The organism is Caballeronia sp. GAFFF1, assembly GCF_023630705.1.
In the GTDB taxonomy this organism is placed as follows: domain Bacteria; phylum Pseudomonadota; class Gammaproteobacteria; order Burkholderiales; family Burkholderiaceae; genus Caballeronia.
On record NZ_JALQEM010000016.1, the window covers coordinates 55,521 to 110,939 of the forward strand.

General features: G+C 64.5%; 49 protein-coding genes, 5 tRNA genes and 2 pseudogenes (1 of these 56 cut by a window edge). 14 read left to right on the forward strand and 42 right to left on the reverse strand.

Translation table 11 applies throughout. From position 1 onward, the window contains the following. The 3 genes from odhB to typA all read right to left on the reverse strand — a co-directional run. On the reverse strand, window positions 1-410 hold the 5' portion of the coding sequence (odhB, locus tag NCR37_RS07750; protein WP_250472491.1) for a 2-oxoglutarate dehydrogenase complex dihydrolipoyllysine-residue succinyltransferase. Its footprint begins 904 nt before the window's first position; the window shows 410 of its 1,314 coding nt (coding positions 1-410); it begins with the start codon at window positions 408-410; the stop codon falls past the left edge of the window. Between the two features lie 82 nt (window positions 411-492). Continuing rightward, a complete protein-coding gene (locus tag NCR37_RS07755; RefSeq protein WP_250472492.1) occupies window positions 493-3,354 on the reverse strand; it encodes a 2-oxoglutarate dehydrogenase E1 component in 2,862 nt (953 codons plus the stop codon). A 355-nt stretch (window positions 3,355-3,709) separates the two neighbouring features. Beyond that, complete coding sequence (gene typA / locus NCR37_RS07760; RefSeq protein ID WP_250472493.1) at window positions 3,710-5,533, reverse strand: translational GTPase TypA; 1,824 nt, start codon at window positions 5,531-5,533, stop codon at window positions 3,710-3,712. Window positions 5,534-5,857: 324 nt separating this feature from the next. On the opposite strand from typA, the gene NCR37_RS07765 reads away from it, so the two are divergent. From NCR37_RS07765 to NCR37_RS07780, 4 genes are all read left to right on the forward strand, one after another. Next, window positions 5,858-6,370 carry a MarR family winged helix-turn-helix transcriptional regulator gene (locus NCR37_RS07765; protein ID WP_250472494.1) on the forward strand — a complete coding sequence of 171 codons (513 nt, stop codon included), beginning with the start codon at window positions 5,858-5,860 and terminating at the stop codon, window positions 6,368-6,370. 86 nt (window positions 6,371-6,456) lie between these two features. Next, window positions 6,457-7,980: an efflux transporter outer membrane subunit gene (locus NCR37_RS07770; RefSeq protein WP_250472495.1), complete on the forward strand. Its 1,524-nt coding sequence runs from the start codon at window positions 6,457-6,459 to the stop codon at window positions 7,978-7,980. A 52-nt stretch (window positions 7,981-8,032) separates the two neighbouring features. Beyond that, a complete protein-coding gene (locus NCR37_RS07775; protein WP_250472496.1) occupies window positions 8,033-9,286 on the forward strand; it encodes an HlyD family secretion protein in 1,254 nt (417 codons plus the stop codon). Between the two features lie 24 nt (window positions 9,287-9,310). Beyond that, a complete protein-coding gene (locus NCR37_RS07780; RefSeq protein WP_250472497.1) occupies window positions 9,311-10,870 on the forward strand; it encodes a DHA2 family efflux MFS transporter permease subunit in 1,560 nt (519 codons plus the stop codon). A gap of 79 nt (window positions 10,871-10,949) precedes the next feature. Here NCR37_RS07780 and truB read toward each other — a convergent pair whose 3' ends face one another. The 9 genes from truB to NCR37_RS07825 all read right to left on the reverse strand — a co-directional run bounded on the left by truB (window position 10,950) and on the right by NCR37_RS07825 (window position 23,267). After that, window positions 10,950-11,882: a tRNA pseudouridine(55) synthase TruB gene (gene truB, locus NCR37_RS07785; RefSeq protein ID WP_250472498.1), complete on the reverse strand. Its 933-nt coding sequence runs from the start codon at window positions 11,880-11,882 to the stop codon at window positions 10,950-10,952. Next, window positions 11,883-12,260 carry a 30S ribosome-binding factor RbfA gene (gene rbfA / locus NCR37_RS07790; RefSeq protein ID WP_175940501.1) on the reverse strand — a complete coding sequence of 126 codons (378 nt, stop codon included), beginning with the start codon at window positions 12,258-12,260 and terminating at the stop codon, window positions 11,883-11,885. A gap of 95 nt (window positions 12,261-12,355) precedes the next feature. Continuing rightward, window positions 12,356-15,340, reverse strand: coding sequence for a translation initiation factor IF-2 (gene infB / locus NCR37_RS07795; RefSeq protein WP_250472499.1), 2,985 nt, complete (start codon window positions 15,338-15,340; stop codon window positions 12,356-12,358). 92 nt (window positions 15,341-15,432) lie between these two features. Further along, complete coding sequence (gene nusA / locus NCR37_RS07800; protein WP_175940503.1) at window positions 15,433-16,908, reverse strand: transcription termination factor NusA; 1,476 nt, start codon at window positions 16,906-16,908, stop codon at window positions 15,433-15,435. Continuing rightward, complete coding sequence (rimP, locus tag NCR37_RS07805; protein ID WP_175940666.1) at window positions 16,905-17,363, reverse strand: ribosome maturation factor RimP; 459 nt, start codon at window positions 17,361-17,363, stop codon at window positions 16,905-16,907. Before rimP ends, nusA begins: the two co-directional genes overlap by 4 nt. 351 nt (window positions 17,364-17,714) lie before the next feature. After that, a complete protein-coding gene (rluB, locus tag NCR37_RS07810) occupies window positions 17,715-19,640 on the reverse strand; it encodes a 23S rRNA pseudouridine(2605) synthase RluB (protein ID WP_250472500.1) in 1,926 nt (641 codons plus the stop codon). A gap of 128 nt (window positions 19,641-19,768) precedes the next feature. Beyond that, window positions 19,769-20,728 (reverse strand): SMC-Scp complex subunit ScpB, encoded by a 960-nt coding sequence (gene scpB / locus NCR37_RS07815; RefSeq protein ID WP_250472501.1) that lies wholly within the window; start codon window positions 20,726-20,728, stop codon window positions 19,769-19,771. A 343-nt stretch (window positions 20,729-21,071) separates the two neighbouring features. After that, entirely contained in the window at window positions 21,072-22,310 is a 1,239-nt protein-coding gene (locus tag NCR37_RS07820) for a pyridoxal phosphate-dependent aminotransferase (RefSeq protein ID WP_250472502.1), read from the reverse strand. A 57-nt stretch (window positions 22,311-22,367) separates the two neighbouring features. Continuing rightward, complete coding sequence (locus NCR37_RS07825) at window positions 22,368-23,267, reverse strand: LysR family transcriptional regulator (RefSeq protein ID WP_250472529.1); 900 nt, start codon at window positions 23,265-23,267, stop codon at window positions 22,368-22,370. Between the two features lie 401 nt (window positions 23,268-23,668). Here NCR37_RS07825 and NCR37_RS07830 point away from each other — a divergent pair, with 401 nt between their 5' ends. Together NCR37_RS07830 and NCR37_RS07835 are read left to right on the forward strand one after the other, a co-directional pair. Beyond that, a complete protein-coding gene (locus tag NCR37_RS07830; protein ID WP_035969202.1) occupies window positions 23,669-24,070 on the forward strand; it encodes a transposase in 402 nt (133 codons plus the stop codon). A 184-nt stretch (window positions 24,071-24,254) separates the two neighbouring features. Then, window positions 24,255-24,506 (forward strand): hypothetical protein, encoded by a 252-nt coding sequence (locus NCR37_RS07835; RefSeq protein WP_250472503.1) that lies wholly within the window; start codon window positions 24,255-24,257, stop codon window positions 24,504-24,506. A gap of 168 nt (window positions 24,507-24,674) precedes the next feature. On the opposite strand, the gene NCR37_RS07840 is transcribed toward NCR37_RS07835, so the two are convergent. Beyond that, on the reverse strand, window positions 24,675-24,986 hold the full coding sequence (locus NCR37_RS07840) for a hypothetical protein (RefSeq protein WP_159836413.1): 312 nt from the start codon (window positions 24,984-24,986) through the stop codon (window positions 24,675-24,677). A gap of 295 nt (window positions 24,987-25,281) precedes the next feature. Next, window positions 25,282-25,497 carry a hypothetical protein gene (locus NCR37_RS07845; RefSeq protein WP_250472531.1) on the reverse strand — a complete coding sequence of 72 codons (216 nt, stop codon included), beginning with the start codon at window positions 25,495-25,497 and terminating at the stop codon, window positions 25,282-25,284. Between NCR37_RS07845 and NCR37_RS07850 the strand changes: the two genes are divergently transcribed. Continuing rightward, window positions 25,471-25,983: a YdcF family protein gene (locus NCR37_RS07850; RefSeq protein WP_250472530.1), complete on the forward strand. Its 513-nt coding sequence runs from the start codon at window positions 25,471-25,473 to the stop codon at window positions 25,981-25,983. The two genes, NCR37_RS07845 and NCR37_RS07850, sit on opposite strands and share 27 nt — an antisense overlap. A 273-nt stretch (window positions 25,984-26,256) precedes the next feature. After that, window positions 26,257-26,505 carry a hypothetical protein gene (locus NCR37_RS07855; RefSeq protein WP_250472504.1) on the forward strand — a complete coding sequence of 83 codons (249 nt, stop codon included), beginning with the start codon at window positions 26,257-26,259 and terminating at the stop codon, window positions 26,503-26,505. 93 nt (window positions 26,506-26,598) lie between these two features. Here NCR37_RS07855 and NCR37_RS07860 read toward each other — a convergent pair whose 3' ends face one another. Further along, window positions 26,599-27,018 (reverse strand): gamma-glutamylcyclotransferase family protein, encoded by a 420-nt coding sequence (locus tag NCR37_RS07860; RefSeq protein WP_250472505.1) that lies wholly within the window; start codon window positions 27,016-27,018, stop codon window positions 26,599-26,601. Window positions 27,019-27,149: 131 nt separating this feature from the next. On the opposite strand from NCR37_RS07860, the gene NCR37_RS07865 reads away from it, so the two are divergent. After that, entirely contained in the window at window positions 27,150-27,992 is an 843-nt protein-coding gene (locus tag NCR37_RS07865; protein WP_250472506.1) for an AraC family transcriptional regulator, read from the forward strand. Between the two features lie 20 nt (window positions 27,993-28,012). Here NCR37_RS07865 and NCR37_RS07870 read toward each other — a convergent pair whose 3' ends face one another. The 7 genes from NCR37_RS07870 to gltX all read right to left on the reverse strand — a co-directional run bounded on the left by NCR37_RS07870 (window position 28,013) and on the right by gltX (window position 30,936). Next, window positions 28,013-28,486 (reverse strand): GNAT family N-acetyltransferase, encoded by a 474-nt coding sequence (locus NCR37_RS07870; protein WP_250472507.1) that lies wholly within the window; start codon window positions 28,484-28,486, stop codon window positions 28,013-28,015. Window positions 28,487-28,631: 145 nt separating this feature from the next. Further along, window positions 28,632-28,708 (reverse strand) — tRNA-Asp (locus NCR37_RS07875). A 75-nt stretch (window positions 28,709-28,783) separates the two neighbouring features. Next, window positions 28,784-28,859: transfer RNA gene (locus NCR37_RS07880), tRNA-Glu, on the reverse strand. A 73-nt stretch (window positions 28,860-28,932) separates the two neighbouring features. Beyond that, window positions 28,933-29,009, reverse strand: a tRNA-Asp gene (locus NCR37_RS07885). 75 nt (window positions 29,010-29,084) lie between these two features. After that, window positions 29,085-29,160: transfer RNA gene (locus NCR37_RS07890), tRNA-Glu, on the reverse strand. A 155-nt stretch (window positions 29,161-29,315) separates the two neighbouring features. Continuing rightward, window positions 29,316-29,391 (reverse strand) — tRNA-Ala (locus NCR37_RS07895). Window positions 29,392-29,529: 138 nt separating this feature from the next. After that, entirely contained in the window at window positions 29,530-30,936 is a 1,407-nt protein-coding gene (gene gltX, locus NCR37_RS07900) for a glutamate--tRNA ligase (RefSeq protein ID WP_250472508.1), read from the reverse strand. A 322-nt stretch (window positions 30,937-31,258) separates the two neighbouring features. On the opposite strand from gltX, the gene NCR37_RS07905 reads away from it, so the two are divergent. Next, entirely contained in the window at window positions 31,259-32,188 is a 930-nt protein-coding gene (locus NCR37_RS07905) for a patatin-like phospholipase family protein (protein ID WP_250472509.1), read from the forward strand. Between the two features lie 45 nt (window positions 32,189-32,233). Here NCR37_RS07905 and NCR37_RS07910 read toward each other — a convergent pair whose 3' ends face one another. The 14 genes and pseudogenes from NCR37_RS07910 to NCR37_RS07975 all read right to left on the reverse strand — a co-directional run. Further along, window positions 32,234-33,496: a cytochrome c gene (locus NCR37_RS07910; RefSeq protein ID WP_250472510.1), complete on the reverse strand. Its 1,263-nt coding sequence runs from the start codon at window positions 33,494-33,496 to the stop codon at window positions 32,234-32,236. Then, window positions 33,493-34,065: a (2Fe-2S)-binding protein gene (locus NCR37_RS07915; RefSeq protein ID WP_250472511.1), complete on the reverse strand. Its 573-nt coding sequence runs from the start codon at window positions 34,063-34,065 to the stop codon at window positions 33,493-33,495. The genes NCR37_RS07910 and NCR37_RS07915 overlap by 4 nt, the downstream gene beginning before the upstream one ends. Beyond that, on the reverse strand, window positions 34,062-36,881 hold the full coding sequence (locus tag NCR37_RS07920) for a xanthine dehydrogenase family protein molybdopterin-binding subunit (protein WP_250472512.1): 2,820 nt from the start codon (window positions 36,879-36,881) through the stop codon (window positions 34,062-34,064). The genes NCR37_RS07915 and NCR37_RS07920 overlap by 4 nt, the downstream gene beginning before the upstream one ends. 312 nt (window positions 36,882-37,193) lie before the next feature. Further along, on the reverse strand, window positions 37,194-37,391 hold the full coding sequence (gene iscX / locus NCR37_RS07925; RefSeq protein WP_175940519.1) for a Fe-S cluster assembly protein IscX: 198 nt from the start codon (window positions 37,389-37,391) through the stop codon (window positions 37,194-37,196). A gap of 14 nt (window positions 37,392-37,405) precedes the next feature. Further along, window positions 37,406-37,747 carry an ISC system 2Fe-2S type ferredoxin gene (fdx, locus tag NCR37_RS07930; protein WP_206466551.1) on the reverse strand — a complete coding sequence of 114 codons (342 nt, stop codon included), beginning with the start codon at window positions 37,745-37,747 and terminating at the stop codon, window positions 37,406-37,408. Window positions 37,748-37,772: 25 nt separating this feature from the next. Further along, entirely contained in the window at window positions 37,773-39,638 is a 1,866-nt protein-coding gene (hscA, locus tag NCR37_RS07935; protein ID WP_250472513.1) for a Fe-S protein assembly chaperone HscA, read from the reverse strand. 76 nt (window positions 39,639-39,714) lie between these two features. Then, window positions 39,715-40,245 (reverse strand): Fe-S protein assembly co-chaperone HscB, encoded by a 531-nt coding sequence (hscB, locus tag NCR37_RS07940; protein ID WP_250472514.1) that lies wholly within the window; start codon window positions 40,243-40,245, stop codon window positions 39,715-39,717. A gap of 84 nt (window positions 40,246-40,329) precedes the next feature. After that, window positions 40,330-40,653 carry an iron-sulfur cluster assembly protein IscA gene (iscA, locus tag NCR37_RS07945; RefSeq protein WP_244846652.1) on the reverse strand — a complete coding sequence of 108 codons (324 nt, stop codon included), beginning with the start codon at window positions 40,651-40,653 and terminating at the stop codon, window positions 40,330-40,332. Window positions 40,654-40,752: 99 nt separating this feature from the next. Further along, window positions 40,753-41,181 (reverse strand): Fe-S cluster assembly scaffold IscU, encoded by a 429-nt coding sequence (iscU, locus tag NCR37_RS07950; protein ID WP_250472515.1) that lies wholly within the window; start codon window positions 41,179-41,181, stop codon window positions 40,753-40,755. Window positions 41,182-41,229: 48 nt separating this feature from the next. Next, window positions 41,230-42,453: an IscS subfamily cysteine desulfurase gene (locus tag NCR37_RS07955; protein WP_250472516.1), complete on the reverse strand. Its 1,224-nt coding sequence runs from the start codon at window positions 42,451-42,453 to the stop codon at window positions 41,230-41,232. 91 nt (window positions 42,454-42,544) lie between these two features. After that, entirely contained in the window at window positions 42,545-43,072 is a 528-nt protein-coding gene (iscR, locus tag NCR37_RS07960) for a Fe-S cluster assembly transcriptional regulator IscR (RefSeq protein WP_040050918.1), read from the reverse strand. A gap of 129 nt (window positions 43,073-43,201) precedes the next feature. After that, window positions 43,202-43,684, reverse strand: a complete 483-nt coding sequence (locus NCR37_RS07965; protein ID WP_250472517.1) for a low molecular weight protein-tyrosine-phosphatase — start codon at window positions 43,682-43,684, stop codon at window positions 43,202-43,204. Between the two features lie 129 nt (window positions 43,685-43,813). Further along, window positions 43,814-45,031: a DUF3734 domain-containing protein gene (locus tag NCR37_RS07970; protein ID WP_250472518.1), complete on the reverse strand. Its 1,218-nt coding sequence runs from the start codon at window positions 45,029-45,031 to the stop codon at window positions 43,814-43,816. 13 nt (window positions 45,032-45,044) lie between these two features. Continuing rightward, window positions 45,045-45,167 (reverse strand): annotated as a pseudogene (locus NCR37_RS07975) (3-hydroxybutyrate dehydrogenase); the annotation flags it as partial. Window positions 45,168-45,511: 344 nt separating this feature from the next. Between NCR37_RS07975 and NCR37_RS07980 the strand changes: the two are divergent. Continuing rightward, complete coding sequence (locus NCR37_RS07980) at window positions 45,512-46,357, forward strand: 23S rRNA (adenine(2030)-N(6))-methyltransferase RlmJ (protein WP_250472519.1); 846 nt, start codon at window positions 45,512-45,514, stop codon at window positions 46,355-46,357. Window positions 46,358-46,367: 10 nt separating this feature from the next. Here the strand turns inward: NCR37_RS07980 and NCR37_RS07985 are convergent, their stop codons facing one another. Further along, window positions 46,368-46,712 (reverse strand): hypothetical protein, encoded by a 345-nt coding sequence (locus NCR37_RS07985; protein ID WP_250472520.1) that lies wholly within the window; start codon window positions 46,710-46,712, stop codon window positions 46,368-46,370. Window positions 46,713-46,810: 98 nt separating this feature from the next. Here NCR37_RS07985 and copM point away from each other — a divergent pair, with 98 nt between their 5' ends. After that, window positions 46,811-47,215: a CopM family metallochaperone gene (gene copM, locus NCR37_RS07990; RefSeq protein ID WP_250472521.1), complete on the forward strand. Its 405-nt coding sequence runs from the start codon at window positions 46,811-46,813 to the stop codon at window positions 47,213-47,215. A gap of 97 nt (window positions 47,216-47,312) precedes the next feature. On the opposite strand, the gene NCR37_RS07995 is transcribed toward copM, so the two are convergent. Next, a complete protein-coding gene (locus tag NCR37_RS07995; RefSeq protein ID WP_175940530.1) occupies window positions 47,313-47,459 on the reverse strand; it encodes a DUF3563 family protein in 147 nt (48 codons plus the stop codon). 222 nt (window positions 47,460-47,681) lie between these two features. Further along, the gene (gene cueR, locus NCR37_RS08000) at window positions 47,682-48,068 is read right to left on the reverse strand and encodes a Cu(I)-responsive transcriptional regulator (protein ID WP_175940531.1); all 387 of its coding nucleotides are present in this window, start codon (window positions 48,066-48,068) and stop codon (window positions 47,682-47,684) included. A gap of 95 nt (window positions 48,069-48,163) precedes the next feature. Here cueR and NCR37_RS08005 point away from each other — a divergent pair, with 95 nt between their 5' ends. Beyond that, on the forward strand, window positions 48,164-48,370 hold the full coding sequence (locus NCR37_RS08005; protein WP_250472522.1) for a heavy-metal-associated domain-containing protein: 207 nt from the start codon (window positions 48,164-48,166) through the stop codon (window positions 48,368-48,370). Next, on the forward strand, window positions 48,367-49,296 hold the full coding sequence (locus NCR37_RS08010) for a dTDP-4-dehydrorhamnose reductase family protein (protein ID WP_250472523.1): 930 nt from the start codon (window positions 48,367-48,369) through the stop codon (window positions 49,294-49,296). The genes NCR37_RS08005 and NCR37_RS08010 overlap by 4 nt, the downstream gene beginning before the upstream one ends. 1 nt (window position 49,297) lies before the next feature. Here the strand turns inward: NCR37_RS08010 and NCR37_RS08015 are convergent, their stop codons facing one another. The 3 genes and pseudogenes from NCR37_RS08015 to imuA all read right to left on the reverse strand — a co-directional run bounded on the left by NCR37_RS08015 (window position 49,298) and on the right by imuA (window position 55,193). Further along, window positions 49,298-52,762, reverse strand: a complete 3,465-nt coding sequence (locus tag NCR37_RS08015; RefSeq protein WP_250472524.1) for an error-prone DNA polymerase — start codon at window positions 52,760-52,762, stop codon at window positions 49,298-49,300. Between the two features lie 5 nt (window positions 52,763-52,767). Then, window positions 52,768-54,445: pseudogene (locus NCR37_RS08020) on the reverse strand (Y-family DNA polymerase). Next, a complete protein-coding gene (imuA, locus tag NCR37_RS08025) occupies window positions 54,330-55,193 on the reverse strand; it encodes a translesion DNA synthesis-associated protein ImuA (RefSeq protein ID WP_250472525.1) in 864 nt (287 codons plus the stop codon). Before imuA ends, NCR37_RS08020 begins: the two are co-directional and overlap by 116 nt. Window positions 55,194-55,419: the final 226 nt, after the last annotated feature.

Here is a 55,419-nt window from a genome sequence, read left to right on the forward strand (position 1 = left end):
ATCTTGGTCGCGGCAGGCGACGTTGCGCCGCCCGTGACCGAACCACCCGTCGCGGAGGCGGTCGCTTGCGCGGTCGCCGACGACGACGCCACGGCCGGCTCCGCTTGCGGCGCGGGCTTCACTTCGGCGTCGCCAGCAGCGGCGGCTGCGGGCGCTTCGCCTGCTTTCGCTTCGGTGTCGATCTTCGCGATGATCTCGTCAGCCGCGACGATATCGCCGTCATGCTTGATGACCTGCGCGAGCACGCCAGCCGACGGCGCGGGCACTTCGAGCACGACCTTGTCGGTTTCGATTTCGATCAGGATTTCGTCCTGGGCGACAGCCTCGCCCGGCTTCTTCTTCCATTGCAGCATGGTTGCTTCCGAGACCGACTCGGAAAGCTGGGGAACCTTGACTTCTACGATAGCCATTTCTGTATTGTCCTAATGCGTTCTGTGTGTACGAGCGTCGGAACCGGCGCGCTTTGCGCACGCCGGTCCGATCAGGCAACGGTTACTTCGCGATGGTCTGCGCACCCTTCAGGCGGCCGAACGCGCCTTCAACCAGCGCCTTCTGCTGCTCGTAGTGCTTCGCGTAGTAGCCGACCGCGGGCGAGGCCGAAGCGGGACGGCCGCTGTAGGCCAGCTTCATCCCTTCCTTCATGCCTTCACGCAGATGGTGCTCGATGTAGAACCAGGCGCCCTGGTTCTGCGGCTCGTCCTGCACCCAGACCACTTCGGTCGCGTTTTCGTACTTCTTGAGCTCCGCGTCGAACTGCTTGTGCGCGAACGGATACAGCTGCTCGATACGCACGATGGCGATGTCGTTCGCCTTCGCTTCGCGGCGATGCGCGACGAGGTCGTAGTACACGCGGCCCGAGCAGCAAATCACGCGCTTGACCTTCTTCGCGTCGATGCTTTCGTCCACCTCGCCGATGACCGGCTGGAACGAGCCCTTCGCCAGTTCCGACAGGTCCGACACCGCTTCCTTGTGACGCAGCAGCGACTTCGGCGTGGCGATGATGAGCGGCTTGCGGAACAGGCGGATCATCTGACGGCGCAGCAGATGGAAGATCTGCGCCGGCGTCGTCGGCTGAACCACTTGCATGTTGTGGTCCGCGCACAGTTGCAGGAAACGCTCGATGCGCGCCGACGAGTGCTCCGGACCCTGGCCTTCGTAGCCGTGCGGCAGCATCATCGTGAGACCGGAGACGCGGCCCCACTTCACTTCGCCCGACGAGATGAACTGGTCGATCACCACTTGCGCGCCGTTCACGAAGTCGCCGAACTGCGCTTCCCACGCGACGAACGTGTTCGGTTCGGCGGTCGAATAGCCGTACTCGAAGCCGAGCACCGCTTCTTCCGACAGCACCGAGTCGATGACCGTGAACTTCGCCTGGTTGTCCGCGATGTTCTGCAGCGGAATGTACGTGCCGTCGTTCCAGCGCTCGCGGTTCTGGTCGTGCAGCACGGCGTGGCGGTGCGTGAACGTGCCGCGGCCCGAGTCCTGGCCCGTCAGACGCACGGCGTAGCCCGATGCCACCAGCGACGCGAACGCGAGATGCTCGCCCATGCCCCAGTCGAGCTTCGCTTCGCCACGGCCCATCGCGCGGCGATCGTTGATCACGCGCTCGACGAGCGGGTGAACCTTGAAGTTCTCCGGAATCGTCGTGATGCGCTCAGCGAGACGCTTCAGTTCCGCGAGCGGCACGGCCGTGTCGGCGGCGTCGGTCCACTTGCGGTTCAGGAACGGCACCCAGTCGACCGCGTACTTGCTCTTGTAGTTCGAGAGCACCGGGTCGATGGTGTGATGACCTTCGTCCATCGCCTGACGGTACGCCTTCACGTAGTTGTCGGCGTCTTCGGCCGTGATCACGCCTTGCTGCACGAGCTTCTCGGCGTACAGCGCGCGCGTGCCCGGATGCTTCGCGATGGTCTTGTACATCAGCGGCTGCGTGACCGCCGGCGTGTCCTGCTCGTTGTGGCCGAGCTTGCGGAAGCAGACGATGTCCACCACCACGTCCTTGTGGAACTTCATGCGGAAGTCGATCGCGAGCTGCGTGGCGAGCACGACTGCTTCGGGATCGTCGCCGTTCACGTGCAGCACCGGCGCTTCGATCATCTTGACGACGTCCGAGCAGTACAGCGTCGAGCGCGAATCGCGCGGGTCCGACGTCGTGAAACCGATCTGGTTGTTGATGACGATATGCAGCGTGCCGTGCGTGCCGTAGCCGCGCGTTTGCGCGAGGTTCAGCGTTTCCATCACGACGCCCTGGCCCGCGAAGGCCGCGTCGCCGTGAATCTGCACCGGCAGGACTTGAAGGCCTTCTTCGTCGCCGCGGCGATCCATGCGCGCCTTCGCCGAACCCTCGACCACCGGGTTGACGATTTCCAGGTGCGACGGGTTGAACGCGAGCGACAGGTGAACCGGGCCGCCTTCAGTCGCGACATCCGACGAGAAACCCTTGTGGTACTTCACGTCGCCGGCCGGCAGGTCGTCCACGTGCTTGCCTTCGAATTCGGCGAAGAGGTCCGCCGGCATCTTGCCGAGCGTGTTGACCAGCACGTTCAGACGGCCACGGTGCGCCATGCCGATGACGATTTCCTGCACGCCGTTCTTGCCCGCGTGACGCACGACTTCGTCCATCGACGCGATGAAGCTCTCGCCGCCTTCCAGCGAGAAACGCTTCTGGCCGACGTACTTGGTGTGCAGGAAACGCTCGAGGCCTTCAGCGGCCGTCAGGCGGTTGAGGATGTGCTTTTTCTTGTCGTTCGAGAAATTCGGCGTCGAGCGGATGGACTCTAGACGCTCCTTCCACCAGCGCTTCTGTTCCGGATCGCTGATGTACATGTACTCGGCGCCGATCGTGCCGCAGTACGTGTCACGCAATGCCTTGACGATCTCGCGCAGCGTCGCGCGCTCGAAACCGAAATACAGGTTCGTGGCGCTGTACGTCTGGTCCATGTCGGCTTCGGTGAAGTCGTAGAACGCAGGCTCGAGTTCGGGAATATGCGGACGCTCGCGGCGCTTGAGCGGATCGAGGTTGGCCCATTGCGAGCCGAGGAAGCGATACGCGCCGATGAGGGACTGAACGTAGACTTGCTTTCGCGCGGTGGCGAGATCTTCGGTGGCGCCTTCGCGCTGAACGAAGCCGTTGGACTTCGCGCGCTGAGCAAACGACTCGACGATCGGGCCGTGGGCCACGTCGTTGTGATTCGTGCCGTCCGACGCGGGCACGTTCTGCAACGCGTCGAAGTAGGCTCGCCAGGTCTCGGGCACTGACGCGGGATTATCGAGATATGCCTCGTACAACTCTTCGACGTACGGAGCATTACCGCCGAACAAATAGGAGTTCGACTGGAATTGCTTCATCATTTTACGCTCACCTTTCTTCGAGTTTCTCGAGGAAGTGCGGGTTACAAAACCTTCCGCGACACGGCCTGACCGTTTAGCGGATTGCGCGAATCAAGTCTGCTTGGAAGGACCTAAAAAGCGACAGCTAATCCGAATAGCATAGCACAGATGCATTCGTCATATGACCGGACGTCGCACCGTTGCGCAGGCATTCGCCCTTCTACAACGGGCATGTGCGGGCGTTTTCCGTCGATGCAAGTGCGCCGGTCATGCGTCATTGTCGGCTCCGATTGGCGATTCTTTAATGCTTCGCGGCGACCATCGAATGAAAAAAAGCCGCCCGAAGGCGGCTTTTGGATGCAACGTCGGAGGCGACTTACTCCGCCGATTCGCGGCTCGCGCGACGGCGCTCGTGTTCCTTCAGATGACGCTTGCGCAAACGAATGGACTGCGGCGTCACTTCGACGAGTTCGTCGTCGTCGATGAATTCGACCGCGTACTCCAGCGAAAGCTGAATCGGCGGCACGAGGCGCACGGCTTCGTCGGTGCCCGACGCGCGGACGTTGGTGAGCTGCTTGCCCTTGATCGGATTCACGACGAGGTCGTTGTCGCGGCTATGAATGCCGATGATCATGCCTTCATAGAGCGCATCGCCCGGCGACACGAACATGCGGCCGCGATCCTGCAGCTTCCACAGCGCGTAGGCGACAGCCGCGCCGTCGTCCTGCGAGATCAGCACGCCGTTGCGGCGCTCGCCGACCGAGCCTTCCTTGACGGGCGCATACGAATCGAACGTATGGCTCATCAGACCCGTGCCGCGCGTGAGCGTCAGGAACTCGCTCTGGAAACCGATCAGTCCGCGCGCCGAAATCTTGTATTCGAGGCGCGTGCGGCCGCGGCCGTCGGAGGTCATGTCGAGCATTTCGCCCTTGCGGCGGCCAAGCTCTTCCATGACGCCGCCCTGATGCTGGTCTTCGATATCGACCGTCAGGTTTTCATACGGCTCGCACTTCACGCCGTCGATTTCCTGCAGCACGACGCGCGGACGCGACACGGCAAGCTCGTAGCCTTCGCGGCGCATGTTTTCCACGAGAATCGTCAGATGCAGTTCGCCGCGGCCCGAAACTTCGAACGTCGTTTCGTCGCCGGTATCTTTCACGCGCAGCGCGACGTTGTGGTTCAGTTCCTTCGTGAGACGGTCGCGAATCTGGCGGCTCGTCACGAACTTGCCCTCCTTGCCCGCGAGCGGCGACGAGTTCACGAGGAAGTTCATCGTGAGCGTCGGCTCGTCGACGGTGATCATCGGCAGCGCCTCGGGATTCTCGGGCGAGCAGATCGTCACGCCGATGCCTATTTCCTCGATGCCGTTGATCAGCACGATGTCGCCTGCCTGCGCTTCCTCGACTTGCACGCGCTCGAGGCCATGGAACGACAGCACCTGATTAATCTTGCGATTGAGGATCGCGCCGTCCGGACCCGAGCGCACCGCGACCTGCATGCCGGGGCGGATGCGCCCGCGCGCGATGCGGCCCACGCCGATACGGCCGACGTACGTGTTGTAGTCGAGCGAAGTGATTTGCAGTTGCAGCGGGCCGTCCGGATCGGCCGGACGCACCGGCACGTGTTCGAGAATGGCTTCGAAAAGCGGACGCATGGTGCCTTCGCGCGTTTCCGGATCGAGGCTCGCGTAGCCGTTCAGGCCCGACGCGTAGACGATCGGAAAGTCCAGCTGCTCTTCGGTGGCGCCGAGCTTGTCGAACAGATCGAAGGTCTGGTTGATCACCCAGTCGATACGCGCGCCCGGACGGTCCACCTTGTTGATCACGACGATCGGCTTGAGCCCGAGCGCCAGCGCCTTCTTCGTGACGAAGCGCGTTTGCGGCATCGGGCCTTCGACGGCATCGACGAGCAGCAGCACGGAATCGACCATCGACAGCACGCGCTCCACTTCGCCGCCGAAGTCGGCGTGTCCGGGCGTATCGACGATATTGATGTGCGTGCCTTCGTATTCGACCGCGCAGTTCTTCGCGAGAATCGTAATGCCGCGTTCCTTTTCGATGTCGTTCGAGTCCATGACGCGCTCGGCGACTTGTTGATTTTCCCGGAACGTGCCCGACTGACGGAGCAACTGGTCGACGAGCGTGGTCTTGCCGTGGTCGACGTGGGCAATGATGGCGATATTGCGGAGGGCGCGAGTCATAAGAGGTATCTTGGTTGTGCGCCGTCGGAGCGAGGGCCGCCAAGCAGAACGCTCAATGGCTGATGGCTCGGCAGACCCTCGGATAAGCGTCACGTCACGCTTTTGCTTGGCGTGACTGCTGTGTGACTGCTCGGAATGACTCTTCGGGCCCGGCGCGGTGAGAACCGAAAATTATAGCACGCCGACGTAACAGCATCGAAGCGTGTCTATAGGGCACTGCGCTCCCGCGCCGATTGTTAAGCATACTCAGAAAAGACTGTTGCAGCGGAGGATTGACGTCCCTATAATCCTGCCTAGTCAACTATTGCACTCGCACAAATTTTCATGAGCGACGCTCCCAAATCCACGGCGATCGACAACTACGTGTTGAGCGAAAGCGTCGGCTATCTGCTGAGCCGCGTGCGCTCGACGCTGTGGAACATGGTGACGCAGCACACCACGTCCGAGCTCGGCATCACGAGCACGCAGGCGAGCATCGTCTTCATGCTGGCGGTTGGCAAGTGCCTGACGGCGGCGGATATAGCGCGGGAATACGGCATCGACGCGAGCGCGGTCACGCGCCTGATCGACCGGCTCGAAAAGCGCGGCCTGCTCTCGCGCGTGCGCAGCGAGGAAGACCGGCGCGTCGTGCGTCTCGCGCTGACGGCCGACGGCCGCGCGATGGCGGAAAAGGTGCCGGCCATCTTCACGCGCGTGCTGGACGCGTTGCTCGCCGGCTTCACGCCCGAGGAAGTCGGCTTTCTCAAGAGCATGCTCCGCCGCATTCTCGCCAATACGTGCGATCCTGCCGCGTGTCCCGCAGGCGGCAATGATAAGCCTGGTATGCCATTGCGCTGACAAGCAAATGGACCGGGGAATCCAGCTTGACCACCCAAGAATTGGTTGCAACGTCCATCTTTAACACTCATCTCAAGAGACGAGCGATGAAACACCTTTCCTTGTCCGCGTGCAGGCCGACAAGCGCCCTGCGCGGCGCGAAGAGCGCCGTGGCGGCCGCCGTGGCCGCCCTCGCGGTCGCAGGCTGCGCGAATTACGCGGGCATCTCGAGCGACAAGCAGATCACCACGCCCGACGCCTTGCAGTCGACGCAGAGCGTGCCGGGGCAAGGCGGCCAGTGGCCGAGCCTCGACTGGGCAAAGCAGTTCGGCGACCCGCAGTTGCCGCAACTGATCGACGAAGCCGTCGCGGACAATCCGAGCATCGCGCAGGCGCAGGCGCGCATCGCGAAGGCGTCGTCGTATATCGAAAGCTCGCGCTCGACGCTCTATCCGCACGTGAACGCCCAGTATTCATGGACGCGCGAGTTGTACTCGGCCAACGCGCTCTTTCCGCCGCCCTACGGCGGCACCTGGTTCAGCGAGAACAACGTACTCGCCAGCGCGTCGTGGGACCTGGACCTGTGGGGAAAGAACCGCTCGCGCCTGAACATGGCCGTCTCGCAACAGAAGGCGGCCGAGGCGGACATGCAGCAGGCGCGCGTGACGCTCGCGGCGTCCGTGGCGCGCACGTATAACCAGCTCGCCCTGCTCTACGCGCTGCGCGACGTCACGCAGCGCGAGATCGCCAATCGCCAGGACGTCGGCCGCATCACGAGCGGACGCGTGACCGCGGGCCTCGATACGAACGTCGAACGCCGCACTGCCGAAGGCAACGTGGCGACGAGCCAGACGAACCTGAGCGAACTCGACGGACAGATCCAGTCGGTGCGCTATCAGCTCGCGGCGCTGCTCGGCAAGGGCCCGGACCGCGGCTTGCAGATTGCGAATCCGGTGATCGATCCGAACGTCAACGTGACGCTGCCGGACAACGTGCCGGCCGACCTCATCTCGCGCCGCCCGGACATCGTCGCGGCGCGCTGGCAGGTCGAAGCGGCCACGCATGACATCGCGGAAGCGAAGGCCGAGTTCTTCCCCGACATCAATCTCGCGGCGAGCTTCGGTTTCGACGCGTTCGGATGGAGCCGCTTTCTGATGGCGAGCAGCCGGCAGATTCAGGCGGGACCGGCCATTCACCTGCCGATCTTCGATGCCGGCGCGCTGCGCGCCCAGCTGAAAGGCCGTTACGCGGATTTCGATAATGTCGTCGCCAACTACAATCAGACGCTCGTGAACGCGCTGAACGACGTGGCGACCAACATCTCCGCGATCCGCTCGCTCGACAGGCAGATGGCCGACGCGCAACGCGCGCTCGCCGCTGCGACAAGCGCCTATCAGTTGGCGGTAATTCGCTACAAGGCCGGCCTCTCGCCGCAACTGCAAGTGCTCACGGCGGACGAAAATCGCCTCGCGAACGAGCAGACGGTGACGAACCTGCGCCTGAAGCGCAGCGACCTGCAGATTGCGCTGATTCGTTCGCTCGGCGGCGGTTTCGACGCGACGAGCACGAACCTCGCCATCGACGGCAGCGGGCAACGGCAGGCCGCAGATCAAGCCGCGCCGTCGCACTGAGCGACTCGAAAGAACACGCAACAAGACCAACACGGAATTTTCGGAGCCCTTCATGAGCGACCCTCAACAAACCGCCGCCAACGCGCCTGCGCCGAAGCAGAGCAGTGGCAAGCGCCGCATGCTGATGACGCTGATCGTCCTCGTCATTCTCATCGCCGCGATTGCATACGGCCTGTACTACTTCCTCGTCGCCCGCTTCCACGAGTCGACGGACGACGCGTACGTCAACGGCAACGTCGTGCAGATCACGCCGCAAGTAGTCGGCACCGTGGTATCCGTGAACGCCGACGACACGCAGACCGTGAAGGTCGGCGATCCGCTCGTGGCGCTCGATCCGGCCGATTCCAAAGTCGCGCTCGACCAGGCGGAAGCGAATCTCGCGCAGACGGTGCGGCAGGTTCGCACGTTCTTCGTCAATAACAACCAGTACGAAGCGCAAGTCGCGCTGCGCAAGTCGGACTTGTCCCGCGCGCAGGACGACCTGCGCCGCCGCCTGACGGTTGCCCAGACGGGCGCGGTCTCGCAGGAAGAAATCTCGCACGCACGCGACGCCGTGCGCAGCGCGCAGGCCGCGCTCGACGCCGCGCAGCAGGAACTGGCCTCGAACCGGTCGCTGACGGCGAACACGACTATCGCGGACCATCCGAACGTGCTCGCCGCAGCCGCGAAGGTGCGCGACTCGTACATCAACTACGCGCGCAACACGCTGCCCGCGCCGGTCACGGGCTACGTCGCGAAGCGTTCGGTGCAGGTCGGCCAGCGCGTCGCGCCGGGCAATCCGCTGATGGCCATCGTGCCGCTCAACGGCGTGTGGGTCGACGCGAACTTCAAGGAAGTACAACTGAAGCACATGCGCATCGGCCAGCCGGTCGAGCTCACGGCCGACCTTTACGGCTCGGGCGTCGTGTTCCACGGCAAGGTGATCGGCTTCTCGGCCGGCACGGGTTCGGCGTTCTCGCTGCTGCCCGCGCAGAACGCGACCGGCAACTGGATCAAGGTCGTGCAGCGCCTGCCGGTGCGTATCGAACTCGATCCGAAGGAACTGGAGCAGCATCCGCTGCGTATCGGCCTCTCGATGAACGTCGACGTCACCATCAAGGACGAGCAAGGCGGCCAGCTGGGCAACGTGCCGAACACCGTCTATCAGACGAACGTGTTCGACAAGTACGGCGCCCAGGCCGACGCGGAAATCGCGCGCATCATCCAGCAGAACGCCGGCAACGGCGCGGGTACGCAAGGCACGGGCTCGCCCGCGGCTTCGCGCGGCAACGCGACGAAGTCCGCGTCGGCCGCCAAACTGATGTAAGCGGCCGCTTCGCGGAACCAACACATGTCTCAAGCTAACGTCGTCCATCCGCCGCTTTCGGGCGGCAAGCTCGTCATCGGGACGATCGCCGTGTCGCTCGCGGTGTTCATGAACGTGCTCGACACGTCGATCGCGAACGTCTCGATTCCGTCGATTTCGGGCGATCTCGGCGTGTCGTCCGACCAAGGCACGTGGGTCATCACGTCCTTCGCAGTCGCCAACGCGATCTCGGTGCCGCTCACGGGCTGGCTCACGCAGCGGTTCGGACAAGTGCGCCTGTTCCTCGGCTCGATCATCCTGTTCGTGCTCGCGTCGTGGCTGTGCGGCCTCGCGCCGACGCTGCCGTTCCTCTTGGCCGCGCGCGTATTGCAGGGCGCGGTCGCCGGGCCGATGATTCCGCTGTCGCAGACGCTGCTGCTCGCGAGCTATCCGCGCGAGAAGGCACCGATGGCGCTCTCGATGTGGTCGATGACCACGCTCATCGCGCCGGTCGCGGGACCGGTGCTCGGCGGGTGGATCTCCGACAACATCTCGTGGCCCTGGATCTTCTACGTGAACATCCCGGTCGGCTTCGCGGCGGCGCTCGCCACGTTCGCCATCTTCCGCGACCGCGATTCCGCGATTCGCAAGGCGCCTATCGACACGGTCGGCCTCGGGCTGCTCGTGATCTGGGTGGGCTCCTTGCAGATCATGCTCGACAAGGGCAAGGACCTCGACTGGTTCAACTCGACGACCATCGTCGTGCTGGCGCTGATCGCGGTGATTTCGTTCGCGTTCTTCATCGTGTGGGAGCTGACGGCGGAGCATCCGGTCGTCGACCTGTCGCTCTTCGAACTGCGCAACTTCACGGGCGGCACCATTGCGCTGTCGATCGGCTACGGGCTGTACTTCGGCAATCTCGTGCTCCTGCCGCTGTGGCTGCAGACGGACATCGGCTACACGGCGACGAACGCCGGGCTAGTGATGGCGCCGGTCGGCGTGTTCGCCATTCTGCTTTCGCCCATCACGGGCAAGTTCCTGCCGCGCACGGACCCGCGTCGCATCGCGACGGCCGCGTTCCTCGTGTTCGCGCTGTGCTTCTGGATGCGTTCGCGCTACACGACCGGCGTCGATACATGGTCGCTGACGCTGCCGACGCTCATTCAGGGCATCGGCATGGCGGGCTTCTTCATTCCGCTCGTGTCGATCACGCTGTCAGGGTTGCCGGGGCATCGCATTCCGGCGGCGTCGGGCTTGTCGAACTTCGTGCGGATCATGTGCGGCGGCATCGGCACGTCCATCTTCTCGACGGCGTGGGAACATCGGTCGATCGTGCACCATGCGCAACTGGTCGAACAGGCGAACTCGTACAATCCGACCTTCGCCAATTCCATGCAGCAGATGAGCGCGCTCGGCATGTCGAAGGAGCAGACCTACGGGCTCTTCAACAGCATGGCGACGCAGCAGGCCGCGCAGCTCGGCGTGAACGACATGTTCTATATTTCGGCCGGGATTTTCGTGGCGCTGATCGCGCTGATCTGGATTACGCGTCCCGAGCGCTCGGGCGGCGGCGATTCGGCGGCGGCGGCATCGGCGGCGCATTGAGCGAATTGCATCGGCGGAAATGAAAAAGGAGAGGCGCTAGCCTCTCCTTTTCGTTTGTGGATGCACTTGCGGCGGTCGATCAAGACCCGCTCACCACCAACCGCTCAGGGGCGAGCACGCCCTCCGCTGCTCGCGCGACGCCGAGCAGCTTTCCCGCATCGTCGTAGACGCGCACTCGCGTGTCCTCAGCCTGCCAAACGGATGCCGGTTCGCACAGTTCATCCAGGCGCAGCCGCTGACCGTGCCTGAAGCGCCGCGTCGCGTCGTCGTGCAGATGCACAGCGGGGAACGTCGACAGCAGCGCATCGACCGGACGCAACCAGCCATCGCGCTCCGGCTCGGTCGCAGCGGCTAACGCATCCAGCGTCACCGCGCCTTCCAGCGTCAACGCGCCGACTCCGGTGCGACGCAGCGCCGTCAAATGCGCGCCGCAGCCCAACGCCTCGCCGATATCTTCCGCCAGCGTCCGCACATACGTGCCCTTGCTGCACGTCACGCGAAACGTCACGAGCGGCAGCGCGCAGGCGATCGTTTTCAACGCGTGGATCGTGACGTGACGGCCTTCGCGCTCGACCGTCTGCCCGGCGCGGGCGTATTCGTAGAGCGGCTTGCCGTCGCGCTTGAGCGCCGAATACATCGGCGGCACCTGAACGATTTCGCCGAGAAACCGCTGCATCGCCGTTTCGACGGCCGCTTCGTCGCACAGGACGTCGCGCGTCTCGACAGCCTCGCCTTCGGCGTCGCCCGTCGTCGTGCGAATGCCGAGGCGCATCGTCGCTTCGTACGTCTTGTCCGCTTCGAGCAGGTCTTGCGAGAACTTCGTCGCCTCGCCGAAGCACAGCGGCAAAAGACCGGTGGCAAGCGGATCGAGCGTGCCCGTGTGACCCGCCTTCTTCGCCAGATAAAGGCGCTTCGCCTTGATGAGCGCGTCGTTGCTCGACAAACCGAGCGGCTTGTCCAGCAGCAACACGCCGTCGAGCGCGCGGCGCGGGATCTTCGGACCGCCTTTCACTCACGCACCTTCTTCGTCGTCTTTGGCGCGCGTCGCATTGGCTTCGTCGATCAGGCGCGACATCTCGACGGCCTTCTCGATCGTCTTGTCGTAGTGGAAATGCAGCGTCGGCACCGTATGAATGTGCAGGCGCTTGAACAGCAGGTTATGCAGATGACCGGCCGCGTGGTTGAGCGCCTCTTCGGTCTGCTTCGGGTCGCCCGTGAGCGTCGTGAAATAGACCTTCGCGTGCGCGTAGTCGGGCGTCAGCTCGACGCTCTGCATCGTGACGAGGCCGATACGCGGGTCCTTCACCTCGCGCATCAGTTCCGAGAGATCGCGCTGAATCTGGTCCGCAATCTGCACGTTGCGATTCGTGGACGTCCGTCTTTTAGCCATGATCTTGGTTCCTTCCCTTCTCTATCGCCGCGCCAAAGAAAAAGGCGGAGCGAGCCCTCAGGCCCGCTCCGCCTCGAGCTCGGCGTACTAATGCATTACAGCGTGCGAGCCACTTCCGTCACTTCGAAGACTTCCAGTTGATCGCCTTCGACGATGTCGTTGAAGTTCTTGATCGAGATACCGCACTCGAAGCCCTGACGCACTTCCTTGACGTCGTCCTTGAACCGCTTCAGCGAATCCAGCTCGCCGGTGTGGATCACGACGTTGTTGCGGATCACGCGAACCGACGACGTGCGCTTCACGAAACCGTCCGTGACCATACAACCCGCGATCAGACCGACCTTCGGCACACGAATGACCTGACGCACCTCGACCGTGCCCGTCACCGTCTCGCGCTTCTCCGGCGCGAGCATGCCGGACATGGCCGCCTTCACCTCATCCACTGCGTCGTAGATGATGTTGTAGTAGCGAATGTCGATGCCGTTCGATTCGGCCAGCTTGCGGGCTTGCGCATCCGCACGCGTGTTGAAGCCGATGATGACCGCCTTCGACGCGGTCGCCAGGTTGACGTCCGACTCGCTGATCGCGCCGACCGCGCTGTGCACGATCTGCACGCGCACTTCGCCGGTCGAGAGCTTCTGCAGCGACTGTACGAGGGCTTCTTGCGAACCCTGCACGTCCGCCTTGACGATGAGCGGCAGGTTTTGCACTTCGCCTTCGCCCATCTGCTCCAGCATGTTCTCGAGCTTCGCGGCCTGCTGCTTGGCGAGCTTCACGTCGCGGAACTTGCCCTGACGGAACAGCGCGATTTCGCGCGCCTTGCGCTCGTCCGGCAACACGATGACTTCTTCGCCCGCCGCCGGCACTTCCGACAGACCCTGGATTTCCACCGGGATCGACGGACCAGCGGACTTCGTCGGCTTGCCGGTTTCGTCCAGCATGGCGCGCACGCGGCCATAGGCGCTGCCCGCGAGAACCACGTCGCCGCGGTTCAGCGTGCCCGACTGCACCAGAATGGTCGCGACCGGGCCCTTGCCCTTGTCGAGCTTCGCTTCGATCACGAGGCCCTTCGCGCCGGCGTCGACCGGAGCGGTCAATTCCAGCACTTCCGCTTGCAGCGACACGTTTTCCAGCAGATCGTCGATGCCTTTGCCGGTCTTCGCCGACACTTCGATGAACGGGGAATCGCCGCCGTACTCTTCCGGCACCACGCCTTCCGCGACCAGTTCCTGCTTCACGCGGTCCGAGTTCGCCTCGGGCTTGTCGATCTTGTTGATCGCCACGACGATAGGCACGCCGCCCGCCTTCGCGTGCGCGATCGCTTCCTTCGTCTGCGGCATCACGCCGTCGTCGGCTGCGACCACCAGAATGACGATGTCGGTTGCCTTCGCGCCGCGCGCACGCATGGCCGTGAAGGCCTCGTGACCCGGCGTATCCAGGAAGGTGATGACGCCGCGCGGCGTTTCGACGTGATACGCGCCGATATGCTGCGTGATGCCGCCCGCTTCGCCCGCCGCCACTTTCGCGCGACGAATGTAGTCCAAGAGCGAGGTCTTGCCGTGGTCGACGTGGCCCATGACGGTGACGACCGGCGGACGCGGCAGACGCTCTGCCGTTTCCTCGGCGGCTTCGCCTTCGATGAGCAACGCCTCGGGATCGTCCAGCTTCGCCGCGACCGCGCGGTGGCCCAGTTCCTCGACGACGATCATCGCCGTTTCCTGGTCCAGCACCTGGTTGATCGTGACCATCTGGCCGAGCTTCATCATCACCTTGATGACTTCCGAAGCCTTCACCGACATCTTGTGCGCGAGATCGGCCACCGAGATGGTTTCCGGCACGTGCACTTCACGGACGATCGGCTCGGTCGGCGCCTGGAACGACGTCTGTTCCTGATGCTTGCCACGGCCCTTCGGACCACCGCGCCAGCCGCGATCGACGCCGCCGCTCGTGTCGCCGCGCGTCTTGATGCTGCGGCGCTTCGATGCGTCGTCCTGCTGCCAGCCGCCCTTGCCGCCGGCTTTCTTCTTGTCGCCGGTCGGCGCCGTCGTGGCGGGCGCTGCCGCGCCAGGCGCCGGCTTCTTCGCGGCAGCCGGTCGCGCGGCTTGCGCGCCTTCGGGTTTCGCCGGCTTGTGCAGCGTGCCCTTCGCTTCGGCAGCCTTGGCCGCTTCGGCGGGCTTCGCCGCAGGCGCCGGTTCCGGCGCCTTGACCTGCGCCTTGCGCGGCGTGTTCATCATCTCGCGAATGGCGCGCGCTTCGGCTTCCGCCGCTGCACGACGCTTCGCGATGGCTTCCTGTTCGAGACGCGCCTTCTCGGCGGCTTCGCGCGCGGCGTCTTCCGCCTTCTTCGCGGCTTCGCGCTGGGCGGCGCGTTCGCTCGCCGCCTTTTCTTCGGCTGCCTTTTCGGCGGCTTCGCGCTGGGCCGTATCGTCCTGTTTCGGCGGCTTGGCCTCGGCTTTCACCTCGGCAGCGACCGGCGCGCGGGCTTCCTGACGCGCTGCCTGCGCGGCGCGCGAAATCTCCGCGGCCTGCGCGGCGGCCTGCGCGCGGCGCTCGGCTTCCGCTTCCTGGCGGCGACGCTCGGCTTCAGCCGCTTCCTCGCGGGCACGACGCTCCGCTTCTTCCTGTTCGAGACGCGCCTGACGCTCCTTCAACTCGCGCTCTTCGCGCTCGAGTTGCTCCGCGGCGCGGCGCGCTTCTTCCTCGCGGCGCTGCAGTTCGGCCTCGTCGACTTCGTCTTCGACCTGATTCGGCGTCTCTGCCGGCTGCTCGATGCCGGCCTCGTCGCGCTTCACGAACACACGCTTCTTGCGCACCTCGACCTGAATGGTGCGAGCCTTACCCGTTGCGTCGGATTGCTTGATTTCCGACGTATGCCGGCGGGTCAGAGTGATCTTGCGCTTGTCGGCATCGGCGGACCCGTGCGACTTGCGCAAATGATCGAGCAGACGCGCCTTGTCCGTCTCGGACAGGTCGTCGTTCGCGCTCGCTTTCTGGACGCCAGCCGCCTGCAACTGCTCGAGCAGCACGCCCGCAGGCATTTTGAGTTCCGCGGCAAATTGGGCTACGTTGTTACTCGCCATTCATTCCTCTTGATGCAAGGATCAGTCCTTGCGGTTAGATCGGGTCATGCGGCCGAACTGGCCGCGATATTTCAGTGCGCCATGGTCATTTCTCACTGGAACCAGTGTTCACGTGCTTTCATGATCAACGCGCGAGCGTTATCCTCTTCCATCCCGGTCATCTCGACCAGTTCATCTACTGCCAGCTCCGCGAGGTCGTCGCGGGTCTGAATCTGATGCTCCGCGAGCTTCGCGAGAAGCTCGTTGTCCATGCCTTCGAGGCTCTTCAGATCGAGCGCGACGCCTTCGACCTTCTCCTCGTTGGCAATCGCCATCGTGAGCAGCGCGTCACGCGACCGGTTGCGCAGCTCGTGCACGGTGTCTTCGTCGAACGCTTCGATTTCGAGCATCTCGTTGAGCGGCACATAGGCGATTTCTTCGAGGCTCGTGAAGCCTTCGTCGATCAGGATGTCGGCGACTTCCTCGTCCACATCCAGACGCGCCATGAACAGATTGCGCAACTTGCCGCGCTCTTCGTTCTGCTTCAGCGCCGATTCGTCCGGCGTCATGATATTGATCTGCCAGCCGGTGAGCTCGCTGGCGAGTCGAACGTTCTGGCCGCTGCGGCCGATGGCGACCGCGAGTTCGCTCTCGTCCACGACGACGTCCATCGAATGCTTTTCTTCATCGACGACGATCGACTGAACGGCTGCCGGCGCGAGGGCGCCGATCACGAACTGCGCGGGGTCTTCCGACCATAGCACGATGTCGACGTTCTCGCCACCGAGCTCGTTGCGCACGGCCTGCACGCGCGAACCGCGGATGCCCACGCACGTTCCGATCGGGTCGATGCGCTTGTCGTAGGCGATCACCCCGATTTTCGCACGCACGCCGGGATCGCGCGCGGCCGCCTTGATTTCCAGCAGCCCTTGCTCGATTTCCGGCACTTCGAGTTCGAAGAGCTTCATCAGGAATTCGGGCGCGGTGCGCGACAGTTCGATCTGCGGACCGCGCGCCGTGCGGTCGACCTTCGCGATGTACGCGCGCACGCGGTCGCCCACGCGCAGGTTTTCCTTCGGAATCAGCTGGTCGCGGCGCAGCAGCGCTTCCACGCGGCCGGACTCGACGATGAAATTGCCCTTGTCCAGACGCTTGACCGAGCCGGTCATGATCTTTTCGCCGCGCTCGAGGAAGTCGTTCAGGATCTGCTCGCGCTCGGCGTCGCGCACCTTCTGCAAAATGACCTGCTTGGCAGCCTGCGCGCCGATGCGGCCGAATTCGATCGACGGAATGGGTTCCTCGATATAGTCGTCCACTTGCGCGTCAGGCTTTTGCTCTTTCGCTTCAAACAGCAGAATTTCCTGGTCCGGCTCTTGAAGGCCGGCCTCGTCCGGCACCACGCGCCAGCGGCGGAACGTCTCGTGCTCGCCGCTTTCACGGTCGATCGCGACGCGGATATCGACATCTTCCTCGAACAGCTTTTTCGTTGCCGAAGCAAGCGCAGCCTCCAGAGCTGCGTACACCACGTCCTTGTTGACGTTTTTTTCGCGCGCCAGCGCATCCGCCAGCATCAAAACTTCGCGACTCATTGTTTGCGGCTCCTAAAGTCAACTTTGGGGACGAGACGTGCTTTATCGAGGTCCGCGAGCGTGAAATCGAGCATCGCGGCGCCGTCCTTCCCTTCGAATTCCAAACCGATCTTGTCGCCCTCGGGGGCGTGCAGAACGCCGCGGAACGACTTGCGCCCGTCCAGCGGCTTTTTCAATGTGATGACGGCTTCGTTGCCGGCGAAGCGCTCGAAGTCGGCCAGCTTCTTGAGCGGGCGGTCGAGCCCCGGCGACGACACTTCGAGGCGGTCGTAATCGACGTTTTCGACTTCGAGCACATACTGAAGCTGACGCGTGACTTTCTCGCAGTCTTCGATGGCGATACCGGCCGGCTGGTCGATATAAATACGCAGCATGCCGCCTCCCGAACGTTCGAGATCGACAAGCTCGTAGCCCAGGCTCGAGACCGTGGTTTCAATCAGTTCCGTCAGTTGCACAGTTACTCCAAGGTGTTTCGCGCCCGCGCCGCGAAACACCTGCGGGCGAGCGCCTTGACTGGGCGCACCCCTGCTCCCGAGATGCCGAACCAAAAAGCCAAAAAAAAATGGGCGCAACGCCCATCTTTTTCAACCGAGGTCGCACCCGGGCAGTGCAAAAACTATGTGCCCAGCGACTCCGTGATTTTAGCCATTTTTCGGGATAAACGCAAACGTAATGCCCGCGATCGGACCCGTTTCGTGCCAGTTCGCATGCTTTTTTGCTTTATACCGATGGCTCGGCGACGCCTTTTTCGGTGGATCGGCCGCAGGCGCACCCGCGACCGACCGAAACGACGCGTCAACGCGCGTTCAACGCCCGCGCGTGCGGTTGCGCGGGCCGCGTCCGGCGCCCGCCTTGCCTTGCCCCGCGCCTTGCTGCCCGCCGCCCTGACGGTTGCCGCGCGTGCCGTTGCCGCCCGCCGGACGCTTGGCCGGCCCGTTCATGCCTTGCGGACCCTGTCCGCGCGCATTGCGCTGTCCCGAGCGGGCGCCGTTCGCGCGATTGCCACTCGGCTCATTGCCGATGCGGTTGCCGTTCGGCTCACGGCCGCCTCGCCGGCCCGGGCCGCCGGCGTTGCCGGTATTGCCCGTGTTGCCGCCGAAGCCGCCCATCCCGCTCGCGCCGAACGCGCCGGGAAGCCCGCCCGCGCCGCCGCGGCGGCCGCCGCGCGCCGGCGTCTGCGCCGCGCGCAAGTGCGAGCTCAAGACCGGCTCGCGCGTGATGAAGCCCATCGACGTCTGCATCGGATCCGGCTGAACGCGCGGCGCGGCGCTGCGTCCGCCCTTTTCGGCCGTCGGCGCCTTGAGGCCGACCGCCGCCATCAGGCTGCGCACCTGGTTGTCTTCCAGCTCTTCCCAGCGACCCCGCTTGAGCCCGCGCGGCAATGCGATCGGACCGTGGCGGGTGCGGATGAGTCGGCTGACCATGAGCCCCGCCGCCTCGAACATGCGGCGCACTTCGCGATTGCGGCCTTCCGCCAGCGCGACGTGGTACCAATGGTTCGTGCCTTCGCCGCCGCCGTCCTGGATGCGCAGGAAGTTGGCCGGGCCGTCGTCGAGCTCCACGCCTTTGAGCAGCTTCTGCTTCATTCCCTCGGACAACTGACCGACGACGCGCACCGCATATTCACGCTCGACGCTATAGCGCGGGTGCATGAACCGGTTCGCCAGATCGCCGGAGGTGGTCAGCAGCAGAAGCCCTTCCGTATTGAAGTCGAGCCGGCCGACCGCGAGCCACTTCGCCGTCTTCATCGACGGGAGCTTGTCGAACACGGACGGACGGCCTTCCGGGTCCGCGTGACTGACGATCTCGCCCGTCGGCTTGTGATACAGCAGGATGCGCGGCGGCTTGCTCGCGAGCTTGCGCTTGAGCGGTTTGCCGTTGATGCGCACCTGGTCGGTCGGCATGATGCGCTGCCCGATGTGCGCGGGCTCGCCGTTCACCGACACGCGCCCCGCGATGATCAATTCCTCCATGTCGCGCCGCGATCCCATGCCGGCGTCGGCCAGCACCTTGTGCAGCTTCGGGGCGTCGTCGTCCGGTTCCAGCACGCGCTTTTGCTGGGGCGCGTTGCGGCCACGGCGCAGCATCGGCGCGCGCACGCCCGCCGAGCCGTTGTCCGCGTCGAATGCCGGGGACGTGACGTACGCGAAGACGTCGTCGACGGCGGCGGCGGCCGCGCTCTCGACCGTCGCCGGGCCTGCATCGTTGCGCTTGCCGCTGCGCGGCTGCCGTTCACGCTTTTGCGGCGCGGTCTTGCGCTGGCCGCCCTCACGCGGCGCGGATGCTGCCGCTTCGACGGACGCTTCCACGGCGACTTCTCCGTCATCGCGACGCCCTCGCTTGCGGCCACTTTGCCGCGCGGCGTCCTGCTGGTCGTCCGCCGTGTCGCGCTTGGGGTCACGCTTAGGGTCACGCTTCGCTGCCGGCTTTCGCGGCGCCTTCGCGCCCGCTTCCGCGCGCGGCGCGCGCGCCTGCGCGGCGGCGGCGCCGTCCGGCTGCGGTGCTTCGGTCGCGGCGTCCGGCGCGCCATCCGCGCCCTTGGTCTTGGCGACAGCCCGGCGTCGTGCGATCAGACTGCGCGGACCGCGGCGCAGGCCGCGGCGCGGACGATCGTCGCCCTCGGCGCTCTCGTCGGTGCGCGTGCGTTCGCCGGCATCGGCCGACTCATGGGCGTCCGCGCCATGCACGGGGCGCGCGGATTCGGGCGAATCGCTGTCGTGGGAGTGTGTCAAAACAACCTCAAATGTCGAATGCGCACCCTTGGCGGGCGCGTCAAAAATTTCCGCTGACCGGTCCGGCTCGTCGTCTTCGACGTGATGTTTTATCGAGAGCCGGTTGAATCAGGGGCCATGCAATTGCGTCAGGCGCGGCGCGCCTTCGGTTCTTCGTCGGATTCGCCGTCGTTCAGGTCGGCGTCGTTCAGTTCGACGCCGCTCGATGGGCGGGCGTCGGTCGCATCGTGTTCTCGATGTGTGCCAGCGTCGCCTGCGTCGGCCAGCGCAGGCGCTTCTTCTGAATCGGATGCATCGGGCGCAGGCATCAGGCGGACCTCGGTAAGCGCGGGCCCGTCCGTCTTTTCGCCCGCACGAAGCGTTCCGGCCTCGGATGCTTCGCCCGGCGCAGCGTCCGTCATGTCGGTGATTTCCGGCATCGCGGCTTCCGGCGCGGCGTTCGTCAGGATCGCTTCTGCCGGATGCGCGACGGCCATCGTGCCGTCCACCGCGGTTTCGCCGGGAGATGACTGCGCGGCTGCGCCGTCCGCAAACTCGATCGAATGCTGCGCGAGCAGCGACGCCTCGAATTGCGCCGACGGGTTGTCCAGCGCCGGCAGTTCGTCGAGCGCGGTCAGGCCGAGGTCGTCGAGGAACTGCTTGGTCGTGGCGTACAGCGCGGGCCGGCCGGGCACGTCGCGATGTCCGATGACCTCGATCCACCCGCGATCTTCCAGTTGCTTCACCACCTGCGTATTCACCGTCACGCCTCGAATCTCTTCGATATCGCCGCGCGTGACCGGCTGCCGATAAGCAATAATGGCGAGCGTTTCGAGCACTGCCCGCGAGTATTTCGGCGGCTTTTCGGGATTGAGCCGGTCGAGATAAGTCCGCATGGCGGGCTTGCTCTGGAAGCGCCATCCCGACGCAAGCGCCACCAGCTCGACGCCGCGCCCCGACCAATCAGCCTGTAGTCCTTCGAGCAGCGTGCGCACCGTATCGGCCGAAATGTCCTCGGCGAAGAGCTTGCGCAATTCACTCACCCGCAGCGGTTCCTGCGCGCAGATCAAAGCAGTCTCGAGGACGATTTTCGCCTCTTGGGTATTCATGCAGCTTGGGTCAACCCTTAATGGTCAATGATCCGGTTCAAAACGAGCCTGAGCGAGTTCGAACGTCACCGAAGCGGTGCGCACGATGCAGCTGGACGCGGAGTTTCAAGACGCGCTCGCCCGATTGTAATCGGTCATATTGATTGGGAGCACGCACCGGGGAGAGGCGACAATGGGCGATCGGTGAGCGAATCGCCGGGCCATCCCAGCCGGACGAGGTGGCGCTTTCCTAGGCGAAAGCGCGTGACTGAGCGCCATATTACGCAAAAAGAACCGGGGCGTAAAGGTGATCGATTACGCCCCGCTCGACTCACTTGCCGCTGATTCAATCCTCGCGCGGCCCTTACTTCGCGCCTTGCGCCGACAAAAAGCGCCGCAGGCGTTCGACGCCCACGTCGAGGCGTGCCGGGTCGCAGGCGTAGCACCAGCGCACGAAGCCTTCGCCTTCCGCGCCGAATGCGCTGCCCGGCGCGAGCCCGAGTCCCGCCTCTTTCACCAGCGCCTTGCACAGTTCCAGGCTGCGCTCGGCGCCCGGCAGCGAGAAGAGCAGGTACATCGCACCGTCGGGGGCGCGCACGTCGACCCCTTCTATACGCTGCAGCGCGTTCACCAGATGATCGCGGCTCGCGCGCAGGTCCGCGACAAGCGATTGCGTGAACGGCTCGCCCTGTTCCACTGCGACGATGCCCGCCTGCTGCACGAACGACGGCGCGCACGACGTGTTGTACTCCACGAGCTTGCCGAGATCGTCCATCAGGCGCGCGGGCGCGACCAGCCAGCCGAGCCGCCAGCCGGTCATGAGCCACGCCTTCGAGAACGAATTGACCGCGATCACGCGCTCGTCGCGATCTGCAAGATCGAGGAAAGACGGCGCCACGTTCGCGCCCGAACCGTAATACAGGCGCTCGTAGACCTCGTCCGCCACGATCCAGATGCCGTGGCGCCGGCAATGGTCGAGCACGATGCGCTGCTCGTCGCGCGTCATCGTCCAGCCGGTCGGGTTGTTCGGCGAGTTGATCATCAGCATGCGCGTGGACGGCGTGAGCGCGGCGAGCAGCCGGTCCAGATCGAGCGTCCATCCGCGCTCGCCGTAGGTCAGCGAGACCGTTTCGACCGTCGCGCCGAGAATCTTCGGAATCTCGACGAGGTTCGGCCACAGCGGCGTCACCGCGACCACGCGGTCGCCCGCGCCCGCGACGAGTTGCGCGGCAAGCATCAGCGCGTTCACGCCCGCGCTCGTCACTGCGATGTGATCGGCGGGCGTCGCGCCGTGCAGCGCGCTGACGTAGCGGCCGAGCGCCTCGCGCAGCGGCGCGATGCCCAGATTGTGCGTGTAGAACGTCGCGCCGTCGGCGAGCGCGCGGCTCGCCGCATCGCGAATGAATTCGGGCGTGACCCGGTCCGATTCGCCGAACCAGAACGGCAGCACGTCCGGCACGCCGAATCCGGCGTTCGCGACTTCGCGAATCTGCGAGGGACGCAACGCCCGCACGGCGTCGCGCGCGTTCGGCGCGCCGCCCGCGTGCGTCTGCGCCGTCAAGCCGCCCAATTCAGCGATTACCGCGCCTTCCGATTCACTCATCGCCCGCTCCGTCGAAAAGGAACAAGTCTAACGCGAGCGCGATAAAAAGCGCGGCCTTCACAGCTCTTCGGCGCGTCGCGGCAGCCCCGCGATCAGCGACCAGACCGACTGCGCCGCCGGCGACAGCGAGCGGTCGCGCCGCCGCACCAGTTCCACCGTGCGTTCGGCGCGCGGTTCGAGCGGCAGCGCGACGAGCGACGAATCCGCCGGCAACGGCAACGCAAGCCACGGCAGCACGCTCACGCCGACGCCCGCTTCCACCAGCCCGAACACGGTCGCCGAATGACCGAGTTCCTGCACCACCTGCGCCTCGACACCGTGCTGCTGCATGACGGCATCGATAATCGGACGGCTGCCCGATGCGTAGTCCAGCATGACGAGCCGCTCGCCCGCGAGCGCCTCCCAGGGCGCGGCGCGTTCGTGCGCGAGAGGATGATCGCGCCGCGCGACAAGGCAGAAGGAATCGGTCATCACGGCTTCGCCATGCAGATCGTCTGCGGAGAACGGACCGATCACGACGCCGAAATCCACTTCGCCCGACTTCACCTTGCGAAGCACGTCTGACTGGACGTCGTCCCGCAGGCTGAGCGTGACGAGCGGAAACTGTCGCGAGCACGACGCGATCACACGCGGCATCAGCCGGCACGCGATCGTGGGGCTCGCCGCGACGATCACCCGGCCGCGACGCTGCTGCCCCAGATCGCGCGCTTCGCGCAGGGCCTCGTCCAGATCCGCGAGCAGGCGCGACACGGTGCCGACGAGATCCATGCCGACATCGGTCAGTTGCACTTCGCGCGTGGTCCGGTCGATCAGTTTCAGTCCGATTTCGCTCTCCAGCTCGCGCACGGAGCGGCTCACCGCTGACTGCGTCAAGCCGATCTCAGCGCCGGCGCGGCTGAAGCTGCGCAGCCGCGACACTTCAATAAAGACGCGCAGTTGGCGCAACGTCACGTTCAGGGAGGCGTTCATTCCAGCGATTCATGAAAAGCATGGTCTCATGCGAAATTATAGGCCATCACAACCGTTTCGCTGCGGTGCAGCAAACGGATCGAAACGCACGCCGGGAGGGCTTCCTGCACAGGATTGGTGATTTTCCCGATTTCTTAATCAATCGGATTCGGGTCTGATACGGGCCATGCTGGCATCGCGTCAGCCTACTGCCATGCGGGTTTCGCGGATTTCGCGACGTGCATGGCATGGTTCTCGCATTTCATTGCGCACAGAGGTCGAAGCACAGCGGACGTATCGGAAACTGGTTTGCCGCAGCCGCTTCGGCCTTCCCTGGATTCGTTCATCGGATTCGACCAGAGTGCGCGGCGCGGGGCAGCGCACCGGGGTTAGCTTCGCTGAGGTGAGATATGGTGCTGTTCGACGATTTGAGAGATAACGAGTGGGCGCTGGTTGAGGCGTTGTTCTGTTCCGAGCCCGCGCGCAGCGAGCGGCGCGGCCGGCCGCGCGTCGAAGCGCGGTCGGTGGTCAACGCCGTGCTGTGGGTGCTGTCGACGGGCGAAGGCTGGTCGAAGCTGCCGGGCCGTTATCCCTCGCCCCCCACCTGCCGCCGTCGCTTCGACGAATGGCAGGCCGATGGCACGCTCGCGGAAATCGTGAAGCGTCTGTCGAGCAACGGCCGCGAGGTGTCGCTGCGCGGGCGTATCGGATCGAGCGCGGTGAAGCCGCCGGCTCCGCCGAGCCGCGATCGACTGCGCGGCGCGTTCTGGACCAATCCCGAATCGTGGCGCGCGCCGGCCAAGATGGCCTGAGCCTACTGCATCACACGTCGAAGCCGGTTCTGCCGGCTTCGATCGCTTTCCGGCGTTGTTTTGCCCACCTCGCGCGGTTCCTTGCGCGATACAACTCTTTACGATTGCTTACAGCGCCGCGACGAATCGAGGCTTAGCGTGACGAGTGACCCAACAGGTCCGATCAGGGCTTCAGGACACTCTCATGAAGGTTTCGACACTGCTCGTGCGTGGCGTCTTGGCGGGGCTCGCCGGCGCGGCGTCCGTTGCTCACGCGCAGCCGCCTGCATCCGATCTGCACCTCAGCGCGAAGACGGCGGCGCCCGCGTCGCCCGACGCCGCGCGCGCCCGCGCCGCGACGCCGCCTGCGCCGCGCGGCGATTTGCGCGGCGACATTGCGAGCAACGTGCGCGCTCGGCCGGACAACGACCGCGACGACCGCTCGCCGCATCACTGAATCTTTGGGCAACGAGGCGCGATTCGCGCGGAACCCGGCGAGTCGGCAGCAGTCACACCCAGTGCCATGAGCACAGCATGGCAACAGTGGAATCCGGTCTGCCCGTGTCCTCGGACACGGGCTTTTTTTCGACCGGACTTCACGCGCTCTTGCGCTGCGCGCGTCGCCTCAAATTCTGGCTTCGAGCACCGCTTCGTGGCCACCGAAGATATATGGTTCGGTGCGTCGTAAATCCCAGTCGATGGAACGCTCATCGCGCGAGAGCCGCGTGAACTCCTGTTTTCCTCGCTCGGTGACGACGGCGATATCGACCGGCGCATGAAATCCCGGCGCTGGCGCGACGGTGCGTTGCCGCGCGAGCTCGAGCAGCCCGAGGGCGCGAAGGTGGTCGAAACCCTTGGGGCGTTTCGCCCACGGAACTTGACGATACTGCGCCCGGCGAAGTGCTTCGAGTACCGCTTCGTTGGAATACGTGGTCATCTCGTTTTTTCTTCCTGTGCAGCCGTGACGACGCTCGTGACGGTCGCAAGACGGTCCGCGACGTCGACTAAACGCGGCGCGCCGAATTTCACGCGGGCGAACGATTCGAGCGTTCGCTGCCTGAATGTTTGGCCGCCGCTTGCGCTAGGTGCTGCTTTCTATTAAAAGCCCCCGTTGAGAGCGCGCTGATCGCGCGCTTTCCTGCGACAACCGCCGATGCGCTCTGACCACGCGATGACGGAGCAAATTGCCCTGAAACCAATACGTTACTCCAATTAAATTGGTTCTATTTACTTTATTGCTGCTTTTTTTTGCATTGTTTGCGTTTTGCAAGCGCCTTCGTGCGGCGATTGTCATCATCACCCTGCTGCTCGCCTGGGGCCTCGGGAGCGGTTGGCTCGCGAGGCCGCTGCTGCGCATCGCGCAGCACGGCTACGAAGAAACCATACCGCCCTCCTTCGCGCCGAAAACCACCATCGTCTTGATGGGCGGGGGCACGGACCGGCGTCATGGCCAACTCGTGCCGAAGAGCGATTCGGTGCCGCGCATCGCCGCGGCGGCGCGGGTGTATCGGCAATGCCGGGACACCGGCGCTTCGTGCCGCGTGATCCTGAGCGGCGGCGATCCCCAACACCACGGACAGGCCGAAGCCGACAACTACGCGCCGTATGTCCTGGCCCAGGGCGTCGCACCGGCCGATCTGACGCGCGAGAACAAGAGCCTCAACACGTACCAGAACGCGCAGAACGTAGCCGCCATCTTAGGCAACGCCCATGACACTGCTTTGATCGTCATCACGTCCGCGTATCACATGCGACGTTCGGTCCGAGCCTTCGAAGCGTTCGGCTACGAGCCGCAGCCCTATGTCTCGGATGTGCGTGAGAATCGGCTGACGTTATTGCCGCGATACAGAAGCCTGGAGAACAGCGAGCTTGCGCTGCACGAGCTGGTCGGGCTCGCGCGTTTTCACGTCTGGCGCTGGCTGCACCTGTACTAGCGCATCACCGGCGTATACCAAAATAATCAGGACTGGAAAGTACCTGTGCGCGCCGGTATGATTCCGCTCCGGCTGGCATGGCCGGGCCGGTATCGTCGTCCGACACACCGCTGACCTGATCTCGGCCTATGATGGACGCAGTCAGGCGTACGCGCATTCCGTCACGGATGCGCGCCCAAAGCCAGGCGGGAGCGATTTTTGCTCTGATGTATCTGTCTTTCCAACCGGATCGGACAGGCGATTCCCGGGTTCAACTGCTACTAGGAGGTAACAATGAAGAAAGTGTCCCTGGCTGTTCTGTTGTCCCTGAGCGCGGTCGCATCGGCCTACGCGCAGAGCGAACAAGGCGTGACGATGAGCACCGATCCCGCACGGATCGCGGACATCGAATCGCGCGCGCAGAATCTGCAATCGCAGCAATCCAGCATGCAAAACATGCAGATGGATCAATCGAGCACCATGCACAAGTCGGGTCATCACAAGAAGTCGCACGGCAAGTCGATGCAGCATTCGGCCGAGTAAGGACCTGTGTCGCCGGCCTGCTTCTGGCGGGTCGCGCCGCGCCGTCATCGCAGTGCATGAACGCGATGACGGCGAGAACCGTCGTACGGGCGATCAGCCGCGCGCTGCGCGATGCGCCACCCAGTCGCCGCCCTCGATGCGCGGCAAGCCCTGCACCGCACTCGCGGTTACCGGATAGATGAGGCAATCGACATGCGTCGCCTCGCCGTCTAGTTCGACATCCACATGCAGCCGGTGCGCGCGAAACAGTCCCTCGACGCCCGGATACACTTCCTCGATCTCGTCCAGCACGGCGACGAGCGCATCCTCGATGCGATAAACGTCTCCTTTGACCGGTGTTCCGCCCTCCTCGTCGAGAACGAGGCCGGGATAAGCGCCGAAATCGTAGAGCCGGCCACGCGCGTGCGCCGTGCCGATCCATTGCGGCGCCGCGATCCCGCTGCGCTCAGCCGCGCGATTGATGTCATTGATTTCGCCCGCGCGCAGCGTGCCGTACACGAAAACATATTGCATCGAAGGAACCGCTCCTTTCGCTAGTCGCCGAGATGCGCATTATCGCCGCCCAATAAAGCGCCGACGGACTCGCGGCTCCCTTCGGTTAAGATCGGCGGATCGCGGCCAGGTCGGCCGCCCGACGAGCCGCCATGCCCACGTTCGCCGATCCACGCCCGCCTTTCGAGCAGGTCGAACACCTCGACATTCCCGTCGAGCACTCGCCGACGCTCGACCATCCGATCCGCGTTCGCTCGCGCCCGGTGCCCTATGGCGTGCGGATCGCGCTGCATACGCATCCGTGGGCGCAAGTCGCCTACACGTCGCGGGGCGTGCTGCGCGTCGCAACCGCTGATTCGACGTGGATGGTGCCGCCCTCGCGCGCCATTTGGGTGCCGCCGAACGTCACGCACGAGGTGCTAATCGTGGAAGATGCGTATCTGCGCACGCTCTATGTGGACGCGAGCGTCGTGCCGGCCGGGCTCGGCGCGTGCCGCGTGGTGGAAGTGTCGCCACTGTTGCGCGAGGTGATCGCGGCGCTGGACGAAGCGTCGATCACGCGTGAGCGCGAGCGCCTGCTCGGCACGCTAGCTCTGGACGAGATCATCCGGTCGCAGCCGCTGCCGCTCTCCGTGCCGATGCCGAACGAGAAGCGCCTGCGCGCGCTCTGCGACGCGGTGCTCGCGGACCCTTCGCACTCCGATCTCGAACGCTGGTCGTCGGAAGCCGGCGCGAGCACGCGCACCATCGCGCGCCTGTTCAGACGCGAACTCGGCGTGAGCTTCTCGCAGTGGCGGCAGCAGGCCGTGCTGGCACGCGCCATTCCTTTGCTGAGTCAGGGCCGGCCGCTCGCGCAGGTCGCGCGTGAGCTGGGGTATCAGAGCCAGAGCGCGTTTTCGGCGATGTTTCGCCGTGCCTTCGGCGAAAGTCCGCGGGCGTTCTTCGCCCGCGACGCCAGCGACGAGCGCGATAAGCACGACACGCGCGGCGTCTGATGCAGCGTCCGCGCGTCGGATCAGACGCGCCGGACCATATGTCGAATGGCGCCGAGCTGGGCCAGCCTGGGGCCGGCCGGACGATAGCCGAGCCGCATATAAAGACGCGCCGCCGGGTTGTCGACGAAAACGCGCAGTTGGCATTCGGCCAGCCCGCGGGCCCGCGCCCAGCGATGCGCCGTGTTCAGCAGAAACGTGCCCGCGCCTCGTCCCCGGTAACCCGGCGCGATCTGCACGTCGCGTATATGCAGGGAGTTGTCTTCTTCGGTCACGCGCATGACGCCGATAGGCACGCCGTCCGCCTGCAGGATGAAGTTCTCGGACTCGCGCCAGCTCGAAAGAAACAGGTCGCCGCGCCAGACAAGATTGTGTCGCCGGTAATAACCGACCATGTTGTCGTGCGTGAGGGCCTCGGCGAAGGCGAAGTCGGCCATCGTCGCCTGGCGGAGTTGGTAGAGCGAGAGGTCTTCGGTCGGGTCGAGCATCGCACGCATGCAGGCACGGGACAGTGCCTCCACACTAAGACAGCGCGCGCGTGCTGGCAATGGAAAATGCGATGCCGGTGAGAAGACCGAAACCGGGGACGCGAAAAACGGGCAAAAAAAATCCAGCCCGAAGGCTGGATTTTTCACAACAAGCTGGCGGAGCGGACGGGACTCGAACCCGCGACCCCCGGCGTGACAGGCCGGTATTCTAACCAACTGAACTACCGCTCCAGCTCTTTCCTTGCTTCACGAGGCTCTAGTCACCTCATGAAACCGACAGCGCATTTTCTAGCAGCCGCCTGATTCTGGCGTCCCCTAGGGGATTCGAACCCCTGTACTCACCGTGAAAGGGTGATGTCCTAGGCCTCTAGACGAAGGGGACAGCAAACTTCTTGCAATCCTGCGGCGAAAAAAAACCGGCTAATCAGCCGGAGTATTTCCTGCTCGCAAAACGTTGGCGGAGCGGACGGGGCTCGAACCCGCGACCCCCGGCGTGACAGGCCGGTATTCTAACCAACTGAACTACCGCTCCAGCTCTTTCCTTGCTTCACGAGGCTCTAGTCACCTCATGAAACCGACAGCGCATTTTCTAGCAGCCGCCTGATTCTGGCGTCCCCTAGGGGATTCGAACCCCTGTACTCACCGTGAAAGGGTGATGTCCTAGGCCTCTAGACGAAGGGGACAGAAACTTGTGATTCTGTCTTTACCGCTTGCTTCGCCGATTAACTGCTGCAAATCAGCGAAGACCGAAATTCTAAACAACTTCGCGTTACTTGTGAAGTATTTTTTGCGACTTCCGGAACCCGGAGAACAACTTCGCAATCACTTCATCTGTTCTTGGTGGAGGTAAGCGGGATCGAACCGCTGACCTCTTGCATGCCATGCAAGCGCTCTCCCAGCTGAGCTATACCCCCTTGCAGAACAGAAACGAGATTCTATAGGCCGCTTTTGAAGTTGTAAATACCTTCTGGTGATAGAACCGACAATTTTTTCACTTATCACTTCGCGAACGCGCGCAAGGGCTTCTTCAGCGTCCTTGCGCGCGCCTATGCTCAAGCGGCCGCGCGCTCCAGACGACGCAGCACCGTATCGCGGCCGAACAGCATCAGCACGATGTCGATGGACGGCGTATGCGTCGTGCCCGCGACGAGCAGGCGCACCGGCATCGCGAGTTGCGGCATCTTGAGCTTGTGCGCGCCGAGCGTCGCCTTCAATGCAGCCGAAACGCCCTCCTTGCTCCACTCGGCTTGTTCGAGCGCCGCGCGCAGGTCCGCGATCGCCGGCCGCACTGCGTCGGTCACATGCTGCGCGAACGCGTCGGCTTCGATCGTGGGCTCGCGATAAAACATCGCGGCGTTGTCGGCGATATCCTTCACCGTCGATGCCCGATCCTTCAGCAGCCCGACGACCTGATCGAGCGGCGCGCCGTTGTCGATTGCGGCGGCGTCGATACCGGCTTGCAGCAGGAACGGCCGCGTCAGCCCGGCGAGCCGCGCGTTGTCCGCTTCCTTGATGTAGTGCGCGTTCAACCAGTTGAGCTTGTCGTGGTCGTATTGCGCGGGCGACTTGCCGAGATGGTCCAGATCGAACCATTCGATGAACTGCTCGCGCGAGAAAATTTCCGCATCGCCGTGCGACCAGCCGAGCCGGGCCAGATAGTTGACGACTGCCTCCGGCAAGTACCCGGCATCGCGGTAACCCATCACCGCCATCGCGCCGTGACGCTTGCTCATCTTTTCGCCCTGCTCGTTCAGCACGGTCGGCAGATGCGCATAGACCGGCGTTTCGCCGCCGAGCGCGCGCAGGATGTTGATCTGGCGTGGCGTGTTGTTCACGTGGTCGTCGCCGCGGATCACATGCGTGATCTTCATGTCGAGATCGTCGACCACCACGCAGAAGTTGTACGTCGGCGTGCCGTCGGGGCGCGCGATCACGAGGTCGTCGAGCTCTTCGTTCGAGATCTCGATTCGGCCCTTCACCGCGTCGTCCCATGCGACCACGCCCGTCAGCGGATTGCGGAAGCGCACCACCGGCTTCACGCCTTCCGGAATCGGCGGCAGCGTCTTGCCCGGTTCCGGACGCCACGTGCCGTCGTAGCGCGGCTTTTCGCCGGCGGCGCGCTGCCGCTCGCGCAACGCGTCAAGTTCTTCCGTCGACATGTAGCAGTGGTACGCAAGGCCCTTCTCCAGCATCTGGCCGACGACCTCGCGGTAACGGTCCATGCGCTGCATCTGATAGAACGGGCCTTCGTCGAAATCGAGGCCGAGCCACGCCATGCCTTCCAGAATCGCGTCGACGGACGCCTCTGTCGAACGCTCGACGTCCGTATCCTCGATACGCAGCACGAAAGTCCCTTTCATCTTGCGCGCGAACGCCCACGGATAGAGCGCGGAGCGGATGTTGCCGAGATGGATGAAGCCGGTCGGGCTCGGGGCAAAGCGGGTGCGGACTTGGGTCATTGCTGTTTTCTCGATGTACTCGAATGATTGCGCTCGCCCGGCGGAAGAAGCGGCCAGGCGAGAGAGCGAAGAGGCGAACGGGCGGCGCGTGAAAGCGCCGTTGGCTCTTGCACGAAAGCGGTTATCGGCCGGGATGCAAGCACGTGTGGCGCCGGCTCAATGACCCGAAATTATACCCGCCGCCCGCCTTGCGCCTGAGCCCGCGCCTTTTGCTTTATGATGTGCGCGCCGTTTCCAAAGCACCCGGAAACGCGCATGCAATCGCACACTCGCCGCATCGCTGGAGTCTCACTTGAATTCATCGTCACCTTGCTCACCTCGCATGACGCGCCGCGCGTTTTCGCTCGCGGCGGCGTCGTCCATTCTCGCGGCCTGCACGAGCACGAGCACGAGCGGCGGCAGCGGCGGCCTCGGCGGCAAAAGCGCGCCGGTCGCGAATACGCCGGCGCCGGACCCGCAACGCGCCGCGCGAGTCGGCCTCGCGCTCGGCGGCGGCGCGGCGCGCGGGTTCGCGCATATCGGCGTCATCAAGGCGCTCGAAGCGCGCAACGTCCGCGTCGATCTGGTTGCGGGCACGAGCGCGGGCTCGGTGATCGCGGCGCTGTACGCGTCCGGCATGATCGGCATCGCGATGAACAAGCTCGCGCTGACGATGGACGAAGCCTCAATCAGCGACTGGGCGATGCCCTTTCGCACGCGCGGCATTCTGCAAGGCGTGGCGCTGCAGAACTTCCTGAACAAAACGCTCGACAACCGGCCGATCGAAAAAATGGCGAAGCCGCTCGGCATCGTCGCCACCGACCTCAAGACCGGCCAGCCGATTCTCTTTCAGCGCGGCAATACCGGCGTGGCCGTGCGGGCGTCGTGCAGCGTGCCGTCGATCTTCGAGCCGGTGAAAATCGGCGACCATGAATATGTCGATGGCGGACTCGTGAGCCCGGTGCCCGCCGCGTTCGCGCACAAGATGGGCGCGGATTTCGTGATCGCGGTCGATATCTCCGCGCGGCCGGAAACGGCGCTCACGCAGAGTTCGTTCGACGTACTGATGCAGACGTTCACCATCATGGGCCAGTCGATCAAGGCTTACGAACTCGACAAATACGCGAACGCGGTCATCCGCCCGAATCTGAACGCGATGAGCAGCAGCGACTTCAGCCAGCGCAACGCCGCGATTCTTGCAGGCGAAGAAGCGGTGTCGAAGATGTGGCCGACCTTGCAGCGGCAACTGGCCGAGCGCGGCATGCGCGTTTGACGGCATCAAAAAGACGAAGGCCACGCAATGCGTGGCCTTCTCACATCAGCGCAGCGACTTTACCTTGTCGGCGGCGACATCGCCGGGCTGACCGCCCCATGTCGCCCGCAGGTAGTTGGCCAACTGCGCGATCTGCTCATCGCTGTACGTCGCGGCGAAGCCCGGCATCGGCTGCATGCGCTCGACGCCGGCGAACGGCTGCGCTTCGATGCCGTCGAGCATCGACACGATTAGATTGCGCGCGTCGCCCTGGCGCAGCGTCGAGTTGTCCTTCATCGCGACGGCGACGTGCGGCTTGCCCTCGCCTTCGCGTCCGTGACAGCCGGCGCACGAATCGAGATAGAGGTTCCGGCCGGCTGCGAGTGGCTCGGCGTCGGCCGATTGCAGCTTGACCGGCACTGGCGCGGGAGGCGCGTCGCCGAGCAGATACGTCGCGAGGGCGCGGGCGTCATCGCGATTCAGATGCTGCGTGCTGAGATACACGACCGGATGCATCTCGCCGAAGGCCGATCCCTGCCGCGCGACGCCCGTCGAGAAATACGCCTGCAAGTCCGCGCCGGTCCAGCCGCGCGCCGCCAATGCAGCCGGCGTGATATCCGGCGCAGCGATGCGTCCGAGCGCGCCGCCCTGCAGCGTCTTCGCGTCCGCGAGTTGGCCGAACGCGCCGCGCGGCGTGTGGCATTCCGCGCAGTGCCCGAGCGCGTTGGCAAGATAGCGGCCGCGCGTCCAGTCGGCCGATTGGCCCGTGGAGGCGTCGGGCAGTGCGTCGTTCAGAAACAGCATGTCCCAGAACCGCACCGCGAAACGCACGTTGTACGGGAAGTGCAGACTCGCCTCGACATTCGGCACCGCGGCGGGCTTCTGCGCCATCAGGTAAGCGTAGATAGCGTCGCTGTCCTCGCGCGACATCTGCCGGTACGACGTGTACGGCATCGCGGGATACAGCTTGCCGTTCGGCGTATTGCCGTCGTGCAGCGCCGCGTAGAACGCGTCGGACGTCCATTTGCCGATGCCGTACTTCGCATCGGGCGTGATGTTGCTGCCATAGAACGTGCCGAATTGCGACTCCAGCTTCACGCCGCCGGCGAACGGCGCGCCGCCCTCGGCCGTGTGGCAGGCGGCACAATCGGCGGCTTGCGCGAGATAGCGTCCGCGAGCGACGACTTCGGGCGAAGCGGCGGTCTTGTGCGCGACATCGCGATCGCTGTGGCAGGCGGACAGCGCGAGCGCGGCGAAGGCAGCGAGTGCAGAAGGAAGCACGCGCATGAACGAGCGGCGCACGGCGCGCGTGATTATCGATTGCATCATGCGGCGTCCTTCACGAGTCCGGGCGTGGCAAGCACGAGGTCCTTCACGGCTTCGTAGTAGCGCACGTAGCCCGTGCAGCGGCAGATGTGGTCGTTGAGCGCGGTCATGATCGTCGGTTCGATCTGATCTTTTGGAACCGGCTCGCGCTTGAGCCGCTCGAGCAGCACCGTCGTCGCGTTGACGAAACCCGGCGTGCAATAGCCGCACTGGAAGCTGAAATGATCGAGGAACTGCTGCTGCACCGGCGAGAGCTCGACCACCTCGCCGTGTTCGTTGCGCTTCGCGTGCCCTTCGATAGTCCGCACCGTCTTGCCGTCGAAGAAGTGCGCGCCGTTGATGCACGTGCGCACTTCCTCGCTCGTGCCGTCCGGGTGATCGACGATCACCACGCACGCATGGCACACGCCCTGCCCGCAGCCGAGCCGCGAGCCCGTGAGACCGGCGTATTCGTGCAGAAAATCGATCATCGGCAAACCGGACGGCACCGGCATCGGGCCGACCTTATTGCCGTTGATCGTCATCGAGAGCGAGCGCAGGTCGACGCCCGCGGCGGATGGGATGGCCGTCATGCGAGCACCTCCTGAATGTCTTGCGGCGTCACCGGCAGATCGGTGAAGCGATGGCCGATCGCGTGCGCGATCGCGTTGACGATGGCCCCGACCACCGGAATCATCACCACTTCGGCGATGCCCTTCGGCGGATCGGTCTCACTGAGCGGCGGCAGCACGTCGCCGGTCTGATTCCACACGGCGACATCGCTCGCGAGCGGCAGCCGGTAGCGGTTGAAGTTCCACGTGCCGTTGCCGGGGCCGTCTTCGTAGAGCGGCAGATACTCGTGCAGCGCGTGCCCGATGCCCATCGCGAGGCCGCCCTGCAACTGCCCCGAGACGAGCTGCGGCGCGATCGGATTGCCGCATTCGAGAATCGAGTGATGCGACAGCAGTTCGACCTTGCCGCTCGCCTCGTTCACGGCCAGTTCGACGAGCGTGCCCGCTGCGCTGTAGTACGTGACCATCGCGTTGTTGCGCTGGACCGGCGGAATCATTACGCGCTTGCGGTCGAGCACGTGATACCCGTTGGCGGTCGCCTTCCCTTTATCGGACGCGCCGCTGCCGAAGCGCACCGACAAGCCGTCGAGCGGCAACCGATCGGCCGTGCCTGCGATGTCGAACTGCGCTTCGCTCCACTGCCAGCGGTTGAACGTGTGCACGACCGCGCCGGTCGCGAGTCCCAGATCGTGCGCCTTCTTCGCGAGGACGTCGAACGGAATCGGCTCCAGTCCGTCAGCGGACAGCTTGCCGTCCGTCCAGCGCGCGTCTTCGATTCGCACGACGAACGAGGTAGCCTGACCGCCGCCGATCCCTTGCTGCCAGATTGCCATCGCGGCGGGCCACAGGCCGTGGCGGAACAGCACGCGCGCCGCCTCGCGCGTCGCGTGCGAGAAGTAGTACGCAGAATTCGTCGCGCTCGCCGGCGACATGTACGCGGGCGACCAGCGCGGATTCGCGCTCAGTCTGTCCTGCTCGGCCTGCGACATGAGGTACGGATCGCCGCTCGTGACGACGGGCAGATCCGCCCAGTCGGTGACGGCCATGTGGACCTCGGCGGCGGGCTTGCCGAGCCACTTCGCGACGACGAGCGCCTGCGAAGTAGACGATCCCGTGCCGATCTCCGCGCCCGAGTGCGACAGCGCGATGCGTCCGTCCGCGCTGAATTCGACTTTGGCGAACGCGCTCTCCGCGCCGGTGCCGAAGTCTTTCTGCACGCATGCGAAGCCAACGCCGTAGCGCATGCCCGGATGCGCGGCTTCATACTCGGTCTTGCGTTGCGCGCGCCCCGCCCACAGCGGATGCGCCTTCGCCTGACGCAACACCTCTTCTGCGCGCACGGCGCCTGCCGGAATCGCGCCCTGCGTGTTCTTCATGCCGGTGCGCATGACGTTCGCAAGACGCAGGTCGATCGGGTCGGTGCCGAGCTGCGCGGCGATGTCGTCCATCATCATTTCGGTCGCCGCCATGCTTTGCAGCGTGCCGTAGCCGCGCGCCGAGCCGGCATCGACCGCGCGCGAAGCGATGGCGACCGCGGTCAGGTCGCTCTGCGGGATGTAGTAGATGGATTGCGCCGCCGTCGCGCCGACCATCGCCACCGACGGCGAGAAATTGCAGCGCCCGCCGCCGTTCGCGATGAACTCGCCCTTGAACGCCTGAATCTTGCCGGTCTTCCTGTCGACCGCCATGCGATAGCGCATGTCGAACGCGTGGCGCTTGAGCGAGCTTTGAAACTGCTCGAAGCGGTCGAACGCGAGACGCACCGGGCGGCCGTCGCCGTACATCGCCGCGACGAGACCGTAGAACGGCACGTTGAAGTGATCCTTCGAGCCGTAGCCGACCGTGTAGCACGGGTGCAGGAACAGGTTCTTGACCGTGAAGCGCGATTTCGCCGCCATTTCGAGCGCGCTCTGCGCGACTTCGTATGGTCCTTGCGTCGGCACGACCATGTGCAGCGACTGCGTTGCCGCGTCGTACCAGCAGTTCGCGTTGTCGGGTTCGAGCGCGGCGGTATCGACGGATTGCGTCTTGTATTCACGATCCACGACGAGCCATTCTCCCGGCGGATGATCCAGCGCGTTCGCAATGGCCTGCGCGTGAAACATGCCCTGCTCGTCGAGCTTGCCGTGTTCGTTGGCGTCGGCCCAGACAGGCTCGCGCTTTTTCATCATGTGCGGGAAAAGCGGCGAGTCTTTCAGGCTCGAAAAGGTGTCGTCCTCGAACGGCGTCTTGCCGCCTACGCGCACAAAGCGGAACGACGCCCACGGATCGCGCTCGATGAAACCCGTCGTCGCGCCATAGCGGACGACCCCTTCGCGGAACTGGAGCTTGTCCTTCGCGAGACGGAAGCGCGCGAAGTCGTGATAGATCAGGATGGCGACCGCCTGACCGAGATACGCGGGCGTCTTGCCGGCGGGCAGCAGCATGTCGTCACCGTAGAAGGCGGGAAACGCGAGCTTGTCGCGCGCGAGGTCATCCGCCGTCACGACGCGATCGGGCGCGAGCCCGCCGTCGAGAATCGAAAGGTCGATGCCTTCGTAGAGGCGATCCGCGAGCGTCGTGCGAAGGATCAGCGCATGCGACTGCTCCTTGGGCCAATGCGGCATGTCCTTCGCGCGGATATCGCGTGCGAAGACTTTGTCGCCCGTCACTTTCGCGATGCCGTCGATGCGGAACTTCGGATAGCCGCTCGTCGCATGCCATTGAACGGGCGTCAGAATGCGCTCCTCGAACAACGCGGCGAACGCGCGGCTGCCCAAGGGCGCGATGAATACGGACACGCCCGCGAGCGCCCCCGCCTTCAGAAAACCGCGACGCGACAGGCCGAGTTTCCCCATGTACTTCTCCTCGAATGAACGCCTTCTGGACGCGCGCAGGCGCTGACGACCGCGCCGCTGCGGCGCGGTCGTCGTAACATTCGTTTGCAATGCAAAGGATTGACCCGCAAGCAGCGACGGTGTCCGGACGTTATGGATGACGGCCGGCATCGTTTGCCGGCACGCAGAGGGCGCGATTTTAAGGGGCGGACAGGCGCGCAACAACGCGCGCGGCGTCAAGTTCTGTCAAGATTGGCCGGCGCTTCGCGCAAACGAAAACGGCGGCGCTCTTGCGAGCGCCGCCGTCGTCTGGCAATTGGTGAAGAGGCAGACTCAGTAGTCTGCGTCTTCGATCCACGCCGCCTGTATGGCTTCGAGGATCTTTTCGTTCGATTTCTGCGGGTCGTCGTCGAAACCTTCCAGCTCGGTCACCCAGCGATGCAGGTCCGTGAAACGCACATATTGCGGATCGACATCCTGGTGCGCGTCGGTCAAGGCCATCGCGATCTCCTGAGTATCTGTCCACTTCATGGGCGAGCCTCCTGTCAGTGATTTTCTTTGGCGTGATTGATGGAGTACCGGGGAATCTCGACCACCAGATCGTCCTCGGCGGGCATCATCGCCTGACATGATAACCGCGATGTCGGCTCGAGACCCCAGGCTTTGTCGAGCAGATCGTCTTCGTCCTCGCTGGACGGTTCGAGCGCGTTGAAGCCCTCGCGGATGATGACGTGACAGGTCGTGCACGCGCACGACTTCTCGCACGCGTGCTCGATCTCGATTCCGTGTTCCAGCAGGTTGTCGCAGATGCTCTTGCCGACATCGGCGTCGATCACCGCGCCGTCCGGGCAAAGTTCGACATGAGGCAGCACAACGATTTGAGGCATGGTTTTCCGTGAATGCTTGAGTGGATCAGACGTCGTCGAGCTTGCGGCCCGCGAGCGCGCGGCGAATGCTCTTGTTCATGCGACGCGCGGCGAATTCGTCGGTGGCGGCGGCGAGCGCCTTCGTCGCGTCGTCGATCTGCTCGACCGACTCGCCCTGCGAGAGCGCCGCCAGTTCGCCGATCAGCGTTTCAATCTGCGCGCGTTCGGCCTCGTCGAGCAATTCGCCGTCGGCGGCAAGCGCGGCCTGCGTCGCTTCGATCAGGCGCTGCGCTTCCACGAGCGCCTCGCGCAGCGCGCGGGCGCGCATGTCGGTCTCGGCGGTCTTGAAGCTCTCTTCGAGCATGCGGGCGACGTCGTCATCGGCGAGACCGTACGACGGCTTCACCACCACGGATGCCTCCACGCCCGATGTCTGCTCGCGCGCAAAGACCGACAGCAGGCCGTCCGCATCCACCTGATACGTGACGCGGATGCGCGCCGCGCCCGCCGCCATCGGCGGAATGCCGCGCAATTCGAAACGCGCGAGCGAGCGGCAGTCGGAGACCAGCTCGCGCTCGCCTTGCACGACGTGAATCGCCATCGCCGTCTGGCCGTCCTTGAAGGTCGTGAAGTCCTGGGCGCGCGCCGTCGGAATGGTCGAATTGCGCGGAATGATCTTCTCGGTGAGACCGCCCATCGTTTCCACGCCGAGCGACAGCGGAATCACGTCGAGCAGAAGCCAGTCGTCGCCCTCGCCGCGCCGGTTGCCCGCGAGCAAATCCGCCTGAACCGCCGCGCCCAGCGCGACGACCTGGTCCGGGTCGAGATTGACGAGCGGCGGCTGGCCGAAGAACGCTTCCACCGCGCGGCGGATCACCGGCATGCGCGTCGCGCCGCCGACCAGCACGACGCCCTTGATATCGGCGGGCGTCACCTTTGCGTCGCGCAGCGCCTTTTTCGTCGGCCCGAGCGTGCGCGCGACGAGCGATTCGGCGAGCGCGGCGAACTGCGCTTCGGTCACGGCCACGTCGATGGTGTCGCCCGAGGACAGGCTCGCCTGCACGCGCGTTTCGCTCGCCGACGAGAGCGCCTCTTTCGCCGTGCGCACGCGATCGAGCAGCAGGCGCACGTCTTCCGGCGTCTTCGGCTGAAGGCCGGCTTGCGTCAGCACGTGGCGATACAGCGCGTGGTCGAAGTCGTCGCCGCCGAGCGCGGAATCGCCGCCCGCCGCGAGCACTTCGAACACGCCCTTCGTGAGCTTCAGAATGGACAGGTCGAACGTGCCGCCGCCGAGATCGTAGACGGCGTACAGTCCTTCGGAAGCGTTGTCGAGGCCGTACGCGATGGCCGCGGCCGTCGGCTCGTTGAGCAGGCGCAGCACGTTGAGGCCCGCGAGCTTCGCCGCGTCCTTGGTGGCCTGGCGCTGCGCTTCGTCGAAATAGGCGGGCACGGTGATGACCGCGCCGACGAGATCCTCGCCGAGCGTGTCTTCCGCGCGGTACCGCAGCGTCGCGAGAATTTCCGCCGACACTTCGACCGGGCTCTTCACGCCGTCGACCGTGCGAATCTGCACCATGCCGGGCGCGTCCACGAAATCGTACGGCGCGTTTTCCGCGCCTTCGACTTCGCTCTTGCCGCGGCCCATGAAGCGCTTCACCGACACGATCGTGTTGCGCGGATCCGTCGCGGCTTCCTCTTTCGCGATACGGCCGATGCGCCGGCCGCCCTTATCCAGATAGCGCACCACCGACGGCAGCAACACATGGCCGTCCTCGTCGGGCAGCGCTTCGGGCACGCTGTTGCGCACGGCGGCCACGAGCGAGTTCGTGGTGCCGAGATCGATGCCGACCGCCACGCGCCGCTGGTGCGGCGCGGGCGCCATGCCGGGTTCTGAGATTTGCAGTAAAGCCATCGTTGGTCTTGTGGGTTGTGTGGCGCGCGCTCGGCCTGTGTTTTCTTGTCGTGCTGGAGTGCGAGTGCGCTCGTCTTCAGGCGTTTTCCAGCCGCTCGATCTGCGTGCCGATCTCATGCGCGACGCGTTCGATGAACATCAGTTGACGCACCGCTTCGCTCGCCGCCTGATCCGCGTTGCTGTCGATCAGCGCTTCGAGTTTGGTGAAGCGCACGCGCTCTTCATCGCGCAATTCGGTGAGCAATGCCTCAAGCGCGCCGACGTTCTTCGCCGCGGCGGCATCTTCGATATTCTCGCGCCATTCCATCTGCTGCATGAGGAAGGCGGGCTCCATCGCCGTGTTGTTCTCGGCGCCGACGTCGATGCCGCGCAGCGACAGCATATAGCGCGCGCGCTTCAGCGGATCGCGCAGCGTCTGGTATGCCTCGTTGGCGCGCGTGGCCCACTGCATCGCGAGTCGGCGCTGCGCGTCGCCGGCGGCGGCGAAGCGGTCGGGATGCACTTGCGCCTGCACGGTGCGGTAGGCGTCGTCGAGCCGGCCGCGGTCAACGGCGAAAGTCGGCGGCAGGCCGAAGAGATCGAAGTGGCTGTCGGTGAGCGTTGCCATGGCTGTGTCAGTGAGTTCGGGATGCGCGAATGAAAAAGGCGGCCCGCGCCGCCTCTTGTGCCGAAACCGCCGGCGTCACGCGCGTCACACGCGGAACGATTCGCCGCAGCCGCATTCGTCTTTCGCGTTCGGATTGTTGAAGCGGAAACCTTCGTTCAGCCCTTCGCGCGCGAAGTCGAGTTCGGTGCCGTCCAGATACGCAAGGCTCTTCGGATCGATGATGATCTTCACGCCCGCCGATTCGAACACCATGTCTTCGGGCGCCAGTTCGTCGACATATTCGAGCTTGTAGGCCAGACCCGAGCAGCCGGTCGTGCGCACGCCCAGGCGCAGGCCCACGCCCTTGCCGCGCCGCGTCAAATACTTCTGCACGTGTTGTGCCGCCTTCTCCGTCAACGTGATTGCCATAGTCGTCGCGTCTCTCGCGCTCAAATCCTGCTTCCCGCAGCGCCTCCGCGTTGATGCGGCGCCGCTGCGGCCTTTCCCTGCCAGTGCCTGATGCCGACCCTACGCCGCCTGCTGCTTCGACTGCGCGTCTTCCGCTTGGCGGTCCGCCGCGCCGTGACGCTGCTTGTAGTCGGCGACCGCTGCCTTGATCGCGTCTTCCGCGAGAATCGAGCAGTGGATCTTCACCGGCGGCAACGCCAGTTCTTCGGCGATCTGCGTGTTCTTGATCGTCAGCGCCTCGTCGAGCGTGCGGCCCTTCACCCATTCGGTGACGAGCGAGCTCGACGCGATAGCCGAGCCGCAGCCGTACGTCTTGAACTTCGCATCCTCGATGACGCCGTCCGCGCCCACGCGGATTTGCAGCTTCATCACGTCGCCGCACGCGGGCGCGCCGACCATGCCGGTGCCGACAGCGTCGTCGTCCTTCGCGAACGAGCCGACGTTGCGCGGGTTTTCGTAGTGGTCCAGAACCTTGTCGCTATAAGCCATGATTCAACTCTCCGTATGTTCGTTTCGCGTGGACGCGGTGCGCTACGTTCAGTGCGCCGCCCACTGGATGCTCGAAATGTCGATGCCGTCCTTGTGCATTTCCCAGAGCGGCGACAGATCGCGCAGTTTCGCAATCTTGCTCTTGAGCAGGTTGACGACATAATCGACGTCCTGCTCGGTCGTGAAGCGGCCAACCGTGAAGCGGATCGAGCTGTGCGCGAGTTCGTCGTTGCGGCCGAGGGCGCGCAGCACGTAGGACGGCTCCAGCGACGCCGACGTGCACGCCGAACCCGACGACACCGCCACATCCTTCACCGCCATGATCAGCGACTCGCCTTCGACGAAATTGAAGCTGATGTTCAGGTTGTGCGGCACGCGGCGTTCCATGTCGCCGTTGACGTACACCTCTTCGATTTCCTGCAGGCCATGCAGCAGGCGGTCGCGCAGCATGCGGATGCGCTCGTTTTCCGTCGCCATTTCTTCGCGCGCGATGCGGAACGCCTCGCCCATGCCGACGATCTGATGCGTCGCGAGCGTGCCAGAGCGCATGCCGCGCTCGTGGCCGCCGCCGTGCATCTGCGCTTCGATGCGCACGCGCGGCTTGCGACGCACATACAGCGCGCCGATGCCCTTCGGGCCATACGTCTTGTGCGCCGAGAACGACATGAGATCGACCTTCAGCTTTTGCAAGTCGATCGTGATCTTGCCGGTGGCCTGCGCCGCATCGACGTGGAAAATGATGCCCTTTTCACGCGTGATCTCGCCGATCGCCTCGACGTCCTGAATCACGCCGATCTCGTTGTTCACGCTCATCACGGAAACGAGAATGGTGTCCGGGCGAATCGCCGCCTTGAACGTGTCGAGGTCGATCAGGCCGTCGTCCTTCACGTCCAGATACGTCACTTCGTAGCCTTCGCGCTCCAGCTCGCGGCAGGTGTCGAGCACGGCCTTGTGCTCGGTCTTCACCGTGATGATGTGCTTGCCTTTGCTCTTGTAGAAGTGCGCCGCGCCCTTGATGGCGAGATTGTCCGATTCGGTCGCGCCCGACGTCCAGATGATCTCGCGCGGATCGGCGTTCACCAGCGCCGCGACCTGCTCGCGCGCTTCCTCGACCGCGCGCTCCGCGTCCCAGCCGTACTGGTGGCTGCGCGAGGCCGGATTGCCGAACTGCTCGCGAAGATACGGAATCATCTTGTCCACCACGCGCGGATCGATCGGCGTCGTCGCGCTGTAGTCCATGTAAATGGGCAGGTGGGGGATATCGTTGTTCATCAGTCGCTCCGGGAAAATCGGTCAAATCGCTTGGCTGGGTCGCTAGCGCCGCGTTGCAGTACGTTCTGCGGTTCGCGGCGACCGGGCGCAGTCAGCCAGCCAGATTGAAAATGGAATTCGGACCCTTGGGCACGACGCGCGCCGCCTCGACGCCTGCCGGTTCCGCGCGCCGGTCACGCAGCACCGCTGCCGAGCCTTCGCGGGCGCGCTGCTGGTCGACGAGATCCTTCAGCGAGACGGAATCGAGATACTCGACCATCTTCTGATTAAGCGTCGCCCAGAGTTCGTGGGTCATGCAGTGGCCGTCGTGCTGCTTCGTGCCTTCGCACGTGCCTTTGCCGCCGCACTGCGTGGCGTCGATCGGCTCGTCCACCGCGATGATGATGTCCGCCACCGTGACGTTCTCCGCCCGGCGCGCGAGGTTGTACCCGCCGCCCGGACCGCGCACCGATTCGACGATCTCGTGCCGACGCAGTTTGCCGAACAGTTGTTCGAGATAGGAAAGCGAGATGCGCTGGCGCTGACTGATGCCTGCCAGCGTCACCGGGCCCTGCTCCTGGCGCAGCGCCAGGTCGATCATCGCCGTGACGGCGAAACGGCCTTTCGTGGTGAGTCTCATAATTGGGGGCTAACGCTAATACTCGATGATTTTCGTCAAGTATAAATATCCCACAGTTTTAGTCAAGTATCCGGGCGGAATAAGTAACGGTTGAATCCATCTTTTCGCCGCCCGCAGCGCCTGGGCGAGCTACGGCCGCAACTGTACCCGCAGCGCATTCAACAAGCCTTCGCAGGCGTCTTCGCACTGGTCCAGCACGCGCTCGAAGCCTTCGTCGCCGCCGAAATACGGATCGACGACCACGCGGCTGTCGTCGCGCGTGGCGAATTCCATCAGAAGCCGGATCTTGTCCCGATATTCCGGCGGACAGACCGAGGCGAGCGCGGCAGCGTTGGCGTCGTCCATGACGATGAACAGGTCGAAGCGCGCAAAGTCTGCTGCGGCCACCTGACGGCCGCGCAGCGTCGACAGGTCGTAGCCGCGCTTTTTCGCCGCGCGCTGGGCGCGCTCGTCGGGCGGCTGGCCGATGTGCCAGTCGCCCGTGCCCGCGGAATCGATGACGATCCGGTCAGCCAGTCTCGCCCGCTCGACCAGTTCGCGCATGACCGCTTCCGCGCTGGGCGACCGGCAGATGTTGCCGAGACAGACGAAGCAGATGGCGATCGAATTCATCGGGCCGAACGGGGAAATGGGTGTGGGACGCCGCGCAGACAACCGCGCGTTCGAATGCGCTCGGATTATACAAAGGCTCGCCTGAGTGCGCCCGGACGGGCGGCGACCGGCGCTGCCTCCCGCGCAGGATCAGCCCCGCTCGCGATGGATGTCGTGCGTGACGAAGCCACTCTCGCCGTTCGGCATGTCGAGCCAGTCGCGGCGCGCGAGCGTGCGGCGGATATCCGCGAGCCCGGTCTCCCAGTGCTCGCGCATCGTCGAAAAACCGAACTGATAGTCCTTGTACTGGCCTTCGTACTCTTTCTGCCGATAAATCAGGTGAATGATGTTGTAGCGCTTCGAGCAGGCCAGTTCGGCGGCGCGTCGGCACCACTCGTCCGTGTCGCGAAGCGCCTCGGGCACGAGGTCGAGGACGTGCTTCAGGACGTTGCGGTAACGCTGGGCGCGCTGCATCTCGTCCGTGACGAGCCGCGTGCGGCTCGAATACTGCACGTCCTTGATCCGGCCCGTGACATCGACGATATTGTCCGGCACCGGCCCGCGCGCGCTCCAGAGATCGACCTGGAACGCGAGCGTGTCGCGGCGCGGCGTAGCTTGCGCGACCTCGTAGAGCGGCGTGTTCGACATGAGGCCGCCGTCCCAGTAGAACTGTCCGTCGATCTCGACGGCGGCAAAGCCCGGCGGCAGCGCGCCCGACGCCAGAAAATGCTCGGCGCGCAACGTCGTTTGCGTGTTGTCGAAGTACGCGAAGTTGCCCGTTGCCACGTTCACCGCGCCGACCGACACGCGGGTCTCGCCCGAATTGATGCGGTCGAAGTCGCAAAGGCGTTCGAGCGTAGCCTTGAGCGGAGTCGTATCGTAATAGCTCGCGGTCTCGGGCGAACCCGATGCCACCGGCGACGGCGGCGGAAAGCGCGGCACGAAGAAACCCTTCTGCCCTTCCACGAGCGCATCGACCGCCTGCAACGCGGTAAAGGCCTTTCGAATCTGGTCGGTCGAATCGAAGAACGCGCGCTCGACAAACGCCGGCAACGGAAAGCCGAATGCCGGCTGACAGATGGTTTCCCAGAATTCCCGCAGCCGCTCGACGCGTTTCTCCGGCGCATTCCCCGCGATGATCGCGGTGTTGATCGCGCCGATGGAGATGCCGGCGATCCAGTTCGGGTGAATGTCCGCTTCGTGCAAGCCCTGGTAGACGCCGGCCTGATACGCGCCGAGCGCGCCGCCGCCCTGAAGCAGGAGCGCGATGGTCTCGTAGGGCGGCAAGCTGATGCGCTGTGGTGCCGCGGGCGCTTCTTCGTGACTGCGTTCGCTTCCGAGGGCTTGGTTGTCGTCGCTTTCTGACATGAGGCCTCGTTCCTTATTGCATGTGCAAGCCGTGGCTCACTACGAACGATTGCCCCGTGCGCGGCGCCCGTTCGAACGCGGTCTGCGCCACGTCTTCGACCGTTGTGGACACGCCGTCCACGGTGCCGTCGACGAGCGCGAGCGCCAACGCGCGGCCGATGCCGCTTGCCGCGTCTGTGACCACCGCTGTCTCGCCGCCTGACTTACCGTTCTGTGACATGCCAACCTCGTGTCGGAAGACTGCATGACAACATGCGAACCATGCGGCCATCAAGCCGGCCATTCGGCATAGGAGGATTCGCGTTCGCTTGCAAGCATCGCCTAGGCCGTTTGGCCAGCTATTGCGCGAAACCGGGAGCGGCTATTGTGCATGAACGTAGCGGCGCGTCGCAGCGGCTGGCCGAGCCGAACAGCCGCGCCTGTGTGCTCCGCTACAATTGATCGCTTTCGCTTTTTATCGCTTCTTGCGGGCCACTCGTCATGCTCAGTTACCGTCACGCCTTTCACGCGGGCAACCACGCCGATGTGCTGAAGCACGCCATTGTCGTTCAGATGCTTCGATATCTCGGGCTGAAAGACAAATCGTACTGGTACATCGACACGCATGCCGGTGCAGGCGTGTATTCGCTAGCGGAAGGTTTCGCGGCGAAAAACGCGGAGTACGAATCGGGCATTGCGCGATTGTGGGATCGCACCGACTTGCCGCCGCTGCTGGCCGATTACGTCGACGAAGTGAAGGCGTTGAACCCGGACGGCGCATTGCGCTTCTATCCGGGCTCGCCGTATCTGGCTTGGCGCGCGATGCGCGAACAGGACCGCATGCGGCTTTTCGAGCTGCACAGCACGGAGATCGACGTGCTGCGTCATAACTTCCGCGACGCCGGCCGCCGCGCGATGATCTACGACGGCGACGGATTCGAAGGCATCAAGGCGATTCTTCCTCCGCCGCCGCGCCGCGCGCTGGTGCTGATCGACCCGTCTTACGAAGACAAGCGCGACTATGCGCGCACGGTCGAATGCCTCGAAGAATCGCTCAGGCGCTTTGCCACCGGGACCTATGCGGTCTGGTATCCGCAAGTCTCGCGCATGGAGTCGCAGCGTTTCGCCGATCAGTTGAAGGCCATCCAGCCGACTGGCTGGCTGCACGCGACGCTCACCGTCAAGGCCCCGCCGGCGGACGGCCTCGGCTTGTTCGGCAGTGGCATGTTCATCCTGAATCCGCCGTATAAGCTCGCGAGCGAGTTGAAGCAGGCGTTGCCGTATCTGGTCGATGCGGTCGGCCAGGATGCGGGCGCTGCATTCAAATTGGAGCAGCGCGCGGACTGATTGCGTCCGGTCAGGGGTACGCCTCCCGTCGCCTGCGCGGGTGGCTCGGGTTAGTCGTCGCGGGCGTTGCCGTCTGCCCGCCATATTCAACGTAGGGCGAAACCACGATCGGCTGCTGCTCCTGTGGCGGCAGTCCAGGTAACGTCGCCATAGGGACCATGCCCGGCGCACCGAGGGGCGCGCTTTGCAGAACCGTTCCGCTCGCGCCGCTATGTATGCCGGTTTGCGTATCGAGCACGAGCGGTTCGCCGCCGGGCTTCGCGAATACCAGGTTGCCGTGGCAAAGCGCCACGGCGAACACCGCGCAGGCTGCGAGGCGGCGCGTCTGCGTCGTCTTGGGGATGTGGCGTGTCATCGATCGCTCTATTCGGTAGACGAAACGGCTTTACCTTACCCCGGTGGCAAGCTTTAGGCTAGGCGCTCACATTCATTGACCGTTCTTTCGGGAGAATCATGAAGTCGACACGGAATCTGCTGCGCGCGGTGCTCGCCGTCATCACCGTTTCCTTCAGCGTAAGCGGCTTCACCCAGACCGCGGCGCCTTCGCACGGCAGCATGCCGGGCATGAAACATGGGATCACCGCCAACGCGGATGCGCCCTCGAACGCAGCTTTCGAGGCCGCCGATGAATCGATGATGTCGAGAATGTCAGACGTTCAGTACACGGGAAACGCTGACCGCGATTTCGTCGCGCACATGATTCCGCACCACGAGGGCGCGGTCGAAATGGCGAAGGTGGAACTGAAGTACGGCAAGGACGCGAAACTGCGCGAGTTGGCGAAGGACATCGTCGCCGCGCAGGAGAAGGAAATTGCATTCATGAAGCAGTGGCTGGCTACCCATCCGGCGCAGAAGTGAGCTCGCTTCGAATAGAAGCCGAAGAAACGACAAAGCCCCGCATGACGGGGCTTCTCGTTCAACACCTGGCGCGCTTTGCGACGCGCGGACTCGGGCTTCAGATGTTGTAGCCGTTGTTTTCAAGCGAACGGATACGCTTCTCGAGTTGGACGACGTCCGACGATTGAGCGAGATACTCTTCGCGGCGGCGCTGTTCGGCGGCTTCAAACCAGATGCTGAGTTTTTCGAGCAGGATTGCAAACATGATGTTCTCCAAGGATTGATGCTGGTCCCTGGCGTTCCGGGTCAGGGATAACCCGCATTAGGGATAACCCGGATTATAGCTGACCCATCTGCATGGTGTGAGTGAAATGCCCGCATGGAGTGCATTCCGTTTCGGAATGGTGCTGCGTCTTCCGGTCCTTAAACTGCTGATTCCACAGAGAAATCGGGCAGAACGGCAGATTAATGCACAGTTAGCGTGCATTCACTGCGCCAGTTTGTCCAAAATTGGGCAGTCGGGGCGCTCATCGCCGTGGCAGTGCCGTGCAAGGTGTGACAGCGTGTCGCGCATGTCCGTTAGCTCCGCAATCCGGCGATCCAGTTCCGCGACATGTTCGAGCGCGATGGCTTTCACCTCGGCGCTGGCTCGCGTCCGGTCATGCCACAGCGCCAGCAGCTTGCGGATATCCTCGACGAGAAAGCCCAGACGCCGCGCTTGTCGCACGAACCGCAGCGCATGAACTTCCTGTTCGCCATATACGCGGTATCCCGATGACGTCCGCCCGACCGGCGTGAGCAAGCCGACGCTCTCGTAATACCGGATCATCTTCGCGGTGACGCCCGACGCGCGGGCCGCTTCCCCAATGTTCATCCTGTTCTCCTCCGACTTTCCGCCGACTCTACACCTTCCCATCATGGCAAGGTATACGATGTCGATGTTCTCACTCATTTGAAGAGGAAAGCGATATGACCGAATTCGAAGTTCAAGGCATGAGTTGCCAGCATTGCGTCGCTGCCGTCACGCGTTCGATTCAGGAGATCGACCCGCAGGCGCAGGTTCGCGTGGATCTGGAACGCGGTACGGTAGCGGTCGAATCGACGCAGACTGAGCAGGCGCTCAAGGACGCCATCGACGATGCCGGCTATACCGTCGTAGGCGCAGCTTCCGCATGACAGGCGGCAACGGGTTCACTGTCGCGCTGATCGGCGCTTCCGGTCTTCTGGGGCGCGCAGTATCGGCTGAACTCGCCGGCGTGGCGCCGTGGCGCGTCGTGCGTACCGCGCATCGGCGCGCGGGTGCGGACAGCGTGGCGCTCGATGTCCGCGATGACGACGCCGTGCGCGCCTTTCTGCGCCGGGAAGAGCCGGATGCCGTCGTGATTGCGGCAGCGGAGCGTCGGCCGGATGTGTGCGAGAACGACCCGCAACTCGCTCGCGCGCTCAACGTGGACGCCGTGCGCGTCATCGCTAGCGAAGCGAGTGCGCTCGGCGCGTGGGTCCTGTCGATTTCGACGGACTATGTTTTCGACGGCACGTCTGCGCCCTACTTTCCCGACGACGCGCCCGCGCCGCTGAACGCCTACGGTCACAGCAAGCTCGACGGCGAGCGCGCGTTGCTGCAAGCCGATCCGCAATCGTGCGTGCTGCGTCTGCCGCTGCTTTACGGACCGGTCGTCGACTGGAGCGAATCGGCGGTGACGAGCTTGACGCCCGCGATCGTCGCCTCCGCCGATCCGGCGAAAGCGCCGGCTTTGATGGATGCGTGGGCGACGCGTTACCCGACCTACACACCGGACGTCGCGGTGGTGATCCGGGGCATGCTCGAACATCACGCTCGCGGCGCGACGATTTCCGGCATCACGCAATGGTCCGGCGACGAACCGATGACAAAGTTCGATATCGCCGAGCGCATCGCGCGCGTGCTGAAAGTGGACGCGAAGCTCGTGGCGCAACGCGAGCCGACCGACGCGACGCCGCGCCCGCGCGATTGCCATCTGGATTCAGGCCGCCTGGAGGCGCTCGGCATCGGGCGGCGCACGCCGTTCGATACGGCGATCGAACGGCTGCTCGCGAATTATCCGGCGCTGCCGTCGCAGTGATTCAGTGAAAGTCGCGGCTCGACGCGGCAAGGCGCCCGAGCAGCGCCGTATGGTCTTCGAGCCGTTGCGCGACCAGATGCCGCACGTCGCCCTCGTTCTGCCACACGCCATGCACGCCGAGGAGCGACGCGCCGAGCAACACCTTGCGCTGCTTCTCGACAAGCCCCGGCCAGACGATCACGTTAATCGCGCCGGTTTCGTCCTCGATCGAGACGAAGATCGTGCCGTTCGCCGTGCCCGGCCGTTGCCGCACCGTCACGAGGCCGCACGCCCGCACGACGCGCCCGGTCTTGAGATCCGCGAGATCAGCGGCCGTGCGGAAACGCAGTCGCGCCAGCCGCGCGCGCAACAGTGCGAGCGGATGACGATTGAGCGTGAGCCCGAGACTCGCGTAGTCATCGACGATTTCGCGGCCCTCCGATGCCTGCGGCAACGCGAGCGGCGCCTCGGGCATCGGCGCGTCGCGCAGCAATTCCGGCGCGCGCTGCTGCGCGGTCACCGCCCACCACGCCTGACGCCGGTGCCCCGCGATGCTCGCGAGCGCGTTGCCCGCTGCGAGCGCCTCCAGTTCCCGGCGGGACAAGGCGGCGCGGCGCGTGAGATCGTCGACATCGGCAAAAGGCGCCTCGGCCCGCGCGATCATGATCCGCTCGGCCGCGGCTTGCGGCAGACCTTTGATGAGTTGCAGGCCGATGCGCACGCCCGGCCCGCCCGCGCCGTATCGCTGCGCCGGCAGCCGGACACGCGCGGCGAGCTTGCGCGCGCCGCGCCGCATGGTCTTGCGAAAAATCTGATGCGGCAACGGCGCGCCGTAAAACTGCTGACGCCGCTGCTCCTTGCCGGCATCGAAGTCAACGCGCTCGCCTTGGCTCGGCGACAATTCGAGCACCGATTCCCAGTCGCTCAGCGAAACATCCGGCGCGAACACGTCCACGCCGTGCCGCCGCGCGTCCTGCACGAGTTGCGAGGGCGAATAAAAGCCGAGCGGCTGACTATTCAGGAGGCCGGCCAGAAACGCGGCGGGCTCGTAACGCTTGATCCACGCGCTGAAATAGACGAGCAGCGCGAAACTTGCCGAATGGCTTTCCGGGAACCCGTATTCGCCGAAGCCCTCGATCTGCTTGCACACGCGCGCCGCGAACTCGTGCTCATAGCCGCGCGCGAGCATCTTCTTCATGAGATCGGCCTGATACTCTTCCAGATGGCTGCCGCGTCGCCAGGCGGCCATCGCGCGGCGCAGCTGGTCGGCCTGCTCGGCTGTATAGCCCGCCGCGACCATCGCGAGCTTCATCACCTGTTCCTGAAAAATCGGCACGCCGAGCGTACGGCCGAGCACGGGCCGCAGTTCTTCCTTCGGATAATCCTCTTCCTCCAGACCCTGCTTGCGCCGCAGATACGGATGCACCATGCCGCCCTGAATCGGGCCGGGACGCACGATCGCCACTTCGATCACGAGGTCGTAATACTTTTGCGGCCGCAAGCGCGGCAACATGCTCTGCTGCGCCCGCGACTCGATCTGAAACACGCCGATGGTGTCCGCGCGGCAACACATCTCGTAGACGGCTTGGTCCTCGCGGCGAATGTGCGACAGGCCGAATTGCGGGATGCCCCGCCGCAGCGCGACGAATTCGAGCGCGCGGCGGATGGCCGACAACATGCCGAGCGCGAGCACGTCCACTTTCAGGAGCTTGAGCTGGTCGATGTCGTCCTTGTCCCACTGGATCACGCAGCGGTCTTTCATCGCGGCGTTTTCGATCGGCACGAGCCGCGACAGCCGTTCCCGCGCGATCACGAAGCCGCCGACGTGCTGCGACAAGTGGCGCGGAAAGCCGCGTAGTTCGCGCGTCAGGCGAATGAGATGCCGCGTGATGTGCGAGTCCTCGTTAAAGCCCGCTTCCCGCAGATAGCTGGCCACCGCCGACGGCCCGTCCCACCACTGCTGCGCCTTGCCGATCCGCTCGATCAGCGAGGCATCCAGTCCGAGCGCGCGGCCTACATCCTTCAGCGCGCTGCGCGTGTGATACGTCGTGACCGACGCCGCCAGCGACGCGCGATGCCGCCCGTATTTCCGGTAAATGTACTGAATGACTTCCTCGCGCCGCTGGTGCTCGAAATCGACGTCGATATCGGGCGGCTCGTTGCGTGCGTGTGAAATGAATCGCTCGATCAGCAAGCCCATTCTGACCGGATCGAGTTCGGTGATGAAAAGGCAGAAGCAGATGATCGAATTCGCCGCCGAGCCGCGTCCCTGACACAGAATGCCCTTGCTGCGCGCGAAGGCGACGATGTCATAGACCGTCAGGAAGTATTTCTCGTAGCCCAGCGTGGCGACGAGCGCCAGTTCCTTGTCGATGAGACCGATGGTGTCGGCATCGAACCCGTTAGGCCAGCGCACTTTCGCGCCCGCCATCACGCGTTTGCGCAGATAGCTCGCGGGTGTTTCGCCCGGCGGCACGAGTTCCTCGGGATACTCGTACTGAAGCTCGTCGAGACGGAACGTGCAGCGGGCAGCCACTTTCAGCGTTTCCGCGATCGCCGCCTTCGGATACAGCGCGCCGATACGCAGGCGCGTGCGCAAATGCCGCTCCGCGTTTGCTTCGAGCGCATAGCCGCATTCGGCAAGCGGACGGCCGAGGCGAACGGCAGTCAGCGTGTCCTGCAAAGGCTTGCGCGAGCGCGCGTGCATCAGCGCGCCGCTTGCCGCGACGAGCGGCAGGCCGCTCGCCTCCGAAATGACGCGGCACGAGGCGAGGCGCTCGTCGTCGCTGCCGTCCTGCCAGAGTTCCAGCGCAAGCCACGCGCGGCCCGCCGCGAAGCTGGCGAGCCAGTGGGCGCGTTCGAGCGTGTCGGCGAGCGTGGCCGCGCGTTGCGGCACGAGAATCAGCAGGCAGTCGGGCAAATGCTTCAGATGCGCGATATCGCCGCGCAGATCGGCGGCATCCGTGGCATTGGACGACTCGGCTGGATCAGTGAAATCTTCGGGCCCCAGCCGATACTGGCCCTTCGGCGAACGCGAGCGCGCAAGCGAAATCAGCTCGGACAGATTGCCGTAGCCTTCGCGGTTCGTCGCCAGCGCAATGAGCGTGCAGAACGGCTGGCCGTCGGCATCGGTCAGATTCAATTCGCTGCCGATGATTAGCTTGAGTGTCGATTGGTCGGGCAACGGCTGGCCGGCGAGCCGCGCGGCTTCGACCGCGGCTTTGACCTTGGCCTCGATGTCTTTGATCGCCGCGTGCGCGCGCACGACGCCCGCGAGCGAGCATTCGTCCGTGATTGCGAGCGCGGTATAGCCGTGCTCGAGCGCCGCGGCGGCCAGTTCCTGCGGATGCGACGCGCCGCGCAGAAACGAGAAATTGCTGATGCAATGCAGCTCGGCGTATCCGGGCAGGAGCGTGGAGGCGGACACGGCGCCGGAAAAATCTCCGCCGTCGTCGGCCAGGCCGATGATGTCGTTGGGATCGTCCATCGGCGTCATCCAAAGAATCCGTGCAGGAACCACGCGCCGCTCAGACGCTCGCGATACAGCCAGAACATGCGGCCGCGATCGTCGGAGGCGACGTAGTAATCGCGCTGAACGCCGTTGCCGTCCCACCAGCCCGCTTCGATGCGCTCCGTCCGGCTGATGAGCTTCAGCGGACGGCGATAGAACGGCCGCTCGTTGCGCAGCTGCAGCTTTTGCGGCGTTTCGAGGATCCACGAGGGGCGCGGCTGCGAAGGCACGGCGCGATCGGGAAGTTGCAGCGGCTCGTCGGTTTCGGTCTCTGGCTCGTCTTCCTGCGCTTCTTCGGATGCTTCGTCGGATGCTTCGTCGGGCGCGTTTTCGACATGCGCGAGCTTCGGCTTCTTTGTGCGCTTCGGCTTGCTATCGCGCACTGCCTGATAAGGCTCGACCGTCATCGCCGCCTCGGGCCGATGATCCTCGCGCGCAACCAGCTGCACCACGTTCTCCGCGCCCAGGCGCGCGCTCAGACGTTCGAGCAATTGCGCCATCGATTCGTTATCGGAAGTGGGCATCGGAAACAGCGTGTCAGACGGCGGCGCGTGCTCGCTGACTTTGTCGGCGAACAGCTTCATTTCGATGACTGGAGCGACGAGCGTGGTCTGATTCAGCTTTTCGCGCAGCAGCCAGAGGACGTGATCGGCGTCGCGTGTCGGCACGGCCCACGCAACCTTGAGCGTCGATGTTTTCGGCGCGTGGCGCGCGGCCAGTTCGTGCTCCAGCAGCAGCGAAAACTCGCTCACCGCGGCGTGATGCGCGCTCAGCCAGCCGGCGAGCTGCAGCACGAGCCGGCGCGCTGCGAACAGCAGCGCCTCGGCGTTTTCCACGCGTGCTTGCAATTCCAGCCGCGCCTCGAACGATGCCGGCGCAGAGAACGCCTCGCGCGGATCGGGCGCCTGCCCGTAAGCCTGCGCGAGCCATTGCAGAATGCCCTGCCCGAACCGCCGCGCGACGCCCTTGCGCGGCAGGCGGCGCAAATCGGCGAGCGTCGAACAGCCGATCTGTTCGAACACGTTCCCATGCGATTCCGCCGACGGAACGAGCGACACCGGCAACGCGTCGAGCACGCGCACGAGCGTCGTCTCCTTCACGATACGCACGCGACGCGTCACGCGGCGAGTGCGCGCATGCGCGAGCAGCCAGGCGCCCCACGCGGTCGGCGCGCAGCCCATTCTGCGACGTGAAGCCGCATCCCTTCACCGTCGACGACACTCTGGCGATCAGCGCCCGCAGCCCGCCGAAAAGCCGCGTGCTCGCACCGACTTCCAGCAGCACCGTATTCGCATGCGCGAGCACGACTTTCGGCGTGAACGCGAGCAACGCCAGCGCGACCGCTTCGAGCGCGCGCTGCTCCGCGTTGACATCGACCGCGAGCAGCGTCAGCCGCGGCGCCAGCGCAAACGCGTGAGAGCGCGTGCTGCCGGGCCTCACTCCCAGCCGAAACGCGATGAGGTCGGGCAGCAGAATGCGCGCGTGATCGGCAAGCGCGAAACAGGGCTGATCGATGTCCTGCGCGACTGGCGTGTCGGCGCGGTCATTCGGCGTCGGCCTCGCTCCAGGCGAAATCGAACCGGCCGATGCGCATGGCATCGATGGCGGCTTGACTGCTTCGAGCGATAAAAGCGGCAATGTCACCGCTATCCACAACATGTTTGACCTCTCGTGCTTTCCTTTGCTGGCTGGCACGCCGCAGATGCTCGGGCAACGCGGGCAACTGCAGCGGCAAGCGCAAATGCAACGGCTTCTCCAGCAACGGACCGCGTCGCTTGATGATGCTGATCTCGAGCATGACGACCTGCATCCATTCGCGACGGTTCATCGTCGGTGCGGCTGCGGGCAGCATCGGCTTGCAGACCATTCGCAGCGGCGCCGCCGATGACTGCTTGGCGGCATTCAATGGACGAAACAGGAACGCCAGCGATTGCGACTCCTGCGCTGCGACCTGCAATCGCCGCAAGGCTTCGGGGCGCGCTTTGGGGAGCCAGATCAACACAGCGCCGATGCCCTCCTGCTTGAGCGACTGTTCCGCGGCCCACAGCACCTGATCGTCGGGCGCTTTGACCCAGACGAGCTTATTCGGCGCGATGTTCATCGCCCGAAACGCGGCGTGATTGGGCATCCAGGGTGGCGCGATGAAGACGACGGAGTGGCTCTGAACCGTCGTCAAGTCCCGCAACGTGCGCGCGAGCAGCCGGATCTCACCGACGCCGCTTTCTTCGATCAGCACTTCGGTCACGGTGCCCGGCTGCCAGCCTGCGCCTGGCAACGCCAGATCCAGCATTCGATAGCCGCTCGGAACGACGCCTGAATGCGAGGTGGTGAACTGCTCGCCTTGCCATAGCTGCTGCTGCAGGCGCGACGTCAGTCCGATGTCCAGTAATGAAAGTGCGGCACCCATGGGTTCCCGTCTGCCGTATGCAGAGTCCGCTCATGCGTGAACGCGATGCGGCTCCGGTTAGTACTGTACATTTATACAGTATTTCGGAGCGTACTGGGGAATGAGCGGAGATTCGAGGAGGTGAGACGGGGAGCGGGTTCGTGAGCCCCAAACGCAAAAACCCCACCTTTGTGGGGTGGGGTTTTTGTTTAGGGCAAGGGGAGCCTGACGATTACCTACTTTCACA

Bases quoted from the DNA above. Each gene is read 5' to 3' on its own strand.
- NCR37_RS07755 (WP_250472492.1), bottom strand. From the start codon at position 3,354: ATGATGAAGCAATTCCAGTCGAACTCCTATTTGTTCGGCGGTAATGCT.
- typA (WP_250472493.1), bottom strand. From the start codon at position 5,533: ATGACTCGCGCCCTCCGCAATATCGCCATCATTGCCCACGTCGACCAC.
- NCR37_RS07765 (WP_250472494.1), top strand. From the start codon at position 5,858: ATGAGCGACGCTCCCAAATCCACGGCGATCGACAACTACGTGTTGAGC.
- NCR37_RS07770 (WP_250472495.1), top strand. From the start codon at position 6,457: ATGAAACACCTTTCCTTGTCCGCGTGCAGGCCGACAAGCGCCCTGCGC.
- NCR37_RS07775 (WP_250472496.1), top strand. From the start codon at position 8,033: ATGAGCGACCCTCAACAAACCGCCGCCAACGCGCCTGCGCCGAAGCAG.
- NCR37_RS07780 (WP_250472497.1), top strand. From the start codon at position 9,311: ATGTCTCAAGCTAACGTCGTCCATCCGCCGCTTTCGGGCGGCAAGCTC.
- rbfA (WP_175940501.1), bottom strand. From the start codon at position 12,260: ATGGCTAAAAGACGGACGTCCACGAATCGCAACGTGCAGATTGCGGAC.
- infB (WP_250472499.1), bottom strand. From the start codon at position 15,340: ATGGCGAGTAACAACGTAGCCCAATTTGCCGCGGAACTCAAAATGCCT.
- nusA (WP_175940503.1), bottom strand. From the start codon at position 16,908: ATGAGTCGCGAAGTTTTGATGCTGGCGGATGCGCTGGCGCGCGAAAAA.
- scpB (WP_250472501.1), bottom strand. From the start codon at position 20,728: ATGAATACCCAAGAGGCGAAAATCGTCCTCGAGACTGCTTTGATCTGC.
- NCR37_RS07820 (WP_250472502.1), bottom strand. From the start codon at position 22,310: ATGAGTGAATCGGAAGGCGCGGTAATCGCTGAATTGGGCGGCTTGACG.
- NCR37_RS07830 (WP_035969202.1), top strand. From the start codon at position 23,669: ATGGTGCTGTTCGACGATTTGAGAGATAACGAGTGGGCGCTGGTTGAG.
- NCR37_RS07835 (WP_250472503.1), top strand. From the start codon at position 24,255: ATGAAGGTTTCGACACTGCTCGTGCGTGGCGTCTTGGCGGGGCTCGCC.
- NCR37_RS07840 (WP_159836413.1), bottom strand. From the start codon at position 24,986: ATGACCACGTATTCCAACGAAGCGGTACTCGAAGCACTTCGCCGGGCG.
- NCR37_RS07850 (WP_250472530.1), top strand. From the start codon at position 25,471: ATGGGCGGGGGCACGGACCGGCGTCATGGCCAACTCGTGCCGAAGAGC.
- NCR37_RS07845 (WP_250472531.1), bottom strand. From the start codon at position 25,497: ATGACGCCGGTCCGTGCCCCCGCCCATCAAGACGATGGTGGTTTTCGG.
- NCR37_RS07855 (WP_250472504.1), top strand. From the start codon at position 26,257: ATGAAGAAAGTGTCCCTGGCTGTTCTGTTGTCCCTGAGCGCGGTCGCA.
- NCR37_RS07860 (WP_250472505.1), bottom strand. From the start codon at position 27,018: ATGCAATATGTTTTCGTGTACGGCACGCTGCGCGCGGGCGAAATCAAT.
- NCR37_RS07865 (WP_250472506.1), top strand. From the start codon at position 27,150: ATGCCCACGTTCGCCGATCCACGCCCGCCTTTCGAGCAGGTCGAACAC.
- NCR37_RS07870 (WP_250472507.1), bottom strand. From the start codon at position 28,486: ATGCGTGCGATGCTCGACCCGACCGAAGACCTCTCGCTCTACCAACTC.
- gltX (WP_250472508.1), bottom strand. From the start codon at position 30,936: ATGACCCAAGTCCGCACCCGCTTTGCCCCGAGCCCGACCGGCTTCATC.
- NCR37_RS07905 (WP_250472509.1), top strand. From the start codon at position 31,259: ATGACGCGCCGCGCGTTTTCGCTCGCGGCGGCGTCGTCCATTCTCGCG.
- NCR37_RS07910 (WP_250472510.1), bottom strand. From the start codon at position 33,496: ATGATGCAATCGATAATCACGCGCGCCGTGCGCCGCTCGTTCATGCGC.
- NCR37_RS07915 (WP_250472511.1), bottom strand. From the start codon at position 34,065: ATGACGGCCATCCCATCCGCCGCGGGCGTCGACCTGCGCTCGCTCTCG.
- NCR37_RS07920 (WP_250472512.1), bottom strand. From the start codon at position 36,881: ATGGGGAAACTCGGCCTGTCGCGTCGCGGTTTTCTGAAGGCGGGGGCG.
- iscX (WP_175940519.1), bottom strand. From the start codon at position 37,391: ATGAAGTGGACAGATACTCAGGAGATCGCGATGGCCTTGACCGACGCG.
- fdx (WP_206466551.1), bottom strand. From the start codon at position 37,747: ATGCCTCAAATCGTTGTGCTGCCTCATGTCGAACTTTGCCCGGACGGC.
- hscA (WP_250472513.1), bottom strand. From the start codon at position 39,638: ATGGCTTTACTGCAAATCTCAGAACCCGGCATGGCGCCCGCGCCGCAC.
- hscB (WP_250472514.1), bottom strand. From the start codon at position 40,245: ATGGCAACGCTCACCGACAGCCACTTCGATCTCTTCGGCCTGCCGCCG.
- iscA (WP_244846652.1), bottom strand. From the start codon at position 40,653: ATGGCAATCACGTTGACGGAGAAGGCGGCACAACACGTGCAGAAGTAT.
- iscU (WP_250472515.1), bottom strand. From the start codon at position 41,181: ATGGCTTATAGCGACAAGGTTCTGGACCACTACGAAAACCCGCGCAAC.
- NCR37_RS07955 (WP_250472516.1), bottom strand. From the start codon at position 42,453: ATGAACAACGATATCCCCCACCTGCCCATTTACATGGACTACAGCGCG.
- iscR (WP_040050918.1), bottom strand. From the start codon at position 43,072: ATGAGACTCACCACGAAAGGCCGTTTCGCCGTCACGGCGATGATCGAC.
- NCR37_RS07965 (WP_250472517.1), bottom strand. From the start codon at position 43,684: ATGAATTCGATCGCCATCTGCTTCGTCTGTCTCGGCAACATCTGCCGG.
- NCR37_RS07970 (WP_250472518.1), bottom strand. From the start codon at position 45,031: ATGTCAGAAAGCGACGACAACCAAGCCCTCGGAAGCGAACGCAGTCAC.
- NCR37_RS07980 (WP_250472519.1), top strand. From the start codon at position 45,512: ATGCTCAGTTACCGTCACGCCTTTCACGCGGGCAACCACGCCGATGTG.
- NCR37_RS07985 (WP_250472520.1), bottom strand. From the start codon at position 46,712: ATGACACGCCACATCCCCAAGACGACGCAGACGCGCCGCCTCGCAGCC.
- copM (WP_250472521.1), top strand. From the start codon at position 46,811: ATGAAGTCGACACGGAATCTGCTGCGCGCGGTGCTCGCCGTCATCACC.
- NCR37_RS07995 (WP_175940530.1), bottom strand. From the start codon at position 47,459: ATGTTTGCAATCCTGCTCGAAAAACTCAGCATCTGGTTTGAAGCCGCC.
- cueR (WP_175940531.1), bottom strand. From the start codon at position 48,068: ATGAACATTGGGGAAGCGGCCCGCGCGTCGGGCGTCACCGCGAAGATG.
- NCR37_RS08005 (WP_250472522.1), top strand. From the start codon at position 48,164: ATGACCGAATTCGAAGTTCAAGGCATGAGTTGCCAGCATTGCGTCGCT.
- NCR37_RS08010 (WP_250472523.1), top strand. From the start codon at position 48,367: ATGACAGGCGGCAACGGGTTCACTGTCGCGCTGATCGGCGCTTCCGGT.
- NCR37_RS08015 (WP_250472524.1), bottom strand. From the start codon at position 52,762: ATGGACGATCCCAACGACATCATCGGCCTGGCCGACGACGGCGGAGAT.
- imuA (WP_250472525.1), bottom strand. From the start codon at position 55,193: ATGGGTGCCGCACTTTCATTACTGGACATCGGACTGACGTCGCGCCTG.